We start from the raw sequence: 55,377 nt of genomic DNA on the forward strand, positions 1-55,377 counted from the left end.
GCCCATACGGTGAGACTCCGGCTCGGCACGCGCCTGTTCTGGGTGCCGCTCCTGCTGGTTCTGGCACCGGCGACCGTCTTGGCCGGTGCCCTGCTCGCACACCTCCTGGGCGACCCCGCGGTGAGCCTGACCGCGGTGAGTTCACCTCTGACGCAAGCACTCATCCTGGCGGTACAGAGCATTGTTGTCATCGCACTGCTCGCCTGGCAGCGGGACAGCAGGGCGGAACCCAGGGTGCACACGGCTCCTCCCGTGCACCAGGTCATCAAATAACTTCGATCTGCCAAAAGATCAGAGGAAGCAGCACGCCTCCAGATCCGCCCGTGATGCAGGAGGGTGCCCTTAGCCACCCAGTTAAACACTTACGCCCCGTTCTCGTGGTCGAGAGCGGGGCGTCTTGGCTGGTGGAGCCTAGGAGATTCGAACTCCTGACATCCACGGCCGCAGCATGTCGTGAACACCTTCTATCGCAAACTCCTGATCCTCCCTCATCCTCCTCGTAACTCTAGGGTGAGAGCACCGTGTCGAGGGTCTCGGGAAAGCTGATCTCGGAGCGATACTCTCCCGCAATCGCCACACCACTACCGTACGCAGTAGCAAACGTGCGGGATCGGGATGGTATCCGCCGGTCGCTGGCGGGCGTGGACGCGGTTGTGGACCAAGCGACCAAGGCGGGCCCACTTCTTGGTTCTGTCGCCCGCTGGGGTGGTGACCCAGACGCAGGCCGCCCATCCCTTCCGGTAGGGGAAGATCGAGCGTTCCTGGCGAACTTGGGTTATCCGCCCCGCCAATGCGTGGACCTGGTCTCGGCGCGGGTCCCTACCCAGGAGCAGTACGAACTCCTGGAACTGCCTGGTGAGTTGCCGATCCTGAGGACCTTCCGCCGGATCCCATGCCGGGCGGGGCCCTCGACCATCTGGGCGTGGACCGGGGCCGCGTACGGCGGATGATCGAACGAAACTTTTAGGTGGAAACTTTCGCCGATGAAAATCACAAGTTCGCATGATCGTTGACAAAGGGGTGGGACGAAGCTCACACTTCCGACATTCATCGCGTTAGGGATTGGGTCGGCACCAGACGCGCGGTGGAGCCCCTGTACGACCCGATAAGAGGAGCGACATGCCGTCCTCTCGCCCACCACGTCCCATCACACGATCGTTAACCACCGCCTTGCTCGCAGTGCCTGTCTTGCTGATCGGCACGCCCGGGGTGGCCGTCGCCGCCGAGACCGGAGCCCCGCCCGTCCTCGACGTGGCCACGCTCTCCCCGGTGGACCCCGTCCTGAACTACAACGGCGTGGCGAACAACGCTTACGTGACCTCCAGCGCCACCGGCACCGGCGGCTGGTTCACCGGCAACGACGTCACGCTGAACCTGTCGGCGACCGACGACGACGCCGTCGCCCTGTTCCGGGTGACCATCGCGGGAAGCACGGTCAACGTGCCGGCCGTGCAGAACGGAACGCGGGGCACGGCCGCGTACGTGATCAGCGGTGACCGCAACAGCAATGTGAGCTATGTCGCCCTCGACGCGGCCGGCAACGCCTCGGCTGCCCGGACGATCACCGTGCGGATCGACACCAAGGTGCCGGTGGCGGCCTGGCCGGGCATCGCCAACGGCAAGGTCGCGCACAGCGCGGTCGCCAGTGCCATCACACCGACCCGTACCGACCCCACCCCCGGCTCGGGCGGCGCGGCGGTGCGGGACATGTGGATCGACGGCGTCTGGACCTATCCGATGCCGCTGGACCTGGCCACCCTCGCCGTCGGCGAGCACACCTGGGCCGTCAACATCGGCGACTCCGCCGGCAACGGTGCCAAGTACACGCTGACCTTCGAGATCATCACCTCGATCCCGGACCTGCGCGCCCTGGTCCAGCGGTACGTGACCGCAGGGAAGGTCTCCGCGCCCAACGGTGCTCGGCTGCTGGCGCTGCTCACCGAGGCCGAAGGCGGCGCCGCCGAGTCGGCGCTGGTCGAGTTCGGCGCGCTGGCCGCGAAGGTGACGCCCGCCGGCTACATGCGGGACTCGCTGGTCAAGGACGCCGCCTACCTGGTGGAGGAACTGCAGGGCGTCGACCACCCCGACGTCGTCACCGGTGTCGCGGTGAGCGCGGGCAAGGGCATGGACCGCTACCCGTTCCGGGCTCCGGGCGAGGCCGTACGGAACAATCGGCCCAAGTTCAAGATCCTGCTGTTCGGGAACCGGCCGGGCGCCTTCCGGCACGAGCACATCCCGCTGACGATGGCGGTGATCCAGGACCTCGGCCGGGCCAACTCCTTCGACGTCGACGTCTGGGACTACCTCAGCCCCGAGGTGTCCGTTCCGGGCAACCCGTTCGAAAGCGCCGAGCGCCTGTCCCAGTACGACGCCCTGGTCGGCGTCTCCAGCGTCGGCAACGACATGTTCAGCACCGCCCGCCCCTCGACGGACAACCCTGCCGTCACCGTCAACGAGCAGGCCGCGCTACAGACCTACATCCGCAACGGCGGCGGCTTCGTCGCCATCCACGGCGCCACCGACTCCATGCACAACTGGGACTGGTATAAGAACCTGGTCGGCGGCGAGTTCGACAACCACGGCTCCAACGCCGGGGGCATCCAGAACACCTGTGGCGGCTGCGTCGTCGGCGAACTGGTCACCGAGGACGGCACCCACCCGGCCACCCGGCACTTCGCCAAGAAGATGACGATCGTGGACGAGCTCTACAACTGGCGGGGATTCCTTCCCCGCGAGAAGGTGCACGTCCTGCAGACGCTGACCGAGTCCACCTACGCGGGCGGCATCGGCAGCAGCGCGGGCCGAATCGAGGGTCCCGACCACCCGATCTCGTGGTGCGCCAACTACGACGGCGGGCGTTCCTTCACCCAGGCGCTCCTGCACAACTGGCAGAACACCGCCGACCCGATCTTCCAGAAGAACATCCTGGAAGGCATCAAGTGGGCCGCCGGCGCGTCCTCCGGGAACTGCTCCACCCACATCGAGATGCGCGGGCTGGTCGCGGCCGGAGTGGCGGACGGGTCCGTCGAGGCCGGTCTGGCCGCCACCCTGAACGGCGCGATCGACGCCTCGTACAACGCGTACCTGGTCAAGGACTACATCGAGGCCATGGAGCAGGCCAAGGTCGTCCGCCGGGAGGTCAAGGCCAACCTGCCCGGGCCCGACAACACCCCGATCCGGGAGCGCGCCAAGGAACTCGCCGAGTGGATGAAGGTGCTCGCCAACGACGCAGTCATCCTGCGCTTCCTGTCCGAGCCGGTGCCGGCCATCCACCGGCCCGGTGACGACGCGGTCTTCGCGGCGCCCGCCGACGGCCAGAACGTCGCCTACCAGTGGCAGGTCAAGGCGCCGGGCTCGGCCGACTGGGCGGACGTGCCCGGCCAGACCTCGTTCGCGATCGCCGTCACCGCGACGCCGGAACTGGCCGGCTCCGAGTATCGGGTCCGCGCGTCGGACCCGACCGGCGAGATCATCTCGCGCTCGGCGGTCCTGCGGGTCAACTGACCCGTCCGTCTCACCGCCGGTGGCCCGAGTACTTCGGGCCACCGGCCTGGCGACCAATCAGGAGTGGATTGATGCGCCGCTCTCTCATCCCGGCCGTGGCCGCGCTCGTCCTGTGCGCCGCGTGCGGCGCACAGGACGGTTCTCCGCCGGGGGCGGTCACCTGCGAATCAGGGCCGCGTACGTCTCTGGCTGCGCCCGGCGACACCGAGTGGCGCCACCCCGACCAGTCCTTCTACGCCCCGGCCGACCAGGATGTGCCCACCGGCGGCAGCCTGGAGCACCTGCTCGTCCGGGACAACGCCTTGATCGTCCAGTACTCGCCGCAGCTGCCGCAGCCGTCGATCGACGCGCTCCGCGACTGGGCGGCGATGCAGACCGCGACGGTGGTCGTGCCGGGACCCGCTGATCCCGTCATCCGCGCCACGCTCGCCTCGACGGAGCTCACCTGCGACGGGGTAGACATGGCCCAGCTCACGGCGCTGGCCAGCTCCCGGACGCCCGGACAGGTGACCGAACACGGCAACTCGTAGCATCTGCTGGGGCGCGGTTGGCATGATCCGTGATGCAAAACCAGTCCCGCACCGCGGTCTCGGTCAGATCGAAGTCCTTGGCCACCTGCCCGACCAAACGGTCACCCCGCTGGCACAGCTCGGTGATCTCATCGAAGGGGCGCTCTCAAAGGGATCGGGCACGGAAGCGGGAGAAGCCCGAATAAAGATCAACGCCCAGGTTAGGGAATCGTCCCTGACCTGGGCTTTTGTGTGAGTGGAGCCTAGCGGATTCGAACCGCTGACATCCTGCTTGCAAATCGTCCCAATCTCTCCCTTGTACGGCTCCTGCCTGCGCCTTCAATACCCCGCGAGTGACCGTGATTGACTGCTGTTCACCGCCCTTAATGGCACGCTAATGGCACAGCGATCATGCCCACGACATGTGTTCCGGGCGCGGCGCGCACATCTTCCCACCTGATCATCCCGTCTGCCGTCGACCCGCCCGAAGGGGAAGCGGGCCAGGGTCAGGGGGGCCAGGTGGAGCGCCCCACTGGACGAACGATCTGGCGCCCCTGACCCTGGTCTGCTCGGCTTGTCCCGGGTCGATGGCAGACGGGATGATCAGGCCCCACCTCAGCCACCTACGGCCTTGCGGTCAAGCATTGGCCAACATCCCGGAGCCGGAGTGCCCCCGCCGGAGGCAGGACCTTTTCCGCTTGTAGCCAGCTAGCCGATCCGACCCAAACTGACCCCTTCCTTATCAGGACCATCCCGCCCGTGATCAGTGGACCGCAACCCCACCATGACCATTCGTGGGAGGGCGTCAAAGCGAGGCGTTACGCGCCTCCGTTGCAGTACTCGTTGCAGTACCTCCAGCGGCCCTCGCCTAGGCATCCGTTTGGGCTGGCGCTTAGGAACGAAGTCCCAACCCGCCGATCGCCCCCAACCACCTACGGTGGCAACCCCAGTCAGGCGACCGTAAGGCCGCACTGGCTACGGTTCTGAAGGATATGCCGCGTAGGTGGCCCGGGCGCTCAGCCCGGCTCTCTGCCACGGACTCGCCTCGGCCGCCGTGGTGGCGACGGTAGTACTCAGTCGGTTTAGGGTGATCTATCAATTAGGCTACTTGATGTGCCGTCCACAGCTCACGCCGTATGGGCCAATCTACGAGCCCACCGAATAGATCACCTTCTAGCGGCTCATACAGCAGTGGGGGGTGTCGGTCCAGGCCGACGGTGGCGAACCGAGCCTGTAAATTGGTCCATCGTGCTCCGTTTAGCCGCCGAATTCCAGGGCTTTACGCGCGACTTGCACAATCTTGCAGTTGACATCTGCGCTTCAGAGATAGCGAATACGAATCCGGCGCTGGCCAATGTTATTCAGCTAGAAATGACACGAAATAGAAATCTTGATAAGGGCAACGCAAATCCGGGATCGCTGGGTGCGGACTTTGGCCGTCTGGGCTTGCTACTATGGCCCGCATTGGAAAAAGTGAACTCTAGGGCACAAACATGGAATAAGCACTTGGAGGCACTTAATGTTGCACGGAATGCAATTGCGCATAGCGACCCAGGCGGATTGGCAAGACTCCAACAACTCGGCTACCCGACGGTGACCTTAGGCGTGGCAAAGAAGTGGAGGGTGAGCCTCGACGCGCTGGCCACCGCGATGGACGATGTAGTAGCCGACTACCTCGCTCGGCTAATAGGAGGTCAAAGGCCATGGTGAAGGGTGATGACTTGAGCGTTCCCAAAGTGGGGGAGCGAGTCCGAATCGCATGGGGCCTCGACGTGCTAGACGGAACGGTTCTCGACGTGAACACGGACAGCCCGCGTGGGCGAGCCATTGTTCGGGTAGATCTTCCTGGTGCGGGAGACGAAGATGAAGTCACGGTGAGCCTTCCCCTTGCAGCCCTCCAGCCTGCGGATTGGTGGCCAGACTCGACTGAACCGGCTGGAACCTGGGCGTCGTATGCGAGCTACGAGCGACACGTCATCGATGCCATCGGCCGGGTTTCGGGAGAGCTTAAAGGCTTGACAGTAAGTCACATTCACCGGCGAGCAGAGTACGATGCAGCACTGAGCACTCCTCGGGGAACAATACTCTTTGAAATCAAATTCCTTCGTGTCCGTACACGTATTAGCTCACCTTGGATTTCCGGTGTTGTAAATAGGGTCCATAGAGTTTCCGTCGACTCTGGGCAAATAGCCAAGTTTGTCATTATAACAAATGACGAAACAGCCAAATCGGCTATCGAGCGTCGCATGGAGTCGGCTCCCCCGGCCGAGATTCCTGTTTATGTGATAATTTGGCGAAGTCCGGCTGACGATGACCGGCTAAGTGAACTCATTCAGGACTCGCTGTGATTCATCGCACCTCGTAAAGACACCTGCTGGCCAACCGATCTGGGACTGGCCGAGAGAAGCAGCGTGTCGGTGGGAAAGTCAGCGATTGCCTTTATCGCCCTCCTGATGGGGGCGATCGATCCGCAGTGAACACTACCTTTGCAATATCGGCCAGATGAACACTAATCGGTGGGGCGAATCCAACCGTTCGCCTACGTCGTTGAGCAGGACGAACCATGGCTAGCACTCGACGACTCTGCGGCTGACGGGATCTTAAGCTGCCAACTCCCGTCAGGCTGCGGGTTCGGCCAGTTCGGGGAGTCCCCATGGCGTGGGGACCACAGGCATAGAATCACTGGGCCATTTGGCTGGTATGAAGGCGTGGAAATGCTCCTCACCCTCAGGCTGGAGTTTGAGGGCACAACCTTCTGCCGACCCTGCGTCGAGCGCCTTCAAGACTTGCCCCGCGTTCACGGCGATAACGCGAGTGTGGAACAACATCACATCGCCGATCACGAGTTCGTGGCCGGCAATCTCCATGGTGCACTCGGATAGATCCAAACGGATACTCTGGGGGTTCCCCGAGAGGATCAGGCGCAACTCTTCGCCCTCGGAACCAGTGAGGGTGGCTGTCAAGAACCGGGCCATTGGATGAACAGCACACTTGCCTTCCGCCAGGAGCCTTACCATGCGGAGAGCGGCTCGCTCAACGCCAGACAATTGGGCAGGTACTGGAAAGAAGTTGTCGCAATGGCGTTGGACGATGTCCAGATCCTCAGCAAGTTGTTCGCACCGGCGCACCTCATCCAGGTGAGCGCGCGTGTCAGAAGAGTGATCCTTTGCACTGAAGCCGACCACACCCAGACGCTGACCGTTGAGATAAATCTCTCCCGTGCACTTCTTGTGTAGCTGTTTGATGAGTCGCATCGCACGGAGCAAGTCCGCCGGGCTGGTCTCGTCCACCTGGTATGCATACGAGAGGGTGGTCGGCTGCTCCTCATCGTGGGGGAACATAAAGATCAACTCGGCCACATTATAGAAGGTGGCCTTGAGGCAGCGCCCTTCATAGCCGGTGTTGCCGTGTTGCACCTTCGCGTGGTGTGAGGCCAACAAACGGCCGTTGTTGTCCAGGATTCTGAGCTCCATGCGGACTTCCTGGTCGCCTGCTGGCGTATTCGGGAGCAGCTCTACGAGAACATGTTCCACCGTCTCGCTCAGCCATTCGGGACCCTCGATGGTCAGCCGCTCAACGATCTCCGCCGGCAACACGACCTTCTCGCCGGTCCCGTAGCCGAGGGTCCGCCGTATCTGCTGACTGAGCTCCGAGTCCTCGCTCAAAGAGCATTCCAAGGTGATATAGATCGGGCTCGTCTGGTGTGCGCGTGGATGTTTAGCGCGAAGGGTGCGAAACACTTGATCACCCTGACGAGAGAAGTCGAACGTCCAATCCTTGTCGCACTTGTCCACGACCTTGCCGAGGTCAAGGACACGGCTGTCCAGGTCGCCGGGACCTCCAAGGAGGAACGCCTTCTCCTGATTCAAGATTTTGACATGCTCGATGAGGTGGTCGCGCTGATAGTAGCCCTCCAGATCGGGAAGGTCGATCATCTTTGAGTCGAGTTCCACACGCCCCATCATGGACACTCGAACCTCATGACCGATCGCCAATTCGTTGACAAACTCGCGCTCGTTGGGAGTGAGGTTGCATGGAACGACCAGCGTCCATTCGTAGGGGTTGTGCTCCATAGCCCTCGCGAAGGAGTCTTTGATTTGGCGTCGCCTGGGGCGGTTCTCCTTGGGGAAACCTTCCGGAAAGAATTTGAGTTGGAAGATCCGGACACGGGAACCCTGAGTGACTACGATGTCGCGCCCACCGTCGCCGCCCCGTCCATCCACGACCTCAACCGTGGCAGTGCCGGAGTACATGCGGTGGATCATGGATTCCACTATGCGGTCGAAGCTCTTCTGCTCCAGGAACTTCCACTCGATCGCCATGGCCACCTTCCCGTAGGCGTGTCCAGAACAGTATTCCGAACACGGGAGAAGTCCGCACCCCGAAAGGCTTCAGGTACGGGCGGGGTGAGCCGGGAGATGCTCCCCAAGCAGAACCCCAAACCGGACCAACGAGGCTGCCCGGTCCTCCCGGAACAGCCTGACAGCGCGATGAACTGCAACCCATTGACGAGTCCACAACCTAGGTCGGGCCGGGGCCTGAGGTACGAGGTCTGAGACCACCGATCGTCCCAGACCAAGACCTGCGCAATGTGCACACCCCGCCCGTCTGATCATCCCGTCTGCCGTCGACCCGCCCGAAAGGGAAGCGGGCCAGGGGCCAGGGGTGCCAGGTGGAGCGCCCCACCGGACGAACGACCTGGCGCCCCTGGCCCCTGGTCTGCTCGGCTTTGCCCGAGTCGATGGAAGACGGGACGATCAGGCCCTACCTCAGCCAACTACGGCCTTGCGGTCACGCATCGGCCACCATCCCGGAGTCGGAGTACCCCCGCCGGAGGCAGTGTTTTTGAGGTGTCGCCGTTTTGGGTGAGCCAGTGTAAGCATCTTGTCGCGGCGGGCGGCACTTAAACTTTCTATAGCCCGCCCCACAGCTTGCGAATCCCATGCCTTAAGTACATGTGATTTGCTACTTGGCTCGCTGGACATCTCGTCCAGAATTTCGAGGGCTTGGACTACGACCTTATTTTCATGAAAATCGGGAGATGCTGCTAGTTCGGCGCGCGCCTTTCCTAGGGGATCTAGGATGGGAAATACATACGGCTTCCGCGCTTCCCAGGAAGTTATATCGATGTCCGGTGATGCCAGTACGTAGCGGTTAGCTGCATCGGCGGACTCGATCAACGCGTCGAGTACCTTTTCTAGCCGCGCCGCGTCCCATCGAGTGATCTCCGCATGCGCTTCCCAACGTATGCGATGGCGGGTAATCGCCCTCTGGGTCCACCAGGTCACTAAACCAACGACAAGGACGCTGGTTGCTGTTAGCAGAGCTGCGAGGATAGCTGGCTCTGTCTTTAGTAGCGTGAGAAAGGTTGACCACATGGTTTGTTATTGTGCACTGTTCGGTTGACCTGTGCCGCACTCTCTGGGCGGATGGGACACACACCACGAGGCTTTCCCAGTTCGCGGTGCTCATGGCGGAGCGAGTACATCGGCTCTTGGGTACCTACAGTGAGCTAGCCAGAGCCGCCGCCGACCGGGACCGGCCTCCAGGCCGCACGCCCGGGCGGCGTGTGGCAGAAGGACGCCGCTTGATCCCTAAAAGCCCAATTCGGCAGAGTTATGCGCCCAGTTCAGTACGGGCCTGGTCGATCATCGCGAGTAGCTCGGCGGCGATCTTTGGTGTGGCTGCGATGGTGGCGGTGGCGGTCATGGAATGAGGGCTGCCGTCGATGTCAAGAACGTAGGCTCCGGCTTCGCGGGCGATGACGACGCCGGCAGCGGTGTCCCAGGGGTTGTTGGAGAGCATGATGCAGGCGTCGGATTTGCCTTCGGCGACCCAGGCGAGGTCGATGGCGGCGGAGCCGAACATGCGGACGCGTTGAACGCGGGTCGCCAACTGGTAGTTGAGCGGGATCCGGAGTCGGTTCTTCTGTTCCGCGTCGGCTCCGACCGCGTAGTCGCCGATGGACACAATGGCGGCGTTCAGGGTGTCGGTTGCGCTGGCGTGGATGGGCTCGCCGTCGCAGGTGGCCCCTGCTCCCTCTGCCGCGCTGTAGAGCGACCCCAGAAACGGGAGATCGATCACGCCCAGGACGGCCCGGTTGTCGTCGATCAGGCCGAGGGAGATGGCGAAGAGCGGGATGCCGTGGGTGAAGTTGGCGGTGCCGTCGATGGGGTCCAGTGCCCACATGAGGCCGTTGCGGTTGCCGGTGATTCCCTCTTCTTCGCCGAGGAAGCCGATTTCTGGTGTTTCGCCGGCGAGGAAGTCGCGGACGGCTTGTTCGATGGCGTAGTCGACTTCGGTGACCATGTCGCGGTCGCCCTTGGCGGTGACGGTTCGGGGAAGTTCGGTGAGAAATTCCCGGGCGATGCTGACGGCCTGCTCTGCCAGGGGCAGTAGCTCGCGGGCGTCGATGGTCATACGGGTGTGCTCCGCTCCCACAGTGAGGTGAAGACCTGGGCGAAGACGGGGAACAGCCCGGCTTCGGTGCCGTCGTTGGTGATGACCAGGGTCGGGGAATCGACTCCTCGGGCTGCGGGCAGGTAGGGCTGGACGACGCAGGTCCTTCCGTCCACGAGAAGGATATTGAAGCGGATGGTCTCGTCGTAGACGCGCAGTTCCAGGCGTTCCGCGGTGGTGGGATCGAGTCTTGCCTTCAGGCGGGTGAGCATGCTGATGTTCAGCGCGGTGAGGGTCTGCAAGGTGCCGTCGGTGTAGTTCTCCTCGGCCTCGCGGGCTTGGATGGCGGTTCCGTTGGGGTCCAGGAACAGACATCTGATGCGCGCGCCGTTTTCGAGTAGCCGCGTGAGCTGGTGATCTGGGTAGCTCTGGCAGATCACATTCAGGGAGAGGCCGGCGGCGTCGATGCTCGTGGCGGAGTCGAACAGGGCCGATGGAGGGTGGGCTGCTGTGAAGGCGGAGCGGCTGCTGTAGACGGCTTTCACGTCGGCGGTTGCGGAGGGTACGGGTGCGCCGACGACGGGGGTGGCCTCTTGGCTGTTTCTTGGTGCGGGTACAGCTGGTGCGTTGGTGGAGAACAGTTCGGCCGTGGTGATGCCGGGAAACATCGCTTCCAGCACGCGGCAGTGATCGGCGTAGGGCAGTCCCTTGAGTTCTCCGGATAGCCAGCGGCTGAACTGGGCGCGGCTTGGCCATTTGCCCAGTAAGCAGGGGTCGACCTGTTTGGCGGCTTTGTCGTACTCCCGGCAGAACGTGGTGTAGCTCTGCCAATGGCGTTGCCGGAGGAGCGTTCTCAGCATGATCGCTTGCTCGGTCATGGTCTACGCCTCGGGAGTCGGAAGCCCTGCCACAACCAAGATTAATCGGGACGGGCGAGACAGGAGGAGCAATAGACGAGGCTAGATGAGACATAAACCGCGCAAGCGAGATATGGGCGCGGTCGAGACGATACATGACGCCGCGTCATTCTCGGGGTTATGGCAGGTCAGTGCGCATTGTGCGCGGGGCGCGGCTGGAAATACGCCAGACCTCGGCGCGGCATCGTGGCGGCTCAGGGGTCGCCCGAAACCGGAGCATACTCGGCGGTTACGGTCGAATGCCTGGGATGTCAAGGGCGCGGCTCGGTCGAGCCGGTCGACGAGTCGTCGTGATGTCGGATCAGCTGGTGCATTCCCTCTGGTGGGATGGCTCGTCCCCGGGGGTCGCTCTCGACGGCCGTGGGGCTGCGGAGTTGCTGCGCACGGTGCTGGTTCAGCATTACGGGATCGTCACCGATCTGCACGCGGGGCATGGGGTGGCGTTCCTGTCGGTGTGGGCTGATCTGCTGGTCTGGAGTAACGGCCGGTGGTTTTGGTGGGCGGCGGGGCGCGTCTCGGCCCTCGGGCGGCCCGTTTACGCGGTCAGTGCGGCGCTGGATGTCAGTCTGGCCGCTCGGCGCGTGGCCCTGCGGTACGACGTGGTGCGTCGGGAGCGGCCGTTGCCGGGCTACCGGCTGCCCTACCCGCGATAGGGACCCTGCCGGCCCTCGGGTTGGCATCCGGGTCGTGCGGCGTGGTGAGGCATCGCCGGTCAGCTCGCGCCCGGAGACATCTCCCCCTGTCTCCCCCTTCTTTCCTTTCTTGTTCCTTCCTGCCTCGCTGTCGCGGGGCCTTCGTGATTGGAGTGATCGTGTCCGTTCCTGCGAAAGACGAGCAACCCTCTTGGCTGGCTGCTTGTGCCGAGATCGACCGGGACGCTCCGATCAAGGTGTTCCGGCAGATCGCCAACATTCTGGGCGCCAGTATCAAGGCGGGAGAGCTGGCTGCGGGGATGCAGGTTCCCAGTGAGTCCGAACTATGCCGCCGGTTTGGGGTGGTTCGGGAGACCGCGCGTCGGGCGCTGCGGGAACTGCACGAGGAGGGCGTGATCGTCTTCTCGCGGGGCAGGCGCTACTACGTCGCCTCCGCCGATGGGGAAGTGAACCCGGTGCTGCTGGGGATGCCCCGGTATCGGAAGATCGCCTCTGCGGTGGCTCAGGCGATTCGATCGGGCCGGTTCCCGATCGGCAAGCCCATTCCCAGCGAAAAGGAGATGGTCGCGGAGTACGCGGCCAGTAAGGGCACGGTCCGAAGGGCGATCGAGTATCTGCGTCAGGAAGGCTGGGTGTTCACGATCGCGCAGTTGGGCAGCTTCCCGGAGTCGGAGGACAAGTGGCCGGACTGGGACGTGTGAGGGTGCACGGGTGAGGGTGGCGTGTGGAACTCCTGGCGGGTGGGTTTGGTTCCCGGGGAGCGGGTGACATAGCGAAGCGGCATGGCTAGACTTCACGACAAGTCGAGTTGTAGGGAAGTCGTCATGACGTCGGATGAAGAGTACGCGCCGCCGAAGTACGTCCAGATCGTCTCCGCCATCCGCCGGAAGATCGCGGATGGCACCTATCCTCCCGGGTCGCTGCTGCCCTCGGAAACCCAGCTGGTGCGGGAGTTCGGGGTCAGCCGTCCGACCGTGGTCCGGGCGTTGCAAGTTCTCCAGCTGCGGGGCACGATCGACCGGGAGCACGGCAAGGGCTCGTATGTGAAGGCGGTCCGGCCGGTTCCCGAGGAGGAAGCCTCCCGTCCCGGCCGTGCGGTGCTGGATCGTCCCGAAGCCGACGAGGACGGCAAGACGGTCGCGGTCGGCCCGCATCCGGCCCCGGTCGGCGTCGCCCAACTGCTCGGCATCGCCGACAAGACGCCGGTCATGATGCGCCGTCTGCTGTTCAGCGACGCCGACCGGGCAACGGAACTGGTCACCGTGTGGTGTCCGCTCGAACTGGCGGAGGGTACGGACCTGGGGCGCCAGGAGCCGTTGAGTGTCGGGATCCGCCAGCATCTACGCGCGGTCAAGGGTTTGAAGCTGGAACACGTGGCCGAACGGTTGAGCGCGCGGACGCCTTCGGCTGAGGAGGCGAGGTTGCTCGGGCTGCGCAAGAGCGCGCCGGTTCTCGGCATCGTGGCGAGCGTCTTCAACGGGGGCGGTCGGCCGGTCCTGATCGTTGACATCGTGCTGCCGGGGGATCTTTACGAGCTGGAAGACTCCTACTCCCTCTAGTGACCGGATAGGTTCGCCCGCAACGCCGCCGAGATCTGGGCGACATCCAGGTCGACGACGACATCCTCGCTATCCCACACACCGCGCGAGCTGATCGCCAAGCCGATCAAGGCCAGCTCGGCGGCATCGTCACGCAGTTTGTACTCTTCACGGCTCTCCTCGCCGATCCCACCCAACTCCTCGCGATCCCAGGCAGCGACCGCCGACTCGGCCACGGACCGTGGCAACCGCACGCGGATCCGACTGACCTGGGGATCGAGATGAGCCCCGATCGCCGCCAGCACGGTCCGGTCCTGCTGATACCTCACGTACTGCTCGCGATCTTCCACAAGCCGACAGTACTCGCGCGGCGGCTTCTCGGATGTCTGCTGATTTCCTGACAGTTCCGGCAATCTCGGCTACTTGACTTGTCGAGATGTCGGAATCGTGTGCTACTGTCGAAGACAGCTCGACAATACGAGCTGACAACCACACGACAGGAGCACATGCATGGCTCTGCAAGGCCCCATCCCCGTCCACTTCACCCAGGTCTTCCCGCACGGCTGCTACATCGTCGGCGAAGTCGAGAAAGTCAGAGACTTCGACGCCTCCACCCCCGACCGATTCGTCCAAGCCCGCGACAAGCAAACCGGGGAACCCCTCTGGCAGATCGCGGTCATGGACGGCGACCCCACCGTCAAAGCCGCCAGCAAAACCGTCTCAGTGAAACTCGTCTCCCCGGTCGAACCGGTCGCTCCGGCCACGGTGGCGGGACTGCCGTTCACGCCGGTCGAGTTCGACGGCATGAACGCAACCCCCTGGGTCAACCCCGCCGGCCGCCTGGCCTACTCGATCAAAGCCCGGACCATGCGCACCCCCCGCGCCACCACCAAACCCCCGGCCTACGACAAGGACGCCAAGGACGCCTCATGAGCGGGCGTCAGACCCCGAACTCGACCGCCACCATCCCGACGACCGCGATCAGCCTCAAGACCGGTCCCGGCTCCTTGGCCGTCAACCACGCCTACCCCCGCCGCACGCCCGTTCTCGGCCTGGTCTTCGCGGGCGTTCACGTGCTCCTGACCACCTCGGCCGCTGACCACGTCACCCGCGATGACCTGGAGTTCGCCCGCTGCCTGGCCCGTGAGGCGGCCTCCTTCGCCCGCACCCTGGAACGCCGATTCGCTGAGGAGATCTCGGCATGACCCACACCACCCGCTGCACCAGCGTCACGGTGTCGATGCGGCCCGACGAGCAGCCTCACGTGGCCGTGCACTTCACCAGCCCCGACCTGGACGTGCGCGCCCTGCTCGTCAACGATCAGCGGCCGTTGCTCTGGTTGGCCTCCCGCGAGGCCGACATCTACCTGTCCACCAGCGCAGACCTGGCGATCACCGACCGAGACCTGTCCCTGGCCCGGGAGCTCTTCACCGCCGCCTCGCGCTACCTGGCCGACTGCGAACGCCTCCACACCAACCAGGCCGACCAGGCCGACACCCACACCACCGAGACCACCGAGACCACCGACCAGGCGCCGGTTCCCCGGGAGTCGGCGGCCTGAGGCAAGGCGGGGCCGCTGGAAGCGGGAACTTCCGGCGGCCCCCGATCTCTCCCTCACACGCGAATGCTCCGAGAGGACACGAAGTCTAATGTTCAAGAAACTCCCCGGCGACGAGGCCCGAAACCTCGTCACCACCACCCCCGACACCGCCATCGTCTTCCGCCCGGCCGTCGTCAAAACCCCGGCCATCACCCTGGTCATCTGGTCGTGGCGACTGATCACGGGCACGATCCGGATCTTCTGGCGGCACCCGATCGCGGTCGCCATCCCCGCCACCCTCGCCGCCGTGCAGCAGATGTACGGGTGGGGCGTCCTGCTCATCCTGATCGACATAGCCGCAACCGCCCTGGCTGCCTGGGCGTTCCTGGGCCGGCCATCCTTCCTGCGGCTGGTCGCCTGGCGGCTGCTGGCCTTCGCCCGCTGGCTGTGGATCTACCGGCGGCACTGGCAACCCGTCATGGTCGTCTCCGGGCTCGGCCGGCACCTGCGCGGCCGTGACTACCTGCCCCGCCTCGTCCGCGTCTCCTGTGATGGCTGGGCCGACCGGGTCCACGTGCGCATGCTGGGCGGCCAGACGGTCAAGGACTGGACCGACCGCATCGACCACCTCGCCCACGGCTTCGGCTCCCGCTCCTGCCGCATCACCATCGCCAAAGCCGGACGACTGGTGCTGACCCTCCCCCGCCGCGACCCCCTCGCCGCTCCCATCCCGGCCATACCGGTCCCCGCGGTCGCCTCGGTCGGACCGGTCGAGATCGGACGCCAAGAAGACGGCCGTCCCCTCCTGCTCAAAGTCCACGGCACGCATGTCCTGGTGGCCGGTGCCACCGGTGCCGGGAAAGGCTCGTTCATCTGGTCGACCATTCGCGGCCTGCTCCCCGCCGTGAAAGCCGGACTGGTCGAGATCTGGGCGCTGGATCCCAAACGCATGGAACTGTCGTTCGGGCGTGCCCTGTTCGGCCCCCGGTATGCCGCCGACCCTGCCAGATGCGCGGATCTGCTGGAAGCTGCGGTCGCCAAGATGCAGGAACGCGCCGACCGGTTCGCCGGACACCAGCGCTCCCACACCCCCACCCCCATCGACCCGTTCATCCTGGTGGTCGTCGACGAGGTCGCGTTCCTGACCGCCTACCAATCCGACAAAGCGTTACGGCACAGGATCACGGCGGCGCTGGCCACCCTCACCACCCAAGGCCGAGCGGTCGGAATCGGCGTCCTGGCCGCACTCCAGGACCCACGCAAAGACGTGATCACCATCCGCAACCTGTTCCCCGACAAGATCGCCCTCCGGCTCGACGAATCCGAACAGGTCGACATGGTGTTAGGCGACGGCGCACGAGAGCGGGGCGCGCTGGCCGACCACATCTCACCCATCCCCGAACTCGGCGCCGGAATCGCCTACCTGCGGCTGGAAACCAGCCCCGACCCGATCCGGGTCCGCGCCGCCTACGTCTCCGACACCGACATCAAAGCCATGGTCGCCCAGTTCGCGAGCGGCGGTGAGGGCCGATGAGGCTGACCCTGCGCGGCACCCTCGACGAGATCACCCAGGTCCGCGATGAGCTGGTGATCGTCCACCTGGTGGCCTCGGGCGGGGTCCGGGTCCTGCACCTGGCCGACGCCAAAATCACCACCCACCCCTACAGCGACCACACCCGCCTGGACGCCGACCTGGTAGAGGACGGCGAACATGCCTGAGCTGACCGATTTCCTGGACGACCTGCGCTGCTCGGCCTGCGGCACGCTCGATTCCCTGTGGCTGTACCCGGTCCGGGGCGTGGTCGAGTGCCGCGAATGCGGCAGCAAGGCAACCACCCTCACCGTTTACGGAGGTGAGGCGTGACCAACCCCACCGATCGTCACACACCCCGCGCGGTCCGCATGTCGATGCCGCTGGCCCGGGACGTGGTCGAGGCGATAGCCGTACAGAACGGCGTCTGCATCCGGCCCGTCCCGCTGCGACGGGTCGACACCGCCACCGGCGTCTCCGAGGTCATCGATGTGCCGTGCGGGGCCACCCTGGAAGCCAAATGCCCCTCCTGCGCCAAACGGAACCGGCATCTGCGGGTGGCCCAATGCCGGGAAGGCTGGCACCTGGAACACGAACCCGCCATCACCCCCGGCCCGGCCGATGACTACCAAACCCACCTGGTCGAACAGCGGGCCAGCTTCCAGACCGAACGCGACCGGGCGGCAAGCGCCGGCCAGGACGTGACGGACATCGATCTGGCCATCGACGAACTCGACGAGGAGATCAACCAGGCCGGACTACGCGGCAGCGTCGTCGGACGGTCGACTCCCAAGCGGTCCAGGTCGACCAGACGGCGTCAGGACGCGCCGGATCTGCCCCGCCGCACCATGGCCAAGACCACCCTCGGGCGGGTCTTCCACTCCTCGGACGGCAAGAGCTTCCGGCCGTCGATGTTCCTCACCCTGACCCTGCCCTCCTACGGGAAGATCCGCGACGGCGTGCCGGTCGATCCGGACCGCTACGACTACGCCTCCGCGGCCCGGGACGCGCTGCACTTCTCCAAGCTGGTCGACCGGTTCGTCCAGAACCTGCGCCGTGTAGCCGGGTTCGACGTGCAGTACTTCGCCACCGTCGAACCACAGAAGCGGCTGGCTCCGCACCTGCACATGGCCATTCGCGGCACCCTCCCGCGCGCCGAACTGCGTCAGGTCGTGGCCGCGACCTACCACCAAGTGTGGTGGCCACGCCAGGATACGGTCCGCTTCGACGGCGAACATCTGCCCGTGTGGGCCGATGGCGTCGGCTACTTCGACCCTGCCACGGGGGAAGTCCTGCCGACCTGGGATGAAGCCCTCGACCAGTTCGCCAACGACCAGGACGCCGAACCGGTACACGTGGCGCGCTTCGGGGTGCAGACCGACATTCAAGGCGTCCTGGCCGGAACTAAGGACGCAGACCAGTGCATCGGCTACCTGTCGAAGTACCTGACGAAATCCCTCGGCCAGAGCATGGACGGGGCCGGCGACGCCCAACACCTCCACGCCGAACGGCTCATGAACGCGCTGCGGTGGGAACCGTGCTCGGCGGCCTGCGCGAACTGGCTGCGCTACGGCGTCCAGCCCAAGAACGCCAAACCGGGCCTGATCCCCGGCCGCTGCCGGGGCAAAGCGCACAGCCCCGAGCATCTCGGCTACGCGGGCCGTCGCGTCCTGGTCTCCCGCAAGTGGTCCAACAAGACCCTGACCGAACACAAACAGGACCGCCGCACCTGGGTGCTCCAAGCCCTCGGAATCGCCGACGAGCCGATCGACCCGCACCGGTACACCTGGTCACCGATACCGGCCGGAGACGCCAACCTCACCCCGATCGGCGTACGCCTCCTGCGCGCGGTCCACGAACGCCAACGCTGGCGCAACCACATGACACAACTCCAAGCCCAAGCAGACGGCCAAGATCTTTCGGCAATCGGTGAGGAGGCGGCGTAATGGACCCCTTGCTCACCGTCGAAGAGGCCGCCGACCTACTGCATACCTCCGTCCGCTTCGTCCGCCGCCTGATTGCGGAACGGCGCATCGAGTTCGTGAAGGTTGGCCGCCACGTACGGATCACCGAGTCAGCACTGATCACGTTCGTCCTTGCGGGCACCGTCGCCCCGATCACGATCCCCAAGCAAAGGAGGGCGGCCTAATGGCCAACAGGGACAACCATCGGCGTTTCGGCAACATCCGCAAGCTTCCCTCTGGGCGGTTCCAGATCCGGTATCCCGCTCCCGATGGTCGGCTGCGGACGGGAGAGACGACTTACGCGACCAAGACGGACGCCGATCGGGCTCTCACTCTCATCGAGGCTCAGATGATCGCGGGGAACTGGACAGATCCCGAACGTGGCAAGGTCCTCCTCGGCGACTACGCACGTACCTGGATCAAGGAGCGTCCGGGCCTGCGTCCGAAAACGATCGAGGGGTACACCTACCTCTTGAACCGGCACCTCATGCCGGGCCTCGGCGGTGTCTCGGTCGGCAAGCTTTCCACTCAGATGGTCCGCTCGTGGCGGGCTAATTTGCTGGCCAATGGCGTCTCGATCTCGACGGCAGCAAAAGCGTACCGGCTGCTGCGGGCCGTTTTGATGACTGCGGCCGAGGAGGACAAGATGATTCCTCGCAACCCGTGCAGGATCAAGGGCGCGGACAACGAACAGACTCCGGAGCGGCCGGTTCTGACTGTCTCTCAGGTCTTCGAGCTGGCAGATCGGATGGCCGACGAGAGGTTCCGCGCGTTGGTGCTGCTGACCACCTTCGCAAGTCTGCGTTGGGGCGAAGTGACTGCCCTTCGACGGTCGGATCTCGATCTCAAGAGGCGAACGGTCCGAGTCCGGGAACAGCTTCTTGAACTGGAGGGCGGGGCGATGGTGCTCGGTCCGCCCAAGTCGCGGGCAGGAAGGAGAACTATCGGCATTCCTTCGGCGATCATTCCGGCGCTGACCGATCACCTCGCCGCGTACGTGGATAGCGCGGATGAAGCCTTCGTGTTCCTCGGCAAGAAGGGGGGATTCTTGCGCGGTAACAACTTCCGGCGTGAAGCCAAGTGGGCGGACGCCATCAAGGAGATGGGAGTCAAGGGCCTGCACTTCCATGATCTCAGGCACACGGGGAACACGCTCGCTTCGCAGTCAGGGGCGAGCTTGGCCGATCTCAAGGCGCGGATGGGGCACGACAGCGACCGGGCGGCGCTGATCTATCAGCACGCAACGAAGGAAGCGGATCAGAAGATCGCGGATGCTCTGAGCGCTCGTGTGGAGGCCGAACGCAAAGATCAGGATGACGACGACGACGGCCTGTCCGGCGCGCTGGTTCCCGTCGGCTAATGGCACGTTAATGGCACGAACGCCGCTTTCCTAGATCAGGAAAGCGGCGTTTTGGCTGGTGGAGCCTAGCGGATTCGAACCGCTGACATCCTGCTTGCAAAGCAGGCGCTCTGCCAGCTGAGCTAAGGCCCCGTGAATCTAGTCGCTGACCTGCATGTTTAGAGCTGGCCGCGGCTCTGTCCGGCTCGTACACCGTAGCAACAGCGTAGGTCATCGCGCCACTCGGTATCGCGATGCCATCGCCAGGAGACGGGTTCGGCACCCACCAAGCGGATGATCATCCGTCAATCTGGGCTCTGGTTGACGACGAGCTCGAGCTGGTGTCCAAGATCGTCGAGGTAGTCGGGGTGCCGGCCAAGCTCGGGTACCTGGTGACGGGCGGCGGCTGGCTGGGGTGCGGGTAGGTCTAGGTTGTGGATGAACTTGTGGCGCGGGAGAGGTTCGTGGCGGCGCGGTCGGCGAAGTTGGCCACTGTGGATGTGACGGGGAGTCCTCACCTTGTGCCCATCGTGTTCGCGGTTGAGGGGGATGTGATCGCGTTTGCGGTCGATCACAAGCCGAAGCGGACGATGGATCTTCGTCGGTTGCGGAACATTGTGAGTAATGAGCGGGTATGCCTGCTGGTTGATCACTATGAGGATGACTGGACGCGGCTGTGGTGGGTGCGAGCGGATGGGCGTGCGTCGATCGTTGAGGACGAGGTGACCCGGGGGCAGTGGATTGCGCGGCTGGTGGCGCGTTATGGGCAATATCGGGATCATCGGCCCGAAGGTCCTGTTGTCGCGATCGTTGTGGAGCACTGGCGAGGGTGGTCGTATAGCTAGCAGTCGTCCCTCGGGGAGGGACACCGAACCTGTGTAGCCCGCGAGAAGCCCTAACGGATTGCGGGGATCGCCTGATGGTGGCCGAGGAGTAGGGCGGGGAAGTCGGCAATGGAGTCGATGATGTGGGTGGCGCCGCCGCCGAGGAGGCGTTCGCGGCTGTGGACGCCGGTGAGGACGCCCGCGACCAGGCCGGCACCGGCGCGGCGGCCGGAGATCATGTCGTTCTCCGAGTCGCCGGCGACGGCCACCTGGCGGACGTCGTCGATGCCGAGTTTGAGTACGGCGGTGAGCACCATATCCGGGTACGGCCGACCACGTCCCGCATCTTCGGGGCATATGGCCAGGTTGAGCTTGTCGTGCCAACCAAGGGCGGCCAGCACGCGCCCCAGTGTGCCCCGGCTGAAACCGGTGATGAGGGCGACCTGGATATCGGCGGCGCGGAGCTTCTCCAGGGCTTCGACAGTGCCAGGGAGTGGGATAAGGCCCGTACGTTCGATGGCGCCCTCATACGAGCGCTCAAAGGTCAGATTGGCCGCCTGAGCCCGCGCTTCGTTGTCCGGAAATATGCCACGAAAGACGTCGATCTTGGGACACCCCCGGGACCGGTGAACGTGGACCATGGCCCGCGCGTACGCACTGGTCCCGGGAACGATTCCCTGGGTGGCGATCGCCTCGGCGAAAGCCCGGTCGACCATGGCGACGTCGCCGATCGTGGTGCCCGCCAGGTCCAGGCAGGCCAGCCTGACGGGGGTCATACCCGCACCTTCGCCACGATCAAGCAAACCCATCTCCGGGTGGTCGTCAGTTCTCGCTGCCGGTCGCCTCAGTCCACAGGTCCAGCTCGGCGCGGTCGGACTGCACCTTACGCCAGACCAGCAGCCCCCCAATAGCGACAAGCGCCAGAACGAGCAGCTTCTTCATGGTGTGACCCCACTTCCCAACGGTCTCACCAGCCGGGTGAGACAACGCCCGGTTCCAACTAGGTTCCCGCCAGCCTAGCAAGGGATCGGTGTGACCCTGGGGTTGCCCGATAACTGGTTGTACCGAATCTGGTGATAGTGAACCTTGGATGAGGCTCACTAGCCTTGTTCTTTTCGGTAGTAATGCACCGAACAGGTCCTATCTCGGACAGGTTTCGGGCGTATGCCGTACCGCACCGGCTCAGCTTTGAGCGAACCTCAGGGCAGGGCGGCGGCGAGTCGGATCGTGGTGCCGTCGGGGCCGGTCTGGATGGTGGTGCGGGTGAGGTGGCGCATCAGCCAGAGGCCCCGGCCGCCGAAGGGGGAGCGTTCGGCCAGGTCGTTAGATGTCAGGGTCTGGTACGGAATGCCGGGCCCGCTGTCGCGGACTTCGCTGAAGAATGCGCCGGATTCTTCCCAGATGGAGATGCTGCGTGGCCTGTTGCCGTACTTGACGGCGTTGGTGACGGCCTCGTGCACGGCCAGCACGTAATCGTCGAGGGCGGCGCCGGTGAGGCCGGCCGTGGCGGCGGAGCGCTGGACGAGATGGCGGATCTGGGTGATCGCGCCATGCTCGAACTCCAGACTCAGCAGGATGCCCGCCACCTTGCTCGCCGCCTTTCCACGCTCTACTGCCACTACCCCCGAATCGGGGGCGGGCACACGTGTGGAGCATCAACTGATGTGCTGGCCGATCTCCGCGATGTTCTCGCGCTGCTCCCGAACGATGCGCCGGGCCAGGTCGCCGGTGGGCGGGTGATCGCCGGTGGCGACCGCGACCTGGGCGATCATGACGCCGGTGGTGAGGTGTCTGCTGAGCGTGGTGAGCCACATTTTATCGAACTCCGGGCCTGATCGGCTCTGGAGCGCCGTGTAGTCGGCGGTGGTCACGCTGCCCGGCATCTGGTAGGTCGTGCCTTTGGGTGGCGGCATGTTCCACATCTGGAGCCAGGTGGACATGACGTCGATCTCGGTGCGCTCGTCGACTTTGAGCTTCGCGGCCAGGCCGGTGACAAAGGAATCGGTGCTGCGGCCTTTGACCATGTCGGCGAGTCTGAGGGTCTGCCGGTTATGGGTGATCATCTCCAGCGAGAAGCGCACGTCCGGGTCCTGGGCGTCAGCCGTGGCCGAACACCCGAGGATCAGGAACGTGGCAATCGCCAGAATCCAGCGCATCATCAGCCTCCTCGCGGGGAGGTACGCGACGCCCGGTCGGCGGGTTCAATCGAATTGGCGATCCAAGGGCCGGGCGGCACCCCGGCTGAACTCGGCCTCGAAGGCCACCTCGCCCAGCGCGGCACGGGTGGTGGCGGTGATCCGGTCGACATCGCGCGCCTCGGCGGGGGCCAGCGGCAATTCCTTCGTGGTACGGACCTGCGCTGCCGCGCCAAGCAACCGCGCCGCCTGGCAGTGATCGCCCGCCAGCGCGAGCGCGCCCGCCAGGCCCTCGGCGACGAGGGCGTGCTCCCGAGGCGCGTCGAACGTCAGCGCCGTGGTGAACGCCCGGCGGTGCAGCTCGACCGCCTCGGCCAGGGCGCCACGCTGCCCGGCGGCGAGGCCGAGCTCGGCCAGGACCATCGGCAGGAACGGCGGCGGGCTGGCCTCGTCGATCGGGTGCGCACGCTCCAGCACGTTGCGCAAGTGGGTTTCGGCGAGCTCGGCGAGGCCGTCCTTGCGGGCGGCGAAGCCGAGGGTCATCTCGGCGAAGACCAGCCCGGGCAGGTGGGCCTGCTCGACGGCCAGCCGGAGCCCGTGTTCGGAGAAGAGCCGTGATTGCGCATAGTCGCCGCGTTGCAGGGCAATCCAGCCGAGCCAGGACAGCCGCGTGGATACCTCCGTCCACAGGCCGAACTCCTCGGCGATCGCCAAACCGTCCCGCTGCCAGCGTTCGGCCTCGTCGTAGTCGCCGATCAGCTCGGCCCGGGCACCGAGCCAGCCGGTGGCCTCCAGCTGGCCCCAGCGCTCCCCCAGCTCGGTGAAGATCACGTTGCTCCGCTCGGCCGCGGTGCCGAGTGCGCTCAGATCGCCTCGTACGTGGGCGAGTTTGGCCTGGGTGCTCAACGCGGCCGCTTCCCCCCAGCGGTCCCCGAGTTGCCGGAACGTCGCCAATGCCTCGTCGAGCAACGTGGCGCAGGCGGCCACGCCGGTGTCGGAGGCGGTGTAGGCGAGGAACCACTGCGCCCTGGCCTTTCTGGCCGGGTCGTCGGTGAAGAGCGCGAGGGCGGCCTCGCGGCGGGCGGTTTTGTCGGCGGTGTCGCCATGGAGGAGGGCGATTCCGGCCTGCCAGGCGAGGGCGGTGGCGCGGTCGGCGGCGGGTGCCGTACCGGGCTGGGCGAGGGCGGTTTCGAGGGCGCGGCGGGCTTCGGTGAGGCGGCCGCGGAGGAACCAGTACCAGGTCAGGGCGTTGACCAGGCGGAGGTTGACGGCGGTGCGGAAGTTGGCGGCTTCGGCGTCGAGGCGGCGGAGCCAGGTGCGCTGCGCGGGGCCGTACAGGTGGGGCTGGGCCTGTTCTGCGAGGTCGGTGTAGTAGGCGCGGTGGCGGTCCTGGAGTTCGTGGTATTCGTCGGCTTCGCGCATTCTGTCCACGCAGTACGCGGCGACGGATTCGAGCAGGCGGTAGCGCGGGCCTTCGGGGCCGTGGCTGACGGTGACCAGGGAGCGGTCGACCAGGCGGGCCAGCAGGTCGAGGACGTCCGGCGTGCCGCAGACGGCTTCGGCGGCTTCGAGGGTGCAGCCGTCGGCGTGGATGGCGAGCCGCCGCAGGACGATCCGCTCGGGGTCGGTCAGGAGCTCCCAGCTCCAGTCGATCATCGCGGTGAGGGTCTGCTGGCGGGGCGGAGCACCGCGATGACCGGTGGCGAGCAGGCGGAACCGGTCGTCGAGACGGGCGACCAGGCCGTGCACGCCGAGCGCCCGGACCCGAGTGGCGGCCAGTTCCAGAGCCAGTGGGATGCCGTCCAGCCGACGGCACAGTGTCGCGACCGCGGGGGCGGTGTCGGTGTCAAGGGTGAAATCTCGGGCGGCGGCCGTGGCCCGGGTCACGAACAGCCGTACCGCGCTGGACTGGTCGAGCGTCGCGAGGTCGGCGCTTGGGGAGGGAACATCCAGAGGGGGCACGCTCCACACGGTTTCGCCGGGGAGTGCGAGGGCTTCCTGGCTAGTGGCCAAAATGCGCAGGTTGGGTGCGGCCCGGAGCAGGGCGTCGGCCAGTTTGGCGACGTCGTCGATGATGTGTTCGCAATTGTCGAGCACAAGCAGCAGGTTCCGGGAGCGCATCGCGTCAACCAGCCGGTTCTCGCCGAAGTCCTGGACCTCAAGCGCGGCCATGATCGCCTCGGCCAGGCCGGACCCGTCGAGCGCGGCCAACTCGACCAGCCAGACGCCGTCAGGGAAGATCAACCCGCGGGCGGTCTCCAAAGCAAGCCGGGTTTTCCCGACTCCTCCGGATCCGGTAAGGGTGACCAGCCTGTTCTTTTCCAGCAGGGTACGGACCTCGGTGACCGCGTCCTCCCGACCGATCAGGTCGCTCAGGGGTTCGGGCAGGTTCGTGCGGATAACAGAGGTCGTGCTCAACGCCTGGTTCAAGACCGCCTGGTGGAGTGCGACCAGGTCGGGGCTGGGGTCCAGGCCGAGGTCCTCGGCCAGCCGCTCGCGCAGGTCGGCGTAGGCGGCGAGCGCCTCGCTCTGGCGTCCTGCCAGGTAGAGAGCCCGGATTTGAGCGGCGCGCAGGCGTTCCCTGAGCGGATGGCGGGCGGTCAGATCGGCCAGCTCGCCCGCCAGCAGGCTGTGCTCGCCCAGCTCCAAGCGGGCCTCGGCCCAATGCTCGAGCGCGGCCAGGCGCTGCTCGTCGAGGCGGGCGATTGTGGGCTGGGTGAAGTCATCGTCGGAAAAGTCGGCGAAAGCCGTACCACGCCAGAGGGCGAGCGCGTCGCCGAGCAAGGCGGCGACCGTGCGCGGGTCGGCGCTGTCCTGGGCTTGTGTGGTCAGGTGCGTGAAACGCGCGGAGTCGACCGCTTCCGGGCTGGTACGGAGGGCATAGCCGGGCGGGAGTGATACGACCAGATCGCGGGCGCCCGGTTCGGCTTCGTCCAGGGCGCGGCGGAGCTGGGAGACCTTGACCTGAAGCGCGCCGGACGGGTTCGCCGGAGCGTCCTCCCCCCAGAGGTCATCGACCAGCCGGTCCACCGACACCGTCCGGCCTTCGTGGATGAGCAGGTCGGCGAGGAGAGCGCGGACCTTCAGACCGGGGATCGTGACCGCGCGCCCGTCCGCCGTCCACACCGCAAGCGGCCCGAGCACCCCAAAGCGCATGGCCTCCACGCTAGCCGCTTACGCCGCCGCACGCCTGGTCGTAAGAGGACGGGAAGGAGACCGTAAGCCGCTCCTGGCAGCTTTGGAGGTGTCAGAAAGGAGGCGGACATGCTGCGATTCGCGGTCATCATCGGCAGCACCCGGATCGGGCGTTTCGGGCCCACCGTGGCCGATTGGCTGGTGTCCCGGGCCCGTCGCCGAGCCGAGCTGGAGCTGGACGTGATCGACCTGGCCGAGACCGGCCTGCCGGCCACGCTGTGCGACCAGGACGACCCGCTTCCGCGCCCGGTACGGCTGCTCGCCCCACGCCTGGCCGCCGCCGACGCCTTCGTGGTGGTGACCCCGGAATACAACCGAAGCTTCCCGGCTCCGCTCAAAACGGCGATCGACTGGTTCTACACGGAGTGGCACGCCAAACCGGTCGCCTTCATCTCGTACGGCCGGGAGTCCGGCGGACGGCACGCCACCGAGCAACTGCGGCAGGTCTTCACCGAACTGCACGCGGTGCCCATCAGGGACGGGGTGTCGCTGCCCTCCTACTGGCAGCTGTTCGCGGCCGACGGCAGCTGGCCCAAGCCGACGGCGGCCTGCAACTCAGAGCTGAAAACCACTTTGGATCAATTGTCCTGGTGGGCCCACGCGCTGCGGGACGCCCGCGCCAAGCGCCCTTACCTCCCATAGGAGAAATCATGCGCAAGATCATCACTTCCACGTACGTCACGCTCGACGGCTTCATCGACAACCCGCACCTGTGGTCGTTCGACTACTGGAGCGACGAAGCCGCCCAGTACGCCCACGCCCTGCTGTTCGCCAGCGACATCCTGCTGATGGGCCGGGTCACCTACGAGGGCTTCGCCGCGGCCTGGCCGGGCCGGGCCGGCGCGGACGACTTCGCCGACCGGATCAACGCGATGGACAAGTACGTGGTCACGTCCACTCTGGACAAGGCCGACTGGAACAACACCACGATCATCCCGAGCGACGACCTGATCGCCGAGGTCACCCGGCTGAAGGAACAGCCCGGCGGGGACATCCTCATCTACGGTTGTGGGCAGTTGACCGACGCGCTGCGGGAGAGCGGCCTGCTCGACGAGTACCGGTTGTGGGTGCACCCGGTCTCGGTCGGCGCGGGGCAGCGGCTCTTCCGCGAGGGCACGAAGGCCGCGTTCACGCTGGCGAACACCGAGACGTTCGCGTCAGGCCTGACGATCCTCACCTACCAGCCCGCCTGACCTTGTCGAGAACGTCCCCCTTCGTTTCGACATAGACGTAGACGCACAGAAACGGAAACGACAATGAGTGATCTTCAGAAGAACGTGCAGGCGGCCATCGACGAGCTCGTCGAATCTGGGGCCGAGCGAGGGGTGCAGGTGGCCGTCTACTCCGGCGGCGAGCTGGTCGTGGACGCGGTGGCCGGCGTCGCCGACCCGGAGACGGGGCGCGAGGTCACCTCCGGCACGGTGTTCTACAACTTCTCGATCGGCAAGGGCGCGGCCTCCACCGTGCTGCACGTGCTCGTCGAACGCGGCCTTTTCGGATACGACACCCCGATCGCGGAGCTCTGGCCGGAGTTCGCCGCTCATGGCAAGGGCCAGGTCACGGTACGGCAGGCGCTCAACCACACGGCGGGGGTGCCCGGCATTCCGGTGGAAAGCACCTTTGCCGACATCTGCGACTGGGACAAGATGTGCGCGGCCATCGCGGATCAGGAGCCGTGGTGGGAGCCCGGGACGCAGACGGGTTATCACGCGTACAGCTTCGGCTACATCGTGGGGGAGATCGTCCGGCGGGCGACCGGGAAGCCGATCTCGCAGGTGCTGCGGGAGGAGGTGGCCGGGCCGCTAGGCGTGGCGGATGAGATCTACTTCGGGATGCCGGTGGCCGAGCATGGGCGGCTGGCGGTGCTGGAGGATGAGCCGGTGGCCGCGGCGTGGACCGGGGAGATGCCGACCGATCTGCCGATGTTCAAGGCTGGGCCGATGTCGTTGTTCCCGTCGGCGACGCTGGGGAACCGTACGGATGTGCTGGCGGCCGATATCCCGGCAGGTGGGAAGACGTCGGCGCGGGCGATCGCCCGGATGTACGCGGCGCTGCTCGGCGAGGTGGACGGCGTGCGGCTGGTTTCGCCGGAGCGGCTGCGGGAGATTTCGGCGGTGTCGTTCGTTGGGGTGGATCAGGTGTTCGGGAATCCGGCCACGTGGGGGCTGGGATTCGCGATCGGCCGTCCCGGTGCGGACGCCGAAGCCACGGCGTCGGTTTTCGGGATGCCGGGGGCGGGGGGTAGCGCGGCGTACGCGGACACGGCTACCGGGATCGCGGTGGCGGTGACCAAGAACAGGCTGACCGGCGATTTCGCGGTTCCCGCGAAGCTCAGCGAGCTGATCGGGTGAGTGTGCGGTGGTTGGGGCCAGGCCCGGTGGGTCTGGCCCTTTCCGTGTAATAAATACGCCAGGTAAACAATTGAAAATTCGGCCTAACAGGGGACTTGTCACCTGGCATGGTTGCCCTGTGAAGAAGGGTTACGGGCAGCACTGCCCGATCGCCTTGGGCGCCGAAGTCTTCGCCGAACGCTGGACGCCCATCATTCTCCGCAACCTCATGGTGGGCTGCCATCGTTTCAACACGATCCTGGAAGGGGCCCCTGGCCTTCCGCGCAGCGTTCTCTCCCAGCGGCTGCGCCGGCTGGAAGAGGATGGTGTGGTCGAACGCCGGGATCATGAGTATCACCTGACCGAATGCGGCCGTGAACTCACCGATGTCTGCATGGCCCTCGGGATGTGGGCTTCCCGGTGGCGGGAGCCCCAGCCGTCACATCATGATCCTTACCTGGCGCTGTGGACCATGTCCCGCTTGATCGAACCGGCCCTTCTGCCCTGCCCGCGCGTCGTGCTCCGCTTCGATCTGACCGACAGGTCCGAGCGCTACTGGCTGGTCCTGAGCGTTTCCGGCAACGAGGTCTGCCTGGAGGATCCGGGTTTCACCGAGGACGGCGTCCTCACCACGAACACCGACTGGTTGATCCGCTGGCAATCCGGTTCGACCCCGCCCACGGGTGCCATCCTCGACGGCCCGCCCTGGCTCGACCGAGCTCTGACCACGTGGTCTGGTCTGACCCCATTCGGAAGGAACGTTCCCTCCGAGGATCTGTCGCAATCCGCCTGCTGAATCCGGGTGACAGACGTGCTCAACGGGGAGTACGCCACGGCCAAATTAGGAGGGCATCTCGTTCGGTCAGCCAGACCGGATGACGGGGAGTACGCGAAGGCGCACGTTAGACGAAATCGTCCGCCGCGGGCCTACGCCGAAATCATCCGCCGCGGGCCGATGCCGACGCGGTGGCCCGCGAAATCATCCGCCGATTAGGAGGCCGTCCGGGCGCGAGACTCCTAGGCGCTTCGTGCCAGCCTTCGACTTGTAGCGCGACCCGGAATTGTCGGTGGCGTGTGGCAGCGTGTCGCTGTGGCTCAACCACTGAAGGAATTGATCAATGCCGGGTCTGTGGGGGTTCTCGCGGACGGGATCGCGGCCGTGTGGGCACCCTTCGCGCGGGCGGCGTTCGTGCGGTCCGCTTTGGCCGGGCTTGCCGGGCTGGAGTTGAAGGATCGGGTGCGGCATGTCGCGCGGGCGCTGCACGAGGCGCTGCCATTGCCGTTTCCGGATGCCGCGAAGGTGCTCAGGGAGAGCGCTGGGCAGGTTCGGCTGGATTTGTGGAGTGGCTGGCCGGCCACGGAACATGTCGGCACCCACGGGGTTGAGCATCTGGACGAATCCATGGCGACCCTAGCCGTGCTGACACCCCACTCGACCGGCGAATTCGCCGTGCGGCCGCTGATCGAGCGCCATCAGATGGACGCACTGAAGATCATGTATCGCTGGGCCGACTCTCCTGACGAGCACCTGAGACGGCTCGCCTCGGAAGGAACCCGCCCGCGGTTGCCCTGGGGATCCCGGGTGCGCTGGCTGATGGAACCGGGCCCGGCCATCCCCATCCTCGACGCCCTACGCGACGACCCCAGCGAATACGTGCGCCGCTCGGTGGCCAATCACGTCAACGACATCGCCAAAGACCACCCGGAGACCGCGATCGACCTCCTCGGCCGATGGCGGGACCAAGGCGGCTCCCACGTCGAGAGGGTCCTCCGGCACGCCGCCCGCGGACTGATCAAAGCAGGCCATCCCCGCGCCCTCACCCTGATGGGCGCCCTCCCCGGCAGCGGCACCGTCAACGATCTGACCCTCGACGCGGACCAGGTCGCGATCGGAGATCGCCTCCGCTTCACCGTGACCCTCACCGCCGACCACCCCGGCCCCCTCGTCCTGAAGTACGCGATCCGCCGAGACGGCTCCCACCGCATCTTCCACCTAGCCGAACGCCCCACCCCAAAACCCGGCCAGCCGATCACCGTGGCCAAGTCCCACTCCTTCCGCCCCGTCACGACCAGAAACGAACCCCCCGGCCCTCGAACCTTAGAGATCATCATCAACGGCACGGTCCGCGCCAGCGCACCCTTCCTCCTGAAATGAGCTTTGAGCCGATGGCTGGCGAGAACCGACAAGGCCAACTGGCCTCAGATCCTCGGCTTACGCGCCCGGCTGCAAGCGACGGGCCCGGCGGGAGGCGGAGCTGTCGGCGCTGTTCGACACGGCGGGGGACCTCGCTGGAGCGGAACAAGGTCGCGGCCCTGTTCACCTCCTCAGGGCGTGTGGCCGGTGCCGTCGCAGTCGAAGCCGCGGGTGCGGGTGCGGGGGATGTTGCGGCTGGCTGTTGGCCCCGAGGGACCAACAGCCTGCCCGAACGCAACTATCTGACGATTCAGGCAGCTCGCCTCAACACCCGCCAATCCACGACGCGAGCGAAGTCGAATACACGGTGATTCTTCCCCCCGAACCGATGAAAGGAGGCGGCGATGAGCAGCCGCGCACGTCGATGGCTGACCGCAGCTTTCGCAATGGTGATCAGCCTGGTCCTGCTCTGGGCCCCGGCCGTAGCCCAGGCCGGGATCACGCTCAACGCACTCGACTAAATCGGGAGCTAGACCCCCGAGCACTTCCGGCCGCTGTCCGCGCGGCGGCCGGAAGCTCAATCCTGGACCTCGCCCACAATGACGCCGATCTCGGCAAGGGCCTCCGCCTGGCTGCCCCGAGCCGGGTGCCACTGGTCCGGCCCCAGCCGGGTGCCACTGGCTCGCCGAACCGGGTGGCACTGGCCTGCGCTGGGCCGGGTGACACCACGGCAGCGCTTCACCCTGCTGACCATGCCGGTGGAGGAATACCCGTCCCTGCCGGCCATGCCGCCCGCGGCCGGGCGGGTCGGCAGCGACGTGTTCGCGGCCGCCGTCGCCCAGGTGGCCACCGGCGGTCATGGCGTTTTCAGGCCCATTTGGCCGGACTAGCCGAGGAATGCCTGCCCAATGCCGCGATCGCCTGCCGCCTGCCCCTATCCGCCAACACCGTGGACCATCACATCTCCGGACCACTGCATCCCCGCGGCCATGGGCAAACCTGATCTCCGCATCCTGGGCGGACGTGGTCAGGCCGCCGCCGTCGCGTACCGTCTGGATCTCACTACGAAGCCGAAACCTAAGTAGAACTACCGAAGCGCTCGGCCCGGCCAGCGAAATACCGTAACTCCTCGACGGCCTCACCGGAAGCGAGACGATGACCTACCTCAGCACGCCCGACGAATCACAGCTGTACGAGGCCGACGCGGCCATTTACGGTTTTGTTCCCAACTACACCCGTGTGTTCGCGCTCCGGCCCGAGGTCTACGAAGGCTGGCTCCAGCTCGGCGGCGCGATCCGCGCTGGCATGGACCTGCGGCGGTATGAACTGGTCACCATCGCCGCCGCCCGGGCGATCGACTCGAAATACTGCGGTCTCGCCCACGCCACCAAACTTGAAGAGTTCTACGACGACGAGGCCCTGAGCGCGATCCTCCGCGACCACCGCAACGCGGGACTCGCGCCGGTGGACGTCGCCATCATGGACTTCGCCGAGAAGGTCGCCCTGGACCCCACCAGAATCACCGAAGCCGACGCCGAAACCCTCCGGCAGTACGGCCTCAGTGACGTCGACGTCTTCCAGGTCGTGCTCGCGGTCTGCCTGCGTCGCTTCTTCAGCGGGGTGGTCAGTGCGGTGGGAACCGTACCGGACCAGGAATACGAGAAGCTGGCCCCCGAGATCCGCACCGCGATCGACGCCTTCGGTCAGCCGCGCTCCGCGTGATGGCGCTCACCGGCTTTGCGGCTCAGCCGGTCTTATCACACGCTCCATCACACAGGGATCGAGCATGGTTTGGGGTGACAAACCAGCCCGATCCAATCTAGGAGTTCCTTATGGCCGGAAAGGCCGTCATCAGCTTGATCACGGGTCTTGAGGACCCTGAGCGCGTCACCGTGGCCTTCCTCGTCGCCCTCGGCGCGGCCGAGCAGGGCCGCCCCACGCTCATGTTCCTCACCAAGGAAGCCTCCCGCCTGGCCACCGAGGGTGTGGCCAACGCCGTCGCCTGCGAGGGCTGCCCGCCGCTGGCCGACCTGGTCGCCCGGTACGAGGCCGCCGGTGGCAAGTATCTGGTCTGCCCGATCTGTTTCGACGCCCGCAAGCTCGACAAGAGCACGCTCATCAAGAACGCCGAACTCGGCGGCACCGTCCCCATGTGGCAGTGGATCGGTGACGAGGGCGCCACCACCTTCAGCTACTGATCCGACTGACGCCCAATCGCACAGGTCAAAGGCAGAACATCCCGGGCCGCCGTCCCCTCCGAGCGGCCCGCCCGCGGGCTACGCACCACGTGCGTAGCCTTTCGCGTTTCAGGTCACCGGACTTTCCGGCTCCCGCCCCCGAACGCCCTCCACATCCCGGACGGTCACATCCCGGACGGTCACATCCCGGACGGTCACATCCCGGACGGTCACATCCCGGACGGTCACATCCCGGACGGTCACATCCCGGACGATCGCATCCCAGACGCCGCTCCGCGCCGGATCGTGGTCGTGGCTACCCGCACTGCCTGGGCTCGCGGGCAGAACGTTCCTGGATCGTTCCGGTACGGCCTCACCAACTCGCGTCTTGGTCTTGCCGCAGGGACACCAACTAGTAAAAACCGTCCCGATTCGCTCGATCTCCCGCCAACGATGACGGTGGAACGGCCAGAACTGCATGTTCTCTCCATGAACATCGTGGTGGCAATGGGTCACCCACCGCGAATCCGGACAGATGACACGCTGAGCCACCTCCCCTAGCAAGCCACACCGTCATTTGATAACTCGTGTGACCAGGCCATCCAATGGGCGCTCCCCGATGCGCCGACTCCGCGAATTACACCAGCCCGTGCTCGCGATCGCCGGCAACCGCCACGTGCCCGTCGCAGGATTGTCGGTGGGAACCGGTAGTAGTGGTTCATGGCTACCTTCGCGTTGATCCCCGGTGGGGGTTCCGGACCGGGTTACTGGTCGTTGCTGGCGGCGGAATTGCGCGGGCGCGGTCACAGCGCCGTCGCGGTCGAACTGCCGTATGAGGAGAAGACGGCGGGTCTGCCGGAGTATGCCGACGCCGTGGTCGAGGCCATCGGCGGCCAGCGCGACCTGGTCGTGGTGGCGCACTCGTTCGGCGGATTCACCGCGCCGCTCGTCTGCGACCGGATCGCGGTCGACCTGCTTGTCTTCGTCGCCGGGATGATTCCCCGTCCAGGTGAGCGCCCGGCTGACTGGTGGCAGAACACCGACCACGCGACGGCCCTCGCCGAGAGCAACCTCCGCCACGACCCCGACCCCGATGTGTACGCGCTGTTCCTCCACGACGTGCCCCGCGATCTCGCCGACGCCGCACTGGCGGACAGCCGGGATCAAGCCGACACGTCAACGAACGCCGCCTGGCCGGCAACCGCCCTCCCCAAGGTCCCGACCCGCGCCCTGATCTGCGCCGATGACCGCTTCTTCCCCCTCGAATTCATGCGCGCCGTCACCGAGGACCGGCTCGGCATCACCCCCGACGTCATGCCCGGCAGCCACCACCCGATGCTGAGCCGCCCAGCCGAACTCGCCGACCGCCTCCACACCTACTGGACGACGCTGTAGACAGAGGGACGCGCACGAGACGGGCGTTCAGGGCGCGGTGCCAATTTCTCCCCTTAAGCGGGCGATGACTGCCACAAGTGCCGCGCGCGCGCCGTGAACACCGGCATCACGGTGTCTACCGTCCTAGTTGATGCAGGTCACCAACGGGCACGAGTGGTCCCGCGAGGAGGAGCGCCATGCCCGGTAGTGAGATCCGTAGCCTCCTCCACCCCTTCCTGCTTCTCCTGATCTGCGAACGCCCCGCCCACGGATACGACCTGATCGAGCGCCTTTCCCTGCTGGGAGCCGATGACATGGAACCCGGTCAGATCTACCGGGTCCTGCGCGCCCTGGAGCGGGAAGGCCTGCTGGCCTCCACCTGGGTCGCCTCGGCGACCGGACCCGCCCGCCGGCGCTACGAACTCACCGCGACCGGCATGGCCGCGCTGGAGACCTGGATGGCCCGGCTGACGGAACTCAGCAACGTGGTGGAGTCCTGCCTGACCCGCTGGCGGCGGATCACCCCGGCCGTCCCGACTGCGCAGTACACGTAGAAAGGTCCGCCATGCACGAGAGCGTCGTGACAGCCGCCTTCGAACGCCGGGTAAGTCCAGGCACCGCCCTGTCCGAGGACGCGGACCGGATCCTGCACACCTGCCGGGACATGGCGCTGCGATTCCAGCAGGGCGGAAAGCTGATCGTATTCGGCAACGGGGGATCCGCGACCGACGCCCAGCATGTCGCCGTCGAGTTCGTCCACCCCGTCATCGTCGGCAAACAGGCGCTTCCCGCCGTCTCCCTGACCAACGACGTCGCGCTCGTGACGGGAATCGCCAGAACCGACGGGCTGGACGACATCTTCGCCGCCCAACTCCGGCTGCTGGCCGCCCCCGATGACATCGCCATCGGCATCTCCGCCGACGGCGTCTGCGCGAACGTGTCGCGCGGCCTGGACGCGGCACGCGAGCTCGGCCTGCTCACTGTGGCGCTCACCAGCGAACGGGACACACCCGCCGTGGATCACCTGCTGGTCGCACGCTCCAGCGATCCGCTCGTCGTCAAGGAGGTTCACGTGACCATCTACCACCTCCTCTGGGAGCTGGTGCACGTCTTCATCGAGCAGCCCGACCCGGCGGCCGCCCGATGACCGGCGAAGACCGCCCCGACATCTGCGTCACCTGCTCCGACGTCGCCGTGCCCCGCCGGGTGAACCGGCTGCTGCCCGACGGCCTCGCGATGGTGGACACCGAGTCCGGCCCGGAGGAGATCAGCGTGGCCCTGGTGGACGCCCGGCCCGGTGACATCGTGCTCGTCCACGCCAAGGAGGCCATCGCCGTACAAGGGGAAGTCCATGAGTGAGCCCGGTGGCTTGGAGACCCTTTACCCCTTCCTGTACGCGGGCCTCGCCGACCCTGACGAAACGCAGCTGCGCCGATCCACCCAGGACAAGATCGCCGAGATCGTCACGCTGCGCCGGTCGCTGGCCCACCTGCACGGAGAGCGGCTGGTCGCCTGCGCCCAGGCGATGGCTGCGGCCATCGACGGCGGTGCGCGGCTGTTCACCTTCGGCAACGGAGGCAGCAGCACCGACGCGCAGGACATCGCGCAGACGTTCGCCAATCCGCCGGCGGGGGCGCGTCCGGTCGCGGCCATCTCCCTCGCCCAGGACGTGGCCGTGCTCACGGCATTGTCCAACGATGTCGGTTACGACCTGGTCTTCGCCCGGCAGCTCGCCGCCCTCGGCCGCCGTGGTGACATCGCGATCGGCCTGTCCACCAGCGGCGGCTCGGCCAACGTGCTCAACGCCCTGGCGGAGGCACGCAGGCGGGGCATGCTCACGATCGGTCTCGTCGGCTACGACGGCGGCACGATGGCGCGGGACGACCTGGCCGACCATCTGTTCGTCGTGCCGTCCACGTCGGTACACCGGATTCAGGAAGCGCAGATCACGCTTTATCACGTCCTGTGGGAGCTGACCGCACTCCGATGACCGGCGTGGAGCGCATCCGAGTCCGGGTCCAGGGGCTGGTGCAGGGGGTCGGGTTCCGTCCTTTCGTGTGCGTACTCGCAGGCGAGCACGGCGTGGCCGGTTTCGTGGGCAACGACGCCGGCGGCGTGTTCATCGAGGCGGAAGGGCAACGGCCGGACCTGGACGGCTTCGTCGCCGCACTGCGCCAGCAGACCCCGCCGCTGGCGATCGTCGACCAGGTGACCGTCGAGACGACGGATCCAACCGGGGAGACGGGGTTTCGTATCGTCGCCAGCGAAGGCGGCGCGCTTCGCGAGGCCCTGGTCGCGCCGGACACCGCGCCATGCGCCGACTGCCTGGCCGAGCTGGCCGACCCGGCCTGCCGCCGCTTCGGCCACCCGTTCACCAACTGTACGAACTGCGGGCCGCGTTTCACCATCGTCACCGGAGTCCCCTACGACCGGCATACCACCACGATGGCCGACTTCGCCATGTGCGCCGCGTGCGAGCGCGAATACCGCGATCCCCATGATCGGCGGTTCCACGCGCAGCCGGTCTGCTGCCCGTCCTGCGGACCGGCCCTGCGCCTGCTCGGGGCGGATGGCCTGCCTGTGCCGGGAGATCCGATCATGACGGCGGTGACGTGGCTTCGCCAGGGTCGCGTCCTGGCGGTCAAGGGACTCGGCGGCTATCACCTGGCCGTCCTCGCCGACCAGGCGCGAGCCGTCGACGTACTTCGAGCCCGCAAACGCCGGGAGACGCGTCCTTTCGCCGTGATGGCGCCCGATCTGGCCGCGGCCGGAGCGCTGGTCCACCTGCGGCCCGAGGCGGAACGGCTCCTCACCGGCATCCGCCGGCCCATCGTGCTGGCTCCCCGGCGCGAGAACGCCGCCATCGCCGAGGCGGTGGCCCCGGGCAGCCGCGACCTGGGGGTGATGCTGCCGCACACGCCGCTCCACCACCTACTGGCCGGGCAGGCCGCCCGTCCGTTCGTGCTGACCAGCGGAAATCTCTCCGGCGAGCCGATCGCCTGCCAGGACGAGGACGCCCTGCGCCGATTGTCCTCCGTCGCCGACGGGTTCCTGCTGCACGACCGGCGCATCCACGTACGCGCCGACGACTCCCTCATCCGCGTCTACCGCGGCCGGGAGTTGCCGATCCGCCGTTCCCGTGGCTACGTGCCGACGCCCATCACCGTGCCGTGGCCGTTCCCCCGCCCGGTGCTCGCCTGTGGAGCCGAACTGAAGAACACCTTCTGCGTCGCCAAGGGCGGCCAGGCGTTCGTCTCCCACCACATCGGCGACCTGGAGAACTACGAAACCCTGCGGTCCTTCACCGAAGGCATCGACCATTTCTGCAGAATTTTCGGGGTACGCCCCGCCGTGATCGCTCACGACCTGCACCCGGAGTACCTCTCCACCAAATACGCCATGGAACGACACGAACCTGACCTGGTAGGCGTGCAACACCACCACGCCCACATCGCCTCCTGCCTGGCCGACAACGGGTACGCCGGCCAGGTGATCGGGGTGGCGTTCGACGGCCTCGGCTTCGGCGCGGACGGCACCCTGTGGGGCGGCGAACTCCTCATCGCCGACCTCACGACCTTTCACCGGGCCGGCCACCTGGAGGCGGTGCCGATGCCCGGCGGCGCGGCGGCGATCCGGCAGCCCTGGCGGATGGCGGCCGCCTTCCTCGACCGCGGCTACGGCGACGACGTCCCCGATCTCCCGGTGCGACGGCGGTACCACGACCGATGGGCAGCGGCCGTCGCGCTGGCACGAACCGGAACGAATTCTCCACTCACCTCCAGTGCCGGGCGGCTGTTCGACGCCGTCTCCGCGGTCGCCGGTATCCGCGATGTGATCACCTACGAGGGCCAGGCCGCGGCCGAACTGGAAGCCCGCGTGGACCCCGCCGAACAAGGCGCCTACCCGATGCGAGTGAACGACGGCGACCTGCTGGTCCTGGCGGGCAGCGATCTGGTGCGAAGCGCCGCCGAGGACGTGCGATCCGGCGTCGCCGTGGAACGCATCGCCGCCCGGTTCCACAACGGGCTGGCCGCCGCCGTCGTCCGGGCGGTGCGAACGCTGCGGGACCGTACCGGGCTGGAGACGGTCGCGCTGTCCGGCGGCGTTTTCCAGAACGTCGTCCTGCTGGAACTGGTGGTGTCCGGACTGGAGCGACACGGCCTCCAGGTCCTGGTCCACTCCCGGGTGCCACCGGGGGACGGCGGCATCTCCCTGGGCCAAGCAGTGGTCGCCGCGGCCCGCGATCGCCTCAGCAGATGCGCGGAAGCGGATCCCCGACCAGCACATCGACGATCCTGGTACCCCCGAAAGCCGTCTTGAGCAGCACCAGCCCCGCCGGATCCGCCTCAACCACCCCAACAACTGCGGCACCCTCACCAAGCGGATGCCCGCGCAGCGCCGCCACCGCGGCAGCCGCGTGATCGCCGTCCACAACCGCCACGAACCTGCCCTCGCACGCGACATACAGCGGATCCAGGCCGAGCAGTTCACAGGCCCCGGTCACGACCGGACGCACCGGTATCGCCGGTTCCTCGATCACGACGGACACCTGCGCGGCCTGGGCGACCTCATTGAGCACGGTCGCCACCCCGCCGCGCGTGGCATCGCGCAGCATGCGCACCGGAACGGCGTCGAGGAGCGTCGCGACGATGTCGTGCAGGGCCGCCGTGTCGGAGGCGAGGTCCGCCTCGATGTCCAGCTCGCCCCGGGCGATCATGATCGTGATGCCGTGCTCGCCGATCGGGCCGGACACGATCACAGCGTCGCCGGGCCGTACCATCGGCTCGCCCAGGGTGATCTCCCGCTCCAGCACGCCGACCCCGGACGTGGTGACATAGCAGCCGTCTCCCCGGCCGCGCTGCACCACCTTGGTGTCCCCGGTCACGATGGTGACGCCCGCATGCGCGGCCGCCGCCGCCATGGAAGCGGTGATCCGGCGCAGGTCGGCGACGGGGAATCCCTCCTCCAGGATGAACCCGGCCGACAGGTAGAGGGGGCGCGCGCCGCACACCGCGAGATCGTTGACCGTCCCGTTCACCGCGAGGTCGCCGATGTCCCCGCCGGGGAAGAACAGGGGCGACACCACGTAGGAGTCGGTGGTGAAGACCAGCCGCCCGCCGTTGACGTCGAGGACCGCCCCATCGCCCAGCGGCTCGAGCGCGGGATTGCGGAAGGCGTCCACGAAGACGGCGTCGATCAGGGTCCGGGTCGCCTTGCCGCCCGCGCCGTGCGCCAGGGTGATCCGCTCCTCCCTGACCTTCGGCCTGCGGCGGCGGGCGCGTTCGATCCGCAGCAGCACCTGCTCCTCCCGGGACGGGTGCGCGGATCCGGGCTCGTGGGCGGCTTCGGCGATGGCCTGCTCGGCCCACGCGGCGGTCTGGTCGGCGGTCATGTACGGCTCGTCTCCTTGTGCCGGCTGCGGGTGAACCGGCCGAAGTTGTAGTACGCGGCGCAGGCCCCCTCCGAAGAGACCATGCACGTGCCGATCGGCGTCTCCGGCGTGCAGGCCGTCCCGAAGACCTTGCACTCCCACGGTTGCAGCACCCCTTTGAGCACCTCCCCGCACTGGCACGCCTTGGGGTCGGCCACCCGCACGCCCGGCACGTCGAAGAGCACTTCGGCGTCGTACGCGGCGTACGCCTCCCGCATCCGCAACGCCGACTGCGAAATGAACCCCAGCCCCCGCCACTCGAAGAACGGCCGCACCTCCATCACCTGGGAGATCACCTCCAGCGCCGTGCGGTTGCCGTCCCACGGCACCACCCGCGTGTACTGGTTCTCCACGTCGGCCCGGCCGTCCGCGAGCTGCCGGAGCAGCATGTGGATCGACTGCAGGATGTCCAGCGGCTCGAACCCGGCGCACACGAGCGGCTTGCCGTACTCGCGGGCGATGAACTCGTACGGCCGGCAGCCGATCACGGTCGACACGTGGCCGGGCCCGATGAAGCCGTCCAGCCGCTGGTCCGGCGAGTCCAGGATCGCCTTGATGGCCGGAATGATGGTCACGTGGTTGCAGAAGACGAAGAAGTTGGACAGCCCTTCGGCGGCGGCCCGCAGCACGGTCATCGCGGTGGACGGCGCCGTCGTCTCGAAGCCGATGGCCATGAAGACGACCGTGCGATCCGGATTCATCCGGGCGATTTTCAGGGCATCCAGCGGCGAATACACCATGCGGATGTCCGCCCCGGCCGCTTTCGCGTCCAGGAACGATCCCTGGCCGCCGGGCACGCGCATCATGTCCCCGAACGAGGTCATGATCACCCCCGGCCGGCGGGCGAGGTCGATGGCGTCGTCGACGCGTCCCATCGGGATCACGCACACCGGGCAGCCGGGGCCGTGCACCAGCGTCACGGCCTCCGGCAGGTAGTCCTCCAGCCCATGTTTGTAGATGGTGTGCGTGTGGCCCCCGCACACCTCCATGAACGTGTACTGACGACCCGGTTCGCAGAGCTCCCGGATCTGCGACGCCAGCATTCTGGCCCTGCCCGCATCGCGATATTCATCGATGAACCGCACGTCGGTCGCCTTTCAGGTGATGTCTGATTCCGCGAGCGCTTCGAGCTCATCGGTATAGGCCTGCCCGAGACCGGTGAGCAGGGCCAGCGTGGCCGCCGCCTCCGCTTCGTCGATCTTGGACAGGGCGAAGCCCACATGGACCAGCACCCAGTCGCCTGGGCGAACTCCCTGCTCGCCCAGCAGGCCGATGTTGATGGCCCGCCGGACGCCCACGACGTCGACCGTGGCCAGTTCGGTCGGTCCGGGAAGGAGTTCGACGATCTCGCCGGGAATGCCCAGGCACATCTTGCGTCACATTCTCTCGATCTTGATGTAGCGCTTCATCGCGGGCAGTTCCCGCCAGAACAGCGCGAGCAGCAGGGCCCCGCCGAGCAGGGCCAGCATCTTCTTGTTCGGTCGCATGTCACACCTCCTCTCAGCCTGGCGGCAGGTTCGGCATGACCGGCAGGATGGGGTTCTCCTTCTTGGGCCGCACCCCGGTGGACCGACGCGCGTCGGCGGTGCCGTCCTTGTGGTGTCCCACCTGCCAGCGGCCGGCGCGCCGCTGATTCCCCTGGCGTACGCCCTTGACGTGCGCGGTCGTGTCCGGTGCCACGTCGGGTTTGCCCACGCGGATTCCAGCCATGTCGGTCCTCCCTTTCAGAGTTCGGCGAAGAATCGGGCCAGCCGCGTCCAGAGTTCCTGGCCGCCGGACATGCCCTTCCACTCGCCGCGTACCAGCGCGACCAGGCGGTGGCAGTCGTCGATAGGGACCAGCCACCGTTCGTCCATGCCGCGTACGACGGCCACCAGGAACGCCTCCACCCCCGGCCGCATCGATCGCAGCGGCTCGTACTGGCCGGTGATGCGCGCCCATACGTCAACGTCCAGCTCCCAGCGGGTGGCTCCCACCGGGCTCGGGTAGTGGGCCAGGACGACCCCGTCCGGGCGCAGCACGAAGAACGCCAAGCCCACGGGGATGCCGAGGTCGGCCGGGCCGGTGAGCCGGATCCGGCGGTCGGGAACCAGTTGAAAGCGGCCCAAACTTGCCCCGCCGCGTTCGAACAGCAGCGCACAGGCCCGGCACGCGCACAGCAGGTGTTCCTGCTGCTCCGCGTACAGGTGGGCGTGCGCGCCCGCCAGGGGAGCACCGCACAGCTCGCACGGCTCGGCGGCCCGCCGTTCCCGGACGACCGTCCTGTTGATCACCCGATCGAGCACGGTCACGTCGTCACCTCCGGTTTTCGCAGCAGCGCGTCCGTCGGGATGAACGTCTTCGTGTCGGCCTGCCCGGAACGGATCCCGTGCAGTGCGAACAGATGCGCCAGCAGCACGTCTCCCGCCAGAACCGTCTGGAGCTCGGGCTCCGCCTGCTCCATGACCCGGGCGAGCGCTTCGCCGTACACCTCGGCGAGCAGGGCGACGGCGTCGAGCGGCGTCTCCGCGGCCGTCGCCTCCAGCTCGGCGAGCAGTTCCTCCAGCACCTCCAGCCGGACGGCGACGGTCCGGTCGTCCAGGCGTTCACCCATGTCCGGCCCCGAACATGGGCGAATGCAGCTTCTTCAGCGTGCGGCCCTTGCCGAGGTACATGTGCACGCCGCAGGGCAGGCACGGGTCGAAGCTGCGGACCGCGCGCATGATGTCGACGCCCTTGAAGTCGTCCGGGCCGTTCTCCTCGAAGATCGGCATACCCTGGACGGCGTCCTCGTACGGCCCCGGCGTGCCGAACTCGTCCCGCGGGCTGGCGTTCCACGGCGTCGGCGGGTACGGATGGTAGTTGGCGATCTTGCCGTCCCGGATCACCATGTGATGCGAGAGCACCCCGCGCACCGCCTCGTGGAATCCGGCGCCGATCGCCTCGTCCGGCACCTCGAAGTCCTGGAAGACCTTGGTGTCGCCGCCGCGCACCCGCCCGAGGGCCTGCTCGATGAAGTAGACGGCCATGGCGGCGGCGTACGCCACGAAGTACACCCGGGCCCTGTTCCGCTCGATCGCGTTCGACCAGCGCGGGATCTTCCACTCCAGCGTCGTCTCCGGCAACTCGTCGCCCTTCGGCAGCGAGATCCGCACCGAAGAACCGGTCGACTTGACGTACGGGGTGTCCACGAGACCGGCCAGCGCCGTGCTGTACAACCGGGCGAACGGGCCGCCGCCCGTGTCCAGCGCCAGATGATCGCCGGTGCGCGGATCCAGCCAGCGCGGGCTCATCACCCAGCTGTAGTTGCCCTTGAAGTCACGCTTCTGCGGCGCGGGCAACGTCGTCTGGTTCCACGGATGACGCATGTCCACCGGATTGCCGAGCGGATCATGGGTGACGAACGGATCCTCGGCCACCCAGTCGTCGTAGAACGAGCTGCCCAGATGGATGCGGATGCCCAGATTGATGTCGATGAGATTGGTCGTGATCAGCTTGCCGTCGACGATCACGCCCGGGGTGACGTACATCGCCTTGCCCCACTCGTTCATCGACTCGTAGCGGTAGTCGACGACGTCGGGATCCTGGAACGCCCCCCAGCAGCCCAGCAGAACCCGGCGCCGGCCCACCTCCTCGTAGCCGGGCAGCGCCTCGTAGAAGAAGTTGAAGACGTCATCGTTCAACGCGACCGATTTCTTCACGAAATCCACGATGCCGAGCAACCGGGACAGGTAGTCGGTGAACACCGTCGGGGTGGGCATCGTGCCGACGCCGCCCGGATAGACGGCCGACGGGTGCACATGCCTGCCCTCCATCAGGCAGAACATCTCCCGGGTGGTACGGCTGACGCGCAGCGCCTCCTTATAGATGTCCCCTTCGAACGGATTGAACGCCTCCATGATGTCCGCGATGGTGCGTTTGCCGTGCATGGCGGCGTTCGGCGCCTCGGTGATCCTGGCTCGTTTCAGCAGGCCCGGGTTGGTGTCCTTGACCATCGCCTCGCAGAAGTCGACGAAGACGAGATTGTCCTGGAAGAGGGTGTGGTCGAACATGTACTCGGCCGCCTCGCCGAGATTGATGATCCATTCGGCGAGTTTGGGGGTCTTGATGCCGTAGGCCATGTTCTGCGCGTACACCGAGCAGGTGGTGTGGTTGTCCCCGCAGATGCCGCAGATCCGGCTGGTGATGAATCCCGCGTCCCGCGGATCCTTGCCCTTCATGAACACCGAGTAGCCACGGAACAGCGAGGACGTGCTGTGGCACTCCACGACCTGCCGGTTCGCGAAGTCGATCTTCGTGTAGATGCCGAGGTTCCCGATGATGCGGGTGATCGGATCCCACGACATCTCGACCAGCTTGCCGACCTCCTCGGTGGCTTCCTGCTCCATGACCATCCCCGTGCTCCTGTCTCTCCTGTTGCTGTCTAAGGACGCCAGTGCGGGTTGAATCCGCTGGTCAGAGCATCACGGTTGTGCCGCCACCGGGGCTCTCTGTTGGCCGTGTGATTGGTGATGCCGCGCATCCGCCGGATGAACGCGCCGTACGGCCTGATCAACATGGTGGACAGGCTGCCGCCCGGCGGCATGTCCATGAACGGCATGAACTTGTCGGGGAAGCCCGGCATCGTGCAGGCGATGCAGATACCGCCCACATTCGGGCAGCCGCCCACCCCGCCCATCCAGCCGCGTTTGGGCACGTTGCAGTTGACCACCGGGCCCCAGCAGCCGACCTTCACCTGGCATTTGGGCGAGTTGTAGTCCCGCGCGAAGTCGCCCTGCTCGTAGTAGGCGCCCCGGTCGCAGCCCTCGTGCACCGTCCGGCCGAACAGCCACTGCGGGCGCAGCATCTCGTCCAGCGGTGGCGGTGGTGCGCTGCCCGCGGCGTGGTAGAGCACCCAGGTCAGGGTCTCCATGAAGTTGTCGGGCTGAACCGGGCATCCGGGGACGTTGACGATCGGCAGTCCACCGGCCGACCGGAAATCCCAGCCCAGGTAGTCGGCCAGGCCCATGCATCCGGTCGGGTTGCCGGCCATGGCGTGGATGCCGCCGTACGTCGCGCAGGTTCCGATGGCCACCACCGCCCACGCCCGCGGCGCCAGCATGTCGATCCAGGTGTTCACCGGCATCGGCTCGCCGGTGACCGGGTCGTTGCCGAACGACGTCCAGTAACCGTCCCCGTTGATCTTCTCGTTGGGGACGGAACCCTCCATGACGAAGATGAAAGGCGCCAGATCCCCCCGCGCGGCCGCCCGGAACGGCGCCAGGAAGTCCTCGCCGCCCACGGTCGGCGAGAGCACCTTGTTGTGCAGGTGCACCTTCGGCAACCTCGGGACCAGGCCGTTGACCACGTCCTCGATCGCGGGCTGCGAGGCCGCGGTCACCGAGACGGTGTCGCCGTCGCAGCTCATGCCCTCCGAGATCCACAGGATGTGCATCTCCTTGAATCCGGTCATGTCACACCTCCGTCAACTCTGTGCGCGAACGTGATCGCCTCCAGCTCGACCTCGGCCTCGCCCGTCACCTCGATGTCGACGCCGCCACACCGCGCGCAGGCGACCAGCGCCGACGCCTCCACGGCAGGCCCCTGACCGCCGCAGCCCCGGCAGCGCACCGACAGCGGCTCGATCACCACCTCGACATCGGCGTCCTGGGCCGGCGTCCCGGCAGCCGCCACCCGGAAACCCTGATCGATGATGTCCGGATTGATCTCGTGCCCGCCGACGTGCCCGCCGACGCGGACCCGGACCGCGCTCACCCGCCGGCCATCGGCCCGGTCCAGAACCACCTGAACGATCGCGTCGCACAATCCCGTCTCATGCATCAGCACACTCCACGTCCGCTTGTTGGATCCGCCTGGCCAGATCCACCACCAGCCGGACCGCGTCGTCAACGGCGGCGGCAACCGGGGCGGACAGGCCCATACCTTCGTCGATCACCGCGGGTCGGCAGCCCACGATCAGCACCCGCCGCACCCCGCCGCCCAAGTTCCGCAACAGATCGAGTACGGCCTGCGGATGCATGCCATGCCCGTTCACCGGCACCGGGCCCGCGACGACGGCATCCGCGTCATCGACCTCGAGAACGGCCAGGGTGCCCGGCGGGCCCTCGATGGGCACGGCATCCACCATGATCAAGGTGTCGTGCCGGCCGTTGAGCAGCTCGTACGCCAGATGCACGCCGCGGATGCCGTAATCGACGACGTCGACGCGGGACGGGAGGGCGGACGCGTCAATCCGGTTGACCACCTCGACGCCGAAGCCGTCATCGCCCAGGAAGACGTTGCCGATACCCGCGACGAGAACCCGGCCGCTCATGCCGGTTCTCCGTCGGGCAAGGGCTCCGCCTCGTCCGGGGCGAAGTAGCGGAAACGGCCGTACCACTGGTGCAGGTCGGCGCCGGGGTCGTCCTCCAGGGTTACGGCGAGGTGGTGGGCGCCGTCCACGTCCAGCAGTACGGCTTCGACTCTGGCCGCCCTGCCGTCGAGGAACATGTCCTGGGGGTCGCTTCCGCGTAGGCGGGGGCGAAGGCGTACCCGGCTCCCGCGCCGCACCAGCGTGCCGCCGACCATGACGCTGTTGATCTCCGGAGCGACGGCGGCGTCCGCTTCCGGACTCCACCACGAGACCTGGGCTCCGCGAACCGGATCGGCGGCAGCGGGTTCGCGAGCCGGATCGACGGCCTGGCGCGCGGAAGACGCGGGCACTGGCAGGCGTGTGGTTCCATGCAGGCGTGCCAGCACGTCCGGCGGCATCGCCTCGACCCGGTCGAGGATCGCGGCGGCGCGAGGGTCGGTGGCCCGCGCCTCCCGTTTCTCGGCCTCGGTCAGTGTCAGCGTCCGCAGCGACAGGATCTCGTCGATCTCCGCTGAGTCGTGCAGATCGCCCGGACTTTCCGGGGCGATCCTCGGGTGGTCGTAGAGCAGGATGGGCGAGGACAGGACCACCTCGCTGTCCTTCTCGGCGCCGACCAGCACCGGGAAGGTCCGCACGTTCGCGCAGGCGCTCGCGGCTGCCTCGGCTCCTTCCGGGGGCTCCAGCAGCGAGACGAAACAGCCGCCAGGCACGGCCAGCAGCACGTGCGAGGCGATCAGCGACGCGCGAAGCGCCTCATCCCGCGAGGCGTCCGGCGCGGACGCCTGCCCGGTGTTCTCGACATGGGCCCGCAACCTGAACAGGGGGGTATCGCAGGCGACCATCGACAAGGTGAGCGACGCCCGCAGCGGCCACACCTCCCACCGCAACCGCCCGCCCTCGGCAAGCCGTTCCACGTCCACGCCGCCCGGCATCCGAACCTCGAACCGCTTCTCGCCGGCCAGCAGTTCACCAACGGGCACGTGGACGTCGAACTCGCGGGCGACCGCCTCGTCAAAGCTCAGCGCCGACCCCGCCTGATCGACCGCACGATATGTGCCATCGGGAAGGCTCTCCTCCACCGACCTGTGCCGCAGTTGCAGAAACCGCAGCCGGCAGTGAACCAGGACATCCTTCGACGCCCTGACCAGACACTCGGTCTGCTGCCACCACGACTCGGCCGAACCCGCCACGCCCGCGCGCACATCGGCCAGCCCGTTCGCCTTCGCCCACGGCTCCGGCAGCAGCACCCCGAACTGCCAGCGCACCCGGTTCTTCACCGAGGAACGCCGGTACGGGTACAGCAGGTAGCCCTCGTACAGAATCGCGTCGGCAACCGCCTGGGCCCCCTGGAATCCAGGAACCGCGTCAATGCGTTCGACAGCCACGACCGCCCCTTTCTCCCGCGCGCGTACCGGTCCTCACCACGCTCGCGAGCCGCGGCGCTCTTCCTGATATAACGACGCGGTCACGGCGGACGTAAGTGGAATTCGTCCCTAGGTGACGGCCGCATTTAGTCAGGTAGATCCAGCTTCTCGGCACGCGTACACGCGTGGGCGCAGGAATTTCACCGGGTCATGGCACGACGTCAGCGCCCCCTCGGTCCAGGTCAGCCCATCAAGATTTACCCCGGCCTTTAGGCTCGCGGTGGGCATGACCTCGGCCGGCGGAACCAGTGGCGGTGCCCTCGGATGAACCAGCCTTTGGGTCGATGTGCCGGGCGCCTGAGCATGCCTAGCCTTTGGCCCGTGCATCTCATCACACCTGCCAGGCCACGTTCACGGGTCATCGGGCGGCTGAGTCCGAGGTGCCTGGATGGGCTGGCCGCTCGGGTGCGGGGTCGTTGCGTTCGCGCTACACGATCCCGCTATCGGAAACGGGCGGCGGATAACGGGGGTGTCCAGGCCGAGATGCGAAGGCTACTGGGCGTGCTACGCGTGGAAGACCAGGGCGATCCGCCGGGAACGGCGCCCGCCCCAGGACTGGCCGACCTCGACCGACTCCTGGCACAGAGCGCCGGGGCAGGTGTCCAGGTGGATCTTTCTGCCACTGGCCAGCGCCATACGCTGCCTGCGGGGATCGATCTGGCGGCCTATCGGATCGTCCAGGAAGCGCTGACCAACGTGGTCAAACACGCGGCCACCGATTCGGCCAGGGTGAACGTGCACTACAGAGTCGACGAGGTGGCCATCGAGATCACCGATGACGGGCAAGGCCGCCGGGCGGCCGGGCCGCACCGGGGGCACGGGCTTCCCGGAATGCGGGAGCGCGTACACCTGTACGGCGGCACGTTCGATGCGGCACCCCGGCCCGAAGCACCGTACGTAGCCGTATGGCGCTCAGTACGGAGTGGAGGAGACACCAAGACTCGCAAGTCTCGTCGCACGCTCGCGCTGCCCAAACGGTGCGTTGACGTGCTAATTGAGCAACGGCGGGCTCAGCAGGAAGAGCAAGGCGATTCCTGGTCAGAGCGCGGTCTTGTTTTTGCGTCCGCCGCTGGCACCGAGCTCGACGCGGCCAACGTGCGACGTGCATTCCGCCGTGTTGTCAAGCATACGAGCCTGGACCCCCAGGATTGGACACCCCGAGAGCTTCGACACAGCTTCGTGTCTCTGCTGTCCGACAACGGGACTCCCCTGGAGGAAATCTCCCGCTTGGTCCGGCACAGCAGCACGGCAGTGACAGAACTGGTCTACCGCAAGCAGATCCGACCGGTACTTCGAGGAGGAGCGACGGTCATGGATCGGATCTTTCAGATGTGAATCCCAGACCACGTCGTCCCGTCCCTCGCCAGTTCAAAGGTGGGGGACGTCTGCTTCAGTCGGCGGATGCGTAGTAGTCGAAGCAATCAGAGCACACGGCCATTGAGTCAGGATTTGCCGATGTCCACTCTCCACACCTGGCGCACCGCTCGAGAGCCTCCAGATCACCGAAGTAGCCGCACCCGAAGCATCCCTGGGTGGCATCGACTTCGGCAGTCGTCTGGATCCCATCAACAAGCGCGCTGTCGAAGCAGATATGGCAGCGACTTACGATCCACTCACCGCCGTCCTTCACTGTCCGGTACTCACTCTCCCCCAGTACATTGCCCGCGTAGTCCGCAGCAGCGACGTATCCAGACTGCTCGTATGAGCAGAACAGGCATCTACCTGGCTTGCCATCGCCGAAACAGTAGGCGTCCTGCAAGCACTCCGGGCACTTGACCACGGGCACGGTTGCTTCTGCAATCGTTGGCTTGAGGGAGTTCATGATCTCACGCACCATCACATCGATCATGCGGACCTGTTCCATGACGCTGCTATATGTAGCGTCAATGATCTCTCGTTCATCGTCTGGAGCCCCGGGAGCGAGTTCCTTCTCTATGAAGCGGATGAGGGACTCCATCGCACGCACGACAGTAGCGCGCGTCTGCAAGGGCGCTTCGCCGATGAGCGCGAAATGAGCAATCTGATTCCGCGTCCGATTCAGATGCCTGATCCGATCGATGTCCTTCTTAGAGATCGTCACACTCGCGATGCTCGTGAGACGGTCTAGAGCTTGATCGATGGAGACGCTCTTGAAGTTGCCAGCCTCGTAGTCGGCCCGCTTGGCCATGCCAGGGTCTGCCATGACGAGTGTCCAGTGTTCCCGGGCAAGCCGAACCTTGAGCAGAGTCTCGATGCTTGCGCTGAGATGGAGCGCGGCGTATTTCATGTCCCTCTCGCCGCCAGCTTTGAGTAGCTCAACTGCGCTCGCCAAGAAGTCCAAGCCGTTGTTGACCACGTGCCAATTGATCTCCACCATGGCCGCGCCCTCCTAGACTGCGACTCAGCGGTGCTGACGTTGCCTGAGCCGGGCAGGAACGTTAGCCACTCACATAGACACTCAGAACGAAGAAGGGCCGCTTTCCGAAGATCGGATAGCGGCCTTTGGGCTGGTCAAACGAGTGGGGCTACCAGGACTTGAACCTGGGACCTCTTCCTTATCAGGGAAGCGCTCTAACCGTCTGAGCTATAGCCCCCAGCCACGCTCAAGACCCGTAGGTCTTGGCTGGACGAGGAAAAGCTTACCGTGTCCGAGGGGTTCCTCGCACCGTCGTTCCTGTACGGCCACGCGCGACCGGTGGCCGTACAGGAACGAAGGTCACTCGGCTTCGCTGAAGGTGACTTCGACGCCGCCGACCAGGTCGGCGGAGAGGTTGTAGATGACGGCGCCCAGCGTGGCCAGGGCTGTGATCAGAACCACGTTGATCGCGCCCAGCAGGGCCGTGTAGCCCAGGATGCGCACCGGCTCGAACCAACTGGCCACGTCGAAGGACGGCGTCGCGCCCTCGCCGACGGTCAGCTGGTTGACGGCTTTGACGATCTCGTCGAAGACGCCCATGGCGGACAGCACGCCGTACAGCACGGCGACCGCGACGAACAGGACCACGAAGCAGACCAGGGAGACGACGAAGCTGAACTTCATCGCGGACCAGGGTTCTACCCGGCGGAGGACGAGGTGGGCCTTCCGGGGGGCGCGGATGGCCGGTTTCCGGTCTTCTGCCGGTTGGGTTTTGAGCATCGGCCGGTCGGCCGGTGTGGTCAGGTCGGCGGCCGTGCCGACGGACGGGACGGCGGGGGGGCGCGGGTTGGTTTCGTTCAGGTCGGGCGCGGCGGGCGACCACGGCTTCGGGTCCGGACCCGATGTGCGGATGCGAACCGTGGAGTCGTCCGACTTCGGCTCCTCGGCGGGACGAGACTCCGGCCCCTCGTCTTCGATCCGCTCGGACACCCCGTCACGCATCGAGAAAGTCATCGGCTTGGCGGCCGAGCCCTTCTTTGTTCTGGCGCTGGCGCTCCCCGAGTTCGTCATTCCTCGTCTCCTGCCCCATTCTCCACTGTCTCCAAAGCTTCGGCTGCCGCCAAGGTTTCGGCATTCCGGGCGAGGGCCACGACGCTGTCGCCTTCGGCGAGATTCATCAGCCGAACCCCCATGGTCTGGCGTCCGGACTGCTTGATCTCGCCGGCGCTGGTACGGATCACTCCACCGGCTGAGGTGATCGCGAAGACTTCGTCTTCGGGTCTCACCATGACCGCTCCAACCAGCTTGCCACGGGCGCTCACGATTTTCGCGGTCAGCACGCCCTTGCCGCCCCGACCTTGAAGCGGATAGTGGTCGACCGGGGTCCGCTTCGCATACCCACCCTCGGTCGCGATAAGCACGTCGTCGCCATGGCTCATCACATTCATGGCGAGAAGTTCGTCCCCGTCGATGAACCGCATGCCGATGACGCCGCTGGTGGCGCGGCCCATGGGGCGCAGCGCCTCGTCGGAGGCGGTGAAGCGGATCGACTGCGCGCCCTTGGAGACGAGCAGCAGATCATCCTCCTCGGAGACGAGTCTGGCGGCGATCACCTCGTCATCTTCGCGCAGGTTGATCGCGATCAGGCCACCAGAGCGCGGCGAGTCGTATTCGGAAAGTCTGGTCTTCTTGACCAGGCCGCTGCGAGTGGCCAGCACGAGGTAGGGGGCGACCTCGTAGTCGCGGAGGTCGAGGATCTCCGCGACGTGCTCGTCGGGCTGCATGGCGAGCAGGTTGGCCAGGTGCTGCCCGCGCGCGTCGCGGCCGGAATCGGGCAGCTCATACGCCTTGACCCGATACACCCGGCCCTTGTTGGTGAAGGCCAGCAGCCAGTGGTGGGTGGTGGTGACGAAGAAGTGCTCGACGATGTCGTCCTGGCGCAGCTGAGCGCCGCGGACGCCCTTGCCGCCGCGCTTCTGCGCCCGGTAGAGATCGGTGTTGGTGCGCTTGGCGTAACCACCACGGGTGATCGTGACGACCATGTCCTCTTCGGCGATCAGGTCCTCGATGGACATGTCGCCCTCGTAGGCGATGATCTCGGTCTTCCGGTCGTCGCCATACCGCGTGATGATCTCGCCGAGTTCGTCGGCCACGATGCTGCGCTGGCGGCTGGGGGAGGCGAGGATGTCCTGGTAGTCGATGATCTGCGCCATCAGGTTCTCGTACTCATCCTGGATCTGCTGGCGTTCCAGGGCGGCGAGCTTGCGCAGCTGCATGTCCAGGATGGCCTGGGCCTGGATCTCGTCGATCTCCAGCATGCTCATCAGGCCCTGCTGGGCGGCCGAGGCCGAGGGCGACTGGCGGATGAGCGCGATCACTTCGTCGAGCCGGTCCAGGGCCTTGAGCAGGGCCCGCAGGATGTGCGCGCGCTCCTCGGCCTTGCGCAGCAGGAAGCGGGTGCGCCGGACGACGACTTCGATCTGGTGGCCGATGTAGTACTTGACGAACTGATCCAGGCGGAGCGTGCGCGGCACGCCGTCGACCAGGGCCAGCATGTTGGCGCCGAAGGTGGTCTGCAGCTGGGTGTGCTTGTACAGGTTGTTGAGCACGACCTTGGCGACCGCGTCGCGCTTGAGCACGACGACGAGGCGCTGGCCGACCCGGGAGGAGGATTCGTCCCGGACGTCGGCGATGCCGGTGACCTTGCCCTCTTTGACGAGCTCGGCGATGGACAGCGCGAGGTTGTCGGGGTTGACCTGGTACGGCAGCTCGGTGATGACCAGGCACTGCCGCGCCTTGGTGTCCTCCTCGACCTCCACCACGGCCCGCATGGTGATCGACCCGCGCCCGGTCCGGTACGCCTCGTCGATGCCGCGCTTGCCGACGATCAACGCGCCGGTGGGGAAGTCGGGGCCCTTGACCCGGGCGATGAGGGCTTCGAGCAGCTCCTCCTCGGTGGCGTCCGGGTGCTGGAGCGCCCACTGCACGGCCGCGCCGACCTCGCGCAGGTTGTGCGGCGGGATGTTGGTGGCCATCCCGACCGCGATCCCGGCCGAGCCGTTGACCAGCAGGTTCGGGAACCGCGACGGCAGCACGACGGGCTCCTGGGAGCGGCCGTCGTAGTTGGGCTGGAAGTCGACGGTCTCCTTGTCGATGTCCCGCAGCATCTCCATGGCGATCGGCGCGAGCTTGCACTCGGTGTATCGCATGGCGGCGGGCATGTCGTTGCCCGGGGAGCCGAAGTTGCCCTGGCCGTCGACCAGCGGGTAGCGCAGCGACCAGGGCTGCGCGAGCCGTACCAGAGTGTCGTAGATCGAGGTGTCGCCGTGGGGGTGGTAGGAGCCCATGACGTCGCCGACGACCCGGGAGCACTTGAAGTAGCCGCGGTCGGGGCGGTAACCGCCGTCGAACATCGCGTACAGCACCCGCCGGTGCACGGGCTTGAGCCCGTCACGGACGTCCGGCAGCGCGCGCGACACGATGACCGACATCGCGTAGTCCATGTAGCTGCGCTGCATCTCGGACTGGATGTCCACCGGTTCGATACGATCGGCCGGCGGGCCCGGAGGCAGGTTCACTTCCGTCACGTCAATCCTTTTCTGCTCTGTACGGCAGGCCGATTACACATCGAGGAATCGCACGTCGCGCGCGTTCCTGATGATGAACTCGCGGCGCGGCGCGACCTCCTCGCCCATCAGGACGCTGAACATCTCGTCGGCCTGGGCCGCGTCGTCCAGGGTGACCTGCAGCAGCAGCCGGGTGTCCGGGTTCATCGTGGTTTCCCACAGCTGGTTGGCGTTCATCTCGCCGAGACCCTTGAAGCGCTGCACGTTGTCACGCGGCCGCGGGTCGGGCTTGCCGGCGTCGATCCCGGCCTGGATGACGGCGTCCCGCTCCCGGTCGGAGTACGCATACGACGCGTCCTCCCCCTTGCGGTCCCACTTGATCTTGTACAGCGGGGGCTGCGACAGGTACACATGACCTGCCTCGATCAGCGGGCGCATGAAACGGAACAGCAGCGTCATCAGCAGCGTGGTGATGTGCTGGCCGTCGACGTCGGCGTCGGCCATCAGGATCAGCTTGTGGTAGCGCAGCTTGGACAGGTCGAACTCGTCGTGCACGCCGGTGCCGAGCGCGGTGATCAGCGACTGGACCTCGGTGTTCTTGAGGACCTTGTCGATCCGCGCCTTCTCCACGTTGAGGATCTTGCCGCGGATCGGCAGGATCGCCTGGAACCTCGAGTCGCGGCCGCCCTTGGCGGAGCCGCCGGCCGAGTTGCCCTCGACGATGAACAGTTCGCAGCGCTCGGGCTCGCTCCACTGGCAGTCGGCCAGCTTGCCGGGCAGTCCTGAGCCGCTCTCCAGCAGCGACTTGCGCCGGGTCAGGTCGCGCGCCTGGCGGGCCGCGATCCGGGCCCGGGAGGCCTGCAGCGACTTGTTGATGATCTCCTTGGCCTCGCCGGGGTTGCGCTCGAACCAGTCCCGCAGGTGATCGTTGCAGGCCTTCTGGACGAACGACTTGGCCTCGGTGTTGCCCAGCTTGGTCTTGGTCTGGCCCTCGAACTGCGGTTCCGCCAGCTTCACCGAGATGATCGCGGTAAGGCCCTCGCGCACGTCGTCGCCGGTGAGGTTGTCGTCCTTGCCCTCTTTGAGGAACTTCTGCTCGCGCGCGTACCGATTGACGATCGTGGTCAGCGCGGCCCGGAAGCCCTCTTCGTGGGTGCCGCCCTCAGCGGTGTTGATCGTGTTGGCGAAGGTGTAGACCGACTCCGAGTACGACCCGTTCCACTGCATGGCGATCTCGGCGGAGATGCCGTCGCCGTGCTCCTCGAAGTCGATGATCGAGTTGTGGACGGTCTCCTTCTTCGAGTTCAGGTGCGCCACGAAGTCGGACAGGCCGCCCTGGTAGCAGTACTCAACCTGGACCGGCTCCTCCACGTAGTGGTCGGGGCGCTCGTCCCTCATGATGATCGTGAGGCCCTTGTTGAGGAAGGCCATCTCCTGGAACCGGCGGCTGAGCGTCTCGAAGTTCCAGGTGGTCGTCTCGAAGATGCCCTCGTCGGGCCAGAACGTGATCGTGGTGCCGGTCTCGTCGGTCGCCTCGCCTTTGATCACATCCGTGGTCGGCTTCGACCCGATGTACGACTGCCGCCAGTGGAACCCGTCTCGCTTGATCTCCGCTTCCAGGCGGCTGGACAGCGCGTTCACCACCGAGACGCCCACCCCGTGCAGGCCGCCCGACACCGCATACGACTGGCCGTCGAACTTGCCGCCGGCGTGCAGCACGGTGAGCACGATCTCCAGGGTCGGCTTCTTCTCCACCGGGTGCATCGCCACCGGGATGCCCCGGCCGTTGTCCACAACCCGGACAGCGCCGTCGGCGAGCAGCGTGACCTCGATGTTGTCGCAGACGCCCGCCAGGGCTTCGTCGACCGAGTTGTCCACCACCTCGTAGACGAGGTGGTGGAGGCCGCGCTCGCCGGTCGAGCCGATGTACATACCCGGGCGCTTGCGGACCGCCTCCAGGCCTTCGAGAACGGTGATAGAGCTTGCGTCGTAGGACAAGTGTGAAATCCTCCTGCCGCGGACACGCGGCAGGAGACATCCGAGGATGGCTACCCTGCCGTGCCCGTCACCGTCGTGAGTGCCCCGATGCGCTCACCCAGGGGAGTCGGCTCGTCAGGCCGGGGTGACACGCAAACGGACGTGTCCTTAAGTCCACTTTCATTCTACCGGTCTTCGGGACCTGAGGTGGCATTGACGGGCGCTGTGATGCCCGCTAATGCGATGATCT

At 66.4% G+C, this 55,377-nt stretch carries 58 protein-coding genes, 3 tRNA genes and 1 pseudogene (1 of these 62 only partly in view); 34 read left to right on the top strand and 28 right to left on the bottom strand.

Going from position 1 to position 55,377, the window contains the following annotated elements; genetic code table 11:
- Window positions 1–273: the 3' portion of a hypothetical protein gene (locus tag ABGB08_RS11980; RefSeq protein ID WP_347589390.1), read on the top strand. It extends 105 nt beyond the left edge of the window; 273 of the gene's 378 nt are visible here — the last part of the coding sequence; its start codon lies beyond the left edge, outside the window; it ends in the stop codon at window positions 271–273.
- Between the two features lie 129 nt (window positions 274–402).
- Here the strand turns inward: ABGB08_RS11980 and ABGB08_RS11985 are convergent.
- Window positions 403–478: transfer RNA gene (locus ABGB08_RS11985), tRNA-Arg, on the bottom strand.
- A 701-nt stretch (window positions 479–1,179) separates the two neighbouring features.
- Between ABGB08_RS11985 and ABGB08_RS11990 the strand changes: the two genes are divergently transcribed.
- The 4 genes from ABGB08_RS11990 to ABGB08_RS12005 all read left to right on the top strand — a co-directional run bounded on the left by ABGB08_RS11990 (window position 1,180) and on the right by ABGB08_RS12005 (window position 5,723).
- Window positions 1,180–3,504: a ThuA domain-containing protein gene (locus ABGB08_RS11990; RefSeq protein WP_347589392.1), complete on the top strand. Its 2,325-nt coding sequence runs from the start codon at window positions 1,180–1,182 to the stop codon at window positions 3,502–3,504.
- Between the two features lie 71 nt (window positions 3,505–3,575).
- Window positions 3,576–4,034, top strand: a complete 459-nt coding sequence (locus tag ABGB08_RS11995; protein WP_347589394.1) for a hypothetical protein — start codon at window positions 3,576–3,578, stop codon at window positions 4,032–4,034.
- Window positions 4,035–4,056: 22 nt separating this feature from the next.
- On the top strand, window positions 4,057–4,269 hold the full coding sequence (locus tag ABGB08_RS12000; RefSeq protein WP_347589396.1) for a hypothetical protein: 213 nt from the start codon (window positions 4,057–4,059) through the stop codon (window positions 4,267–4,269).
- Between the two features lie 992 nt (window positions 4,270–5,261).
- Window positions 5,262–5,723 (top strand): hypothetical protein, encoded by a 462-nt coding sequence (locus ABGB08_RS12005; RefSeq protein WP_347589398.1) that lies wholly within the window; start codon window positions 5,262–5,264, stop codon window positions 5,721–5,723.
- 908 nt (window positions 5,724–6,631) lie between these two features.
- On the opposite strand, the gene ABGB08_RS12010 is transcribed toward ABGB08_RS12005, so the two are convergent.
- The 3 genes from ABGB08_RS12010 to ABGB08_RS12020 form a co-directional block, all read right to left on the bottom strand.
- A complete protein-coding gene (locus ABGB08_RS12010) occupies window positions 6,632–8,335 on the bottom strand; it encodes a hypothetical protein (RefSeq protein ID WP_347589400.1) in 1,704 nt (567 codons plus the stop codon).
- 1,294 nt (window positions 8,336–9,629) lie between these two features.
- Window positions 9,630–10,433 (bottom strand): inositol monophosphatase family protein, encoded by an 804-nt coding sequence (locus tag ABGB08_RS12015; RefSeq protein ID WP_347589402.1) that lies wholly within the window; start codon window positions 10,431–10,433, stop codon window positions 9,630–9,632.
- Complete coding sequence (locus ABGB08_RS12020; protein ID WP_347589404.1) at window positions 10,430–11,290, bottom strand: DUF5919 domain-containing protein; 861 nt, start codon at window positions 11,288–11,290, stop codon at window positions 10,430–10,432. Before ABGB08_RS12020 ends, ABGB08_RS12015 begins: the two co-directional genes overlap by 4 nt.
- Window positions 11,291–11,622: 332 nt before the next feature.
- Between ABGB08_RS12020 and ABGB08_RS12025 the strand changes: the two genes are divergently transcribed.
- From ABGB08_RS12025 to ABGB08_RS12035, 3 genes are all read left to right on the top strand, one after another.
- On the top strand, window positions 11,623–11,982 hold the full coding sequence (locus ABGB08_RS12025; RefSeq protein ID WP_347589406.1) for a hypothetical protein: 360 nt from the start codon (window positions 11,623–11,625) through the stop codon (window positions 11,980–11,982).
- A gap of 158 nt (window positions 11,983–12,140) precedes the next feature.
- Window positions 12,141–12,683 carry a GntR family transcriptional regulator gene (locus ABGB08_RS12030; RefSeq protein ID WP_347589408.1) on the top strand — a complete coding sequence of 181 codons (543 nt, stop codon included), beginning with the start codon at window positions 12,141–12,143 and terminating at the stop codon, window positions 12,681–12,683.
- 123 nt (window positions 12,684–12,806) lie between these two features.
- Window positions 12,807–13,541: a GntR family transcriptional regulator gene (locus ABGB08_RS12035; protein WP_347589410.1), complete on the top strand. Its 735-nt coding sequence runs from the start codon at window positions 12,807–12,809 to the stop codon at window positions 13,539–13,541.
- On the opposite strand, the gene ABGB08_RS12040 is transcribed toward ABGB08_RS12035, so the two are convergent.
- On the bottom strand, window positions 13,538–13,933 hold the full coding sequence (locus ABGB08_RS12040) for a hypothetical protein (RefSeq protein ID WP_347589412.1): 396 nt from the start codon (window positions 13,931–13,933) through the stop codon (window positions 13,538–13,540). The genes ABGB08_RS12035 and ABGB08_RS12040 overlap by 4 nt on opposite strands.
- A gap of 97 nt (window positions 13,934–14,030) precedes the next feature.
- Here ABGB08_RS12040 and ABGB08_RS12045 point away from each other — a divergent pair, with 97 nt between their 5' ends.
- The 9 genes from ABGB08_RS12045 to ABGB08_RS12085 all read left to right on the top strand — a co-directional run bounded on the left by ABGB08_RS12045 (window position 14,031) and on the right by ABGB08_RS12085 (window position 19,915).
- Entirely contained in the window at window positions 14,031–14,453 is a 423-nt protein-coding gene (locus ABGB08_RS12045; RefSeq protein ID WP_347589413.1) for a plasmid replication, integration and excision activator, read from the top strand.
- Window positions 14,450–14,725 carry a hypothetical protein gene (locus ABGB08_RS12050; protein WP_347589415.1) on the top strand — a complete coding sequence of 92 codons (276 nt, stop codon included), beginning with the start codon at window positions 14,450–14,452 and terminating at the stop codon, window positions 14,723–14,725. The genes ABGB08_RS12045 and ABGB08_RS12050 overlap by 4 nt, the downstream gene beginning before the upstream one ends.
- On the top strand, window positions 14,722–15,081 hold the full coding sequence (locus ABGB08_RS12055) for a hypothetical protein (protein ID WP_347589417.1): 360 nt from the start codon (window positions 14,722–14,724) through the stop codon (window positions 15,079–15,081). The genes ABGB08_RS12050 and ABGB08_RS12055 overlap by 4 nt, the downstream gene beginning before the upstream one ends.
- A gap of 88 nt (window positions 15,082–15,169) precedes the next feature.
- Window positions 15,170–16,594 carry an FtsK/SpoIIIE domain-containing protein gene (locus tag ABGB08_RS12060; RefSeq protein WP_347589419.1) on the top strand — a complete coding sequence of 475 codons (1,425 nt, stop codon included), beginning with the start codon at window positions 15,170–15,172 and terminating at the stop codon, window positions 16,592–16,594.
- Window positions 16,591–16,779, top strand: a complete 189-nt coding sequence (locus ABGB08_RS12065; protein ID WP_347589421.1) for a hypothetical protein — start codon at window positions 16,591–16,593, stop codon at window positions 16,777–16,779. The genes ABGB08_RS12060 and ABGB08_RS12065 overlap by 4 nt, the downstream gene beginning before the upstream one ends.
- Entirely contained in the window at window positions 16,772–16,924 is a 153-nt protein-coding gene (locus ABGB08_RS12070; protein ID WP_347589423.1) for a hypothetical protein, read from the top strand. The genes ABGB08_RS12065 and ABGB08_RS12070 overlap by 8 nt, the downstream gene beginning before the upstream one ends.
- Window positions 16,921–18,537, top strand: coding sequence for a replication initiator (locus ABGB08_RS12075; RefSeq protein ID WP_347589425.1), 1,617 nt, complete (start codon window positions 16,921–16,923; stop codon window positions 18,535–18,537). Before ABGB08_RS12070 ends, ABGB08_RS12075 begins: the two co-directional genes overlap by 4 nt.
- Window positions 18,537–18,740, top strand: coding sequence for a helix-turn-helix domain-containing protein (locus ABGB08_RS12080; RefSeq protein WP_347589427.1), 204 nt, complete (start codon window positions 18,537–18,539; stop codon window positions 18,738–18,740). Before ABGB08_RS12075 ends, ABGB08_RS12080 begins: the two co-directional genes overlap by 1 nt.
- On the top strand, window positions 18,740–19,915 hold the full coding sequence (locus tag ABGB08_RS12085; protein WP_347589429.1) for a tyrosine-type recombinase/integrase: 1,176 nt from the start codon (window positions 18,740–18,742) through the stop codon (window positions 19,913–19,915). Before ABGB08_RS12080 ends, ABGB08_RS12085 begins: the two co-directional genes overlap by 1 nt.
- Window positions 19,916–19,971: 56 nt before the next feature.
- On the opposite strand, the gene ABGB08_RS12090 is transcribed toward ABGB08_RS12085, so the two are convergent.
- A tRNA-Ala gene (locus ABGB08_RS12090) sits at window positions 19,972–20,047 on the bottom strand.
- Between the two features lie 101 nt (window positions 20,048–20,148).
- On the opposite strand from ABGB08_RS12090, the gene ABGB08_RS12095 reads away from it, so the two are divergent.
- Together ABGB08_RS12095 and ABGB08_RS12100 are read left to right on the top strand one after the other, a co-directional pair.
- A complete protein-coding gene (locus ABGB08_RS12095; protein WP_347589431.1) occupies window positions 20,149–20,319 on the top strand; it encodes a hypothetical protein in 171 nt (56 codons plus the stop codon).
- 21 nt (window positions 20,320–20,340) lie between these two features.
- Window positions 20,341–20,739 carry a TIGR03668 family PPOX class F420-dependent oxidoreductase gene (locus ABGB08_RS12100; RefSeq protein WP_347589567.1) on the top strand — a complete coding sequence of 133 codons (399 nt, stop codon included), beginning with the start codon at window positions 20,341–20,343 and terminating at the stop codon, window positions 20,737–20,739.
- Window positions 20,740–20,789: 50 nt separating this feature from the next.
- Here ABGB08_RS12100 and ABGB08_RS12105 read toward each other — a convergent pair whose 3' ends face one another.
- From ABGB08_RS12105 to ABGB08_RS12125, 5 genes are all read right to left on the bottom strand, one after another.
- A complete protein-coding gene (locus ABGB08_RS12105) occupies window positions 20,790–21,494 on the bottom strand; it encodes an HAD family hydrolase (protein WP_347589433.1) in 705 nt (234 codons plus the stop codon).
- A 46-nt stretch (window positions 21,495–21,540) separates the two neighbouring features.
- Window positions 21,541–21,660 carry a DLW-39 family protein gene (locus tag ABGB08_RS12110; protein ID WP_218034602.1) on the bottom strand — a complete coding sequence of 40 codons (120 nt, stop codon included), beginning with the start codon at window positions 21,658–21,660 and terminating at the stop codon, window positions 21,541–21,543.
- A 257-nt stretch (window positions 21,661–21,917) separates the two neighbouring features.
- A complete protein-coding gene (locus ABGB08_RS12115; protein ID WP_347589436.1) occupies window positions 21,918–22,337 on the bottom strand; it encodes an ATP-binding protein in 420 nt (139 codons plus the stop codon).
- 36 nt (window positions 22,338–22,373) lie between these two features.
- Window positions 22,374–22,877 carry a DUF305 domain-containing protein gene (locus tag ABGB08_RS12120; RefSeq protein ID WP_347589438.1) on the bottom strand — a complete coding sequence of 168 codons (504 nt, stop codon included), beginning with the start codon at window positions 22,875–22,877 and terminating at the stop codon, window positions 22,374–22,376.
- A gap of 42 nt (window positions 22,878–22,919) precedes the next feature.
- Window positions 22,920–26,009, bottom strand: a complete 3,090-nt coding sequence (locus tag ABGB08_RS12125) for a BTAD domain-containing putative transcriptional regulator (RefSeq protein WP_347589440.1) — start codon at window positions 26,007–26,009, stop codon at window positions 22,920–22,922.
- Between the two features lie 108 nt (window positions 26,010–26,117).
- Between ABGB08_RS12125 and ABGB08_RS12130 the strand changes: the two genes are divergently transcribed.
- From ABGB08_RS12130 to ABGB08_RS12165, 8 genes and pseudogenes are all read left to right on the top strand, one after another.
- On the top strand, window positions 26,118–26,690 hold the full coding sequence (locus ABGB08_RS12130; protein ID WP_347589442.1) for an NAD(P)H-dependent oxidoreductase: 573 nt from the start codon (window positions 26,118–26,120) through the stop codon (window positions 26,688–26,690).
- Between the two features lie 8 nt (window positions 26,691–26,698).
- Window positions 26,699–27,241: a dihydrofolate reductase family protein gene (locus ABGB08_RS12135; protein ID WP_347589444.1), complete on the top strand. Its 543-nt coding sequence runs from the start codon at window positions 26,699–26,701 to the stop codon at window positions 27,239–27,241.
- 63 nt (window positions 27,242–27,304) lie between these two features.
- Window positions 27,305–28,399, top strand: a complete 1,095-nt coding sequence (locus ABGB08_RS12140) for a serine hydrolase domain-containing protein (RefSeq protein WP_347589446.1) — start codon at window positions 27,305–27,307, stop codon at window positions 28,397–28,399.
- A 118-nt stretch (window positions 28,400–28,517) separates the two neighbouring features.
- Entirely contained in the window at window positions 28,518–29,174 is a 657-nt protein-coding gene (locus ABGB08_RS12145) for a helix-turn-helix domain-containing protein (protein ID WP_347589448.1), read from the top strand.
- Window positions 29,175–29,468: 294 nt separating this feature from the next.
- Window positions 29,469–30,533: a hypothetical protein gene (locus tag ABGB08_RS12150; RefSeq protein ID WP_347589450.1), complete on the top strand. Its 1,065-nt coding sequence runs from the start codon at window positions 29,469–29,471 to the stop codon at window positions 30,531–30,533.
- Between the two features lie 713 nt (window positions 30,534–31,246).
- Window positions 31,247–31,360: pseudogene (locus ABGB08_RS12155) on the top strand (DNA polymerase III subunit beta); the annotation flags it as partial.
- A 307-nt stretch (window positions 31,361–31,667) separates the two neighbouring features.
- On the top strand, window positions 31,668–32,234 hold the full coding sequence (locus ABGB08_RS12160) for a hypothetical protein (RefSeq protein WP_347589452.1): 567 nt from the start codon (window positions 31,668–31,670) through the stop codon (window positions 32,232–32,234).
- A 110-nt stretch (window positions 32,235–32,344) separates the two neighbouring features.
- Window positions 32,345–32,710 (top strand): DsrE family protein, encoded by a 366-nt coding sequence (locus ABGB08_RS12165; RefSeq protein ID WP_347589454.1) that lies wholly within the window; start codon window positions 32,345–32,347, stop codon window positions 32,708–32,710.
- Between the two features lie 108 nt (window positions 32,711–32,818).
- Here ABGB08_RS12165 and ABGB08_RS12170 read toward each other — a convergent pair whose 3' ends face one another.
- Window positions 32,819–33,169 (bottom strand): hypothetical protein, encoded by a 351-nt coding sequence (locus tag ABGB08_RS12170; RefSeq protein WP_347589456.1) that lies wholly within the window; start codon window positions 33,167–33,169, stop codon window positions 32,819–32,821.
- A 240-nt stretch (window positions 33,170–33,409) separates the two neighbouring features.
- Here ABGB08_RS12170 and ABGB08_RS12175 point away from each other — a divergent pair, with 240 nt between their 5' ends.
- The 6 genes from ABGB08_RS12175 to hypF all read left to right on the top strand — a co-directional run bounded on the left by ABGB08_RS12175 (window position 33,410) and on the right by hypF (window position 38,383).
- Complete coding sequence (locus tag ABGB08_RS12175; protein WP_347589458.1) at window positions 33,410–34,084, top strand: alpha/beta hydrolase; 675 nt, start codon at window positions 33,410–33,412, stop codon at window positions 34,082–34,084.
- A 176-nt stretch (window positions 34,085–34,260) separates the two neighbouring features.
- A complete protein-coding gene (locus tag ABGB08_RS12180; protein WP_347589460.1) occupies window positions 34,261–34,617 on the top strand; it encodes a helix-turn-helix transcriptional regulator in 357 nt (118 codons plus the stop codon).
- Window positions 34,618–34,628: 11 nt separating this feature from the next.
- Complete coding sequence (locus ABGB08_RS12185; protein WP_347589462.1) at window positions 34,629–35,210, top strand: SIS domain-containing protein; 582 nt, start codon at window positions 34,629–34,631, stop codon at window positions 35,208–35,210.
- A complete protein-coding gene (locus ABGB08_RS12190) occupies window positions 35,207–35,422 on the top strand; it encodes a HypC/HybG/HupF family hydrogenase formation chaperone (RefSeq protein WP_347589464.1) in 216 nt (71 codons plus the stop codon). The genes ABGB08_RS12185 and ABGB08_RS12190 overlap by 4 nt, the downstream gene beginning before the upstream one ends.
- A complete protein-coding gene (locus tag ABGB08_RS12195) occupies window positions 35,415–36,053 on the top strand; it encodes an SIS domain-containing protein (RefSeq protein WP_347589466.1) in 639 nt (212 codons plus the stop codon). Before ABGB08_RS12190 ends, ABGB08_RS12195 begins: the two co-directional genes overlap by 8 nt.
- A complete protein-coding gene (gene hypF, locus ABGB08_RS12200; RefSeq protein WP_347589468.1) occupies window positions 36,050–38,383 on the top strand; it encodes a carbamoyltransferase HypF in 2,334 nt (777 codons plus the stop codon). The genes ABGB08_RS12195 and hypF overlap by 4 nt, the downstream gene beginning before the upstream one ends.
- On the opposite strand, the gene hypE is transcribed toward hypF, so the two are convergent.
- The 11 genes from hypE to ABGB08_RS12255 form a co-directional block, all read right to left on the bottom strand.
- Window positions 38,313–39,455 carry a hydrogenase expression/formation protein HypE gene (gene hypE / locus ABGB08_RS12205; RefSeq protein WP_347589470.1) on the bottom strand — a complete coding sequence of 381 codons (1,143 nt, stop codon included), beginning with the start codon at window positions 39,453–39,455 and terminating at the stop codon, window positions 38,313–38,315. The two genes, hypF and hypE, sit on opposite strands and share 71 nt — an antisense overlap.
- On the bottom strand, window positions 39,452–40,579 hold the full coding sequence (gene hypD, locus ABGB08_RS12210) for a hydrogenase formation protein HypD (RefSeq protein WP_347589472.1): 1,128 nt from the start codon (window positions 40,577–40,579) through the stop codon (window positions 39,452–39,454). The genes hypE and hypD overlap by 4 nt, the downstream gene beginning before the upstream one ends.
- Before the next feature lie 12 nt (window positions 40,580–40,591).
- Window positions 40,592–40,864 (bottom strand): HypC/HybG/HupF family hydrogenase formation chaperone, encoded by a 273-nt coding sequence (locus tag ABGB08_RS12215; RefSeq protein WP_347589474.1) that lies wholly within the window; start codon window positions 40,862–40,864, stop codon window positions 40,592–40,594.
- 130 nt (window positions 40,865–40,994) lie between these two features.
- Window positions 40,995–41,204, bottom strand: a complete 210-nt coding sequence (locus ABGB08_RS12220) for a hypothetical protein (RefSeq protein WP_347589476.1) — start codon at window positions 41,202–41,204, stop codon at window positions 40,995–40,997.
- A 14-nt stretch (window positions 41,205–41,218) separates the two neighbouring features.
- Window positions 41,219–41,785, bottom strand: coding sequence for a DUF5947 family protein (locus ABGB08_RS12225; protein WP_347589478.1), 567 nt, complete (start codon window positions 41,783–41,785; stop codon window positions 41,219–41,221).
- Window positions 41,782–42,087 carry a hypothetical protein gene (locus ABGB08_RS12230; RefSeq protein WP_347589480.1) on the bottom strand — a complete coding sequence of 102 codons (306 nt, stop codon included), beginning with the start codon at window positions 42,085–42,087 and terminating at the stop codon, window positions 41,782–41,784. The genes ABGB08_RS12225 and ABGB08_RS12230 overlap by 4 nt, the downstream gene beginning before the upstream one ends.
- Complete coding sequence (locus ABGB08_RS12235) at window positions 42,080–43,867, bottom strand: nickel-dependent hydrogenase large subunit (protein ID WP_347589482.1); 1,788 nt, start codon at window positions 43,865–43,867, stop codon at window positions 42,080–42,082. The genes ABGB08_RS12230 and ABGB08_RS12235 overlap by 8 nt, the downstream gene beginning before the upstream one ends.
- Window positions 43,868–43,896: 29 nt before the next feature.
- Window positions 43,897–44,925 carry a hydrogenase expression protein HypE gene (locus ABGB08_RS12240; protein WP_347589484.1) on the bottom strand — a complete coding sequence of 343 codons (1,029 nt, stop codon included), beginning with the start codon at window positions 44,923–44,925 and terminating at the stop codon, window positions 43,897–43,899.
- The gene (locus ABGB08_RS12245) at window positions 44,922–45,293 is read right to left on the bottom strand and encodes a hydrogenase maturation nickel metallochaperone HypA (RefSeq protein WP_155353572.1); all 372 of its coding nucleotides are present in this window, start codon (window positions 45,291–45,293) and stop codon (window positions 44,922–44,924) included. The genes ABGB08_RS12240 and ABGB08_RS12245 overlap by 4 nt, the downstream gene beginning before the upstream one ends.
- The gene (locus ABGB08_RS12250) at window positions 45,286–45,786 is read right to left on the bottom strand and encodes a hydrogenase maturation protease (RefSeq protein ID WP_347589486.1); all 501 of its coding nucleotides are present in this window, start codon (window positions 45,784–45,786) and stop codon (window positions 45,286–45,288) included. Before ABGB08_RS12250 ends, ABGB08_RS12245 begins: the two co-directional genes overlap by 8 nt.
- Window positions 45,783–47,210, bottom strand: a complete 1,428-nt coding sequence (locus ABGB08_RS12255) for a hypothetical protein (protein ID WP_347589488.1) — start codon at window positions 47,208–47,210, stop codon at window positions 45,783–45,785. The genes ABGB08_RS12250 and ABGB08_RS12255 overlap by 4 nt, the downstream gene beginning before the upstream one ends.
- Before the next feature lie 645 nt (window positions 47,211–47,855).
- Between ABGB08_RS12255 and ABGB08_RS12260 the strand changes: the two genes are divergently transcribed.
- Window positions 47,856–48,584 (top strand): tyrosine-type recombinase/integrase, encoded by a 729-nt coding sequence (locus tag ABGB08_RS12260; protein WP_347589490.1) that lies wholly within the window; start codon window positions 47,856–47,858, stop codon window positions 48,582–48,584.
- Window positions 48,585–48,639: 55 nt separating this feature from the next.
- On the opposite strand, the gene ABGB08_RS12265 is transcribed toward ABGB08_RS12260, so the two are convergent.
- From ABGB08_RS12265 to gyrB, 5 genes are all read right to left on the bottom strand, one after another.
- Window positions 48,640–49,605, bottom strand: a complete 966-nt coding sequence (locus tag ABGB08_RS12265; protein ID WP_347589492.1) for a hypothetical protein — start codon at window positions 49,603–49,605, stop codon at window positions 48,640–48,642.
- A gap of 143 nt (window positions 49,606–49,748) precedes the next feature.
- Window positions 49,749–49,822 (bottom strand) — tRNA-Ile (locus ABGB08_RS12270).
- A gap of 122 nt (window positions 49,823–49,944) precedes the next feature.
- Entirely contained in the window at window positions 49,945–50,655 is a 711-nt protein-coding gene (locus ABGB08_RS12275) for a DUF3566 domain-containing protein (protein ID WP_347589494.1), read from the bottom strand.
- On the bottom strand, window positions 50,652–53,171 hold the full coding sequence (gene gyrA, locus ABGB08_RS12280; RefSeq protein ID WP_347589496.1) for a DNA gyrase subunit A: 2,520 nt from the start codon (window positions 53,169–53,171) through the stop codon (window positions 50,652–50,654). The genes ABGB08_RS12275 and gyrA overlap by 4 nt, the downstream gene beginning before the upstream one ends.
- Before the next feature lie 33 nt (window positions 53,172–53,204).
- Window positions 53,205–55,148, bottom strand: a complete 1,944-nt coding sequence (gene gyrB, locus ABGB08_RS12285; protein ID WP_347589498.1) for a DNA topoisomerase (ATP-hydrolyzing) subunit B — start codon at window positions 55,146–55,148, stop codon at window positions 53,205–53,207.
- Window positions 55,149–55,377: the final 229 nt, after the last annotated feature.

It is taken from the genome of Acrocarpospora sp. B8E8, from assembly GCF_039871605.1.
GTDB lineage: Bacteria > Actinomycetota > Actinomycetes > Streptosporangiales > Streptosporangiaceae > Acrocarpospora > Acrocarpospora macrocephala.

Excerpts from the sequence above, each read along its gene's own strand:
- ABGB08_RS11995 (WP_347589394.1), top strand. The coding sequence starts at position 3,576 with ATGCGCCGCTCTCTCATCCCGGCCGTGGCCGCGCTCGTCCTGTGCGCC.
- ABGB08_RS12000 (WP_347589396.1), top strand. The coding sequence starts at position 4,057 with ATGATCCGTGATGCAAAACCAGTCCCGCACCGCGGTCTCGGTCAGATC.
- ABGB08_RS12010 (WP_347589400.1), bottom strand. The coding sequence starts at position 8,335 with ATGGCGATCGAGTGGAAGTTCCTGGAGCAGAAGAGCTTCGACCGCATA.
- ABGB08_RS12015 (WP_347589402.1), bottom strand. The coding sequence starts at position 10,433 with ATGACCATCGACGCCCGCGAGCTACTGCCCCTGGCAGAGCAGGCCGTC.
- ABGB08_RS12020 (WP_347589404.1), bottom strand. The coding sequence starts at position 11,290 with ATGACCGAGCAAGCGATCATGCTGAGAACGCTCCTCCGGCAACGCCAT.
- ABGB08_RS12025 (WP_347589406.1), top strand. The coding sequence starts at position 11,623 with ATGTCGGATCAGCTGGTGCATTCCCTCTGGTGGGATGGCTCGTCCCCG.
- ABGB08_RS12035 (WP_347589410.1), top strand. The coding sequence starts at position 12,807 with ATGACGTCGGATGAAGAGTACGCGCCGCCGAAGTACGTCCAGATCGTC.
- ABGB08_RS12045 (WP_347589413.1), top strand. The coding sequence starts at position 14,031 with ATGGCTCTGCAAGGCCCCATCCCCGTCCACTTCACCCAGGTCTTCCCG.
- ABGB08_RS12050 (WP_347589415.1), top strand. The coding sequence starts at position 14,450 with ATGAGCGGGCGTCAGACCCCGAACTCGACCGCCACCATCCCGACGACC.
- ABGB08_RS12055 (WP_347589417.1), top strand. The coding sequence starts at position 14,722 with ATGACCCACACCACCCGCTGCACCAGCGTCACGGTGTCGATGCGGCCC.
- ABGB08_RS12060 (WP_347589419.1), top strand. The coding sequence starts at position 15,170 with ATGTTCAAGAAACTCCCCGGCGACGAGGCCCGAAACCTCGTCACCACC.
- ABGB08_RS12065 (WP_347589421.1), top strand. The coding sequence starts at position 16,591 with ATGAGGCTGACCCTGCGCGGCACCCTCGACGAGATCACCCAGGTCCGC.
- ABGB08_RS12070 (WP_347589423.1), top strand. The coding sequence starts at position 16,772 with ATGCCTGAGCTGACCGATTTCCTGGACGACCTGCGCTGCTCGGCCTGC.
- ABGB08_RS12080 (WP_347589427.1), top strand. The coding sequence starts at position 18,537 with ATGGACCCCTTGCTCACCGTCGAAGAGGCCGCCGACCTACTGCATACC.
- ABGB08_RS12085 (WP_347589429.1), top strand. The coding sequence starts at position 18,740 with ATGGCCAACAGGGACAACCATCGGCGTTTCGGCAACATCCGCAAGCTT.
- ABGB08_RS12095 (WP_347589431.1), top strand. The coding sequence starts at position 20,149 with ATGCCATCGCCAGGAGACGGGTTCGGCACCCACCAAGCGGATGATCAT.
- ABGB08_RS12105 (WP_347589433.1), bottom strand. The coding sequence starts at position 21,494 with ATGACCCCCGTCAGGCTGGCCTGCCTGGACCTGGCGGGCACCACGATC.
- ABGB08_RS12110 (WP_218034602.1), bottom strand. The coding sequence starts at position 21,660 with ATGAAGAAGCTGCTCGTTCTGGCGCTTGTCGCTATTGGGGGGCTGCTG.
- ABGB08_RS12120 (WP_347589438.1), bottom strand. The coding sequence starts at position 22,877 with ATGATGCGCTGGATTCTGGCGATTGCCACGTTCCTGATCCTCGGGTGT.
- ABGB08_RS12125 (WP_347589440.1), bottom strand. The coding sequence starts at position 26,009 with ATGCGCTTTGGGGTGCTCGGGCCGCTTGCGGTGTGGACGGCGGACGGG.
- ABGB08_RS12130 (WP_347589442.1), top strand. The coding sequence starts at position 26,118 with ATGCTGCGATTCGCGGTCATCATCGGCAGCACCCGGATCGGGCGTTTC.
- ABGB08_RS12135 (WP_347589444.1), top strand. The coding sequence starts at position 26,699 with ATGCGCAAGATCATCACTTCCACGTACGTCACGCTCGACGGCTTCATC.
- ABGB08_RS12140 (WP_347589446.1), top strand. The coding sequence starts at position 27,305 with ATGAGTGATCTTCAGAAGAACGTGCAGGCGGCCATCGACGAGCTCGTC.
- ABGB08_RS12160 (WP_347589452.1), top strand. The coding sequence starts at position 31,668 with ATGACCTACCTCAGCACGCCCGACGAATCACAGCTGTACGAGGCCGAC.
- ABGB08_RS12165 (WP_347589454.1), top strand. The coding sequence starts at position 32,345 with ATGGCCGGAAAGGCCGTCATCAGCTTGATCACGGGTCTTGAGGACCCT.
- ABGB08_RS12170 (WP_347589456.1), bottom strand. The coding sequence starts at position 33,169 with ATGCAGTTCTGGCCGTTCCACCGTCATCGTTGGCGGGAGATCGAGCGA.
- ABGB08_RS12175 (WP_347589458.1), top strand. The coding sequence starts at position 33,410 with ATGGCTACCTTCGCGTTGATCCCCGGTGGGGGTTCCGGACCGGGTTAC.
- ABGB08_RS12180 (WP_347589460.1), top strand. The coding sequence starts at position 34,261 with ATGCCCGGTAGTGAGATCCGTAGCCTCCTCCACCCCTTCCTGCTTCTC.
- ABGB08_RS12185 (WP_347589462.1), top strand. The coding sequence starts at position 34,629 with ATGCACGAGAGCGTCGTGACAGCCGCCTTCGAACGCCGGGTAAGTCCA.
- ABGB08_RS12190 (WP_347589464.1), top strand. The coding sequence starts at position 35,207 with ATGACCGGCGAAGACCGCCCCGACATCTGCGTCACCTGCTCCGACGTC.
- ABGB08_RS12195 (WP_347589466.1), top strand. The coding sequence starts at position 35,415 with ATGAGTGAGCCCGGTGGCTTGGAGACCCTTTACCCCTTCCTGTACGCG.
- hypF (WP_347589468.1), top strand. The coding sequence starts at position 36,050 with ATGACCGGCGTGGAGCGCATCCGAGTCCGGGTCCAGGGGCTGGTGCAG.
- hypE (WP_347589470.1), bottom strand. The coding sequence starts at position 39,455 with ATGACCGCCGACCAGACCGCCGCGTGGGCCGAGCAGGCCATCGCCGAA.
- ABGB08_RS12215 (WP_347589474.1), bottom strand. The coding sequence starts at position 40,864 with ATGTGCCTGGGCATTCCCGGCGAGATCGTCGAACTCCTTCCCGGACCG.
- ABGB08_RS12220 (WP_347589476.1), bottom strand. The coding sequence starts at position 41,204 with ATGGCTGGAATCCGCGTGGGCAAACCCGACGTGGCACCGGACACGACC.
- ABGB08_RS12230 (WP_347589480.1), bottom strand. The coding sequence starts at position 42,087 with ATGGGTGAACGCCTGGACGACCGGACCGTCGCCGTCCGGCTGGAGGTG.
- ABGB08_RS12235 (WP_347589482.1), bottom strand. The coding sequence starts at position 43,867 with ATGGTCATGGAGCAGGAAGCCACCGAGGAGGTCGGCAAGCTGGTCGAG.
- ABGB08_RS12240 (WP_347589484.1), bottom strand. The coding sequence starts at position 44,925 with ATGACCGGATTCAAGGAGATGCACATCCTGTGGATCTCGGAGGGCATG.
- ABGB08_RS12245 (WP_155353572.1), bottom strand. The coding sequence starts at position 45,293 with ATGCATGAGACGGGATTGTGCGACGCGATCGTTCAGGTGGTTCTGGAC.
- ABGB08_RS12250 (WP_347589486.1), bottom strand. The coding sequence starts at position 45,786 with ATGAGCGGCCGGGTTCTCGTCGCGGGTATCGGCAACGTCTTCCTGGGC.
- ABGB08_RS12265 (WP_347589492.1), bottom strand. The coding sequence starts at position 49,605 with ATGGTGGAGATCAATTGGCACGTGGTCAACAACGGCTTGGACTTCTTG.
- ABGB08_RS12275 (WP_347589494.1), bottom strand. The coding sequence starts at position 50,655 with ATGACGAACTCGGGGAGCGCCAGCGCCAGAACAAAGAAGGGCTCGGCC.